Source organism: Pseudomonas sp. NPDC089530 (assembly GCF_050280705.1).
GTDB lineage: Bacteria > Pseudomonadota > Gammaproteobacteria > Pseudomonadales > Pseudomonadaceae > Aquipseudomonas.
This window is the reverse complement of the sequence record NZ_JBNNVU010000037.1, coordinates 1-55,074: the sequence shown is the minus strand read 5'-3', so window position 1 is coordinate 55,074 and position 55,074 is coordinate 1. Positions and strand designations below refer to the sequence as shown.

Here is a 55,074-nt window from a genome sequence, read left to right as displayed (position 1 = left end):
CCAAGGTGATCGTTGCGATCAACAAGGACGAAGAAGCGCCGATCTTCCAGGTCGCCGATTACGGCCTGGTGGCGGACTTGTTCGAAGCCGTACCTGAGCTGGAGAAGCTGGTCTAATCCGGCGGCTTCACTTATAAAGAGCCCGGTCTTTTGGCCGGGCTTTTTTATTGTCTGGGATTTGAGTGGGAGAACTTCGCCATGGATCTGCGCCGCCTGGGTGGCCTGTCGGTATTGCTGGGCCTGACGCTGATGCCGTTGGCGTCGCTGGCCGCCGGTAAATGCGAGCGCCTGGTGGCGACCGGCAGCCCGGATGCCCCGCCCTATCTGTGGCGCGATCCGCAGGACCCCAACCACCTGATTGGCGCCAGCGCCGACCTGCTGCAACAGGTGGCCCATGAGCTGGGGATCAAGGTCGAGCTGCTGTATGCCGGCAAACGCTCCGCCGCCCTGGAGGAAGTGCGCAGCGGGCGGATGGACATGCTGGCCGATGCGCCGCTGTCGGTGAACGAGCTGGAAGCCCTGGACTATATTCACCCGCCGTTGCTGGAGAATGATTTCCTGGTCTGGACTCGCAAAGGCTCGACGCTGAGCTACAGTCAGCCGGCCGATCTGCACGGGCACGTCGGCGCTGTGTCGGAAAGGGCACGCCTGACAGCGTCCTTCGAAGCCTTCGCCAAGGACCAATTGAACCTGACCCGCATGCCGAACCTGACCCAGGCATTCCAGAAGCTGCTGCTGGGGGAGGTGGAGTACGTACTGGCCGGGCGTTACGCCGGTACGGCCCTGGCCCAGTCGCTGGGCATGGCCAACGATCTGCTGGCCTTCCCGCAACCCGCGGACAAACCCGGCCTGTTCCTGGCCGTCTCGCACAACTCGGCCTGCAACGACCCATGGTTGCGCGGACAGTTGGCAAAAAAGATGACAGAATTGCCCGCGTCCGGTCTGACGGAAACCGTGCTGCAGCGCAATCTCGAGCGTTGGAAAGCACAGTTGCAGCAACCTGTCAGCACCCCAAAACAGTAGGGATTTCTTGTGAGTATTCGACCTCTTTTCGCTGCCCTGGCCGTTCTGGCTCTGGCGGGTTGCGCAGCCGATCCGGCGCCGAATGAACAAATGCGCCTGACCGAACAAACCCTGGCCCAGGCCAAGGCAGTGGGGGCCACGGCAGACGATGTGCCGGAACTGAAGCTGGCCGAAGACAAATTCGCCCGCGCGCAACGCAACATGCAGGAACAGTCGTTCAAGCACGCGCGCATGCGGGCCGAGCAGGCGGAACTGGATGCACGCCTGGCCGAGGCACGGGTCCTGACACTGAAGAGCCAGGAACAATTGAATATGCTCCAGACCCGCATCACTCGTCTGCGCAAGCAACTGGGAGATGCCCAATGATTCGTCTGTCCCATGTATTGAGTGGCGCCCTGCTGATCGCTTTTACCGGTCTCTACGGCTGTGCCGGGCAGCGCAGCGAAGCGGCCCTGGAGCAGGCCAGCGAAGACTTCCAGAAGGTCAAGGAGGACTCCAATGTGCTGCGCATCGCGCCCAAGGACGTGATCCGTGCCGGTGAGTCCCTGGCCCGGGCCGATCGTCTGTCCAGCTACTGGGGCAGCGGGGGCGATGTGGTGCATTACGCCTATCTCAGCCAGCGCTACAGCGAGATCGCCCGCGAACACACCAACCAGGTGTTGAACCAGGAGCAGACGGCCAAGCTCGAGCTGGAGCGCCAGCGTCTGCAACTGGCCCTGCGCGAGGCCAAGCTGCTGAGCGTGCAGCAACAGGGCAAGTGGCTGGAGGAGCAGATCATCAACCTGGCCACCACCCAGACCGATCGCGGGCTGGTGATGACCCTGGGCGATGTGCTGTTCGACACCGGCGAAGCGGAGCTGAAAAGCTCGGCCAACCGTACCGTGCTGAAGGTCGTGCAGTTTCTCCAACTGAACCCCAAGCGCGTGGTGCGGATCGAGGGCTACACGGACAACACCGGCGACAAGCAGAGCAACCTGAAGCTGTCCCGCGACCGGGCACAGGCCGTGGCCGACATCCTGGTGGACCTGGGTGTCGAGGAAAAGCGGGTCCAGGTCGAGGGTTACGGCGACGAGTACCCGGTCGAGGCCAACGCCTCGGAACGCGGACGGGCGCAGAACCGTCGGGTGGAAATCGTCTTCTCCGACGAGCAGGGCCAGTTGGGCGCGGCCCGCTAAGGCGCGGCCAGTCCAGACAACCCGGCTTCCCTCAGGAGCCGGGTTTTTTTATGCCTGACGATTGGTACACAGAACAGTACAGTTTTTGCTGACACCGCCCTGTACGGTCGACTATTGTGGCAACTGTCCCAGTACACTTATGAACTGTTCCGGTATCGTCATCCACAAGAATAAAATGCCGGTCGAATCGAGTGCAGCGTCATGACCAATCTCTTGCTTTATCAACGTATCGCTCAGCAGCTGGCTGAAGATATCCGGCGTGGTGTGTACCAGCCGGGGGAGCGCGTACCCTCGGTACGCAAGATGAGTTCGCAGCTCAATGTCAGCCATGCGACGGTGCTCCAGGCCTATGCCAATCTCGAGGACCAGGGGCTGATCCGCGCCCGCCCGCAGTCAGGTTATTACGTGCACCAGACCCCGGCGCTGACCGCGCCGACCCCGGACATCGCCCGGGTCGAGCGGCCCGGCCTGGTGACGCGCAGCAGCATCATTCACCAGGTGTTGGTGGAGTCGCGCCGCGAAGGCGTGTTTCCGCTGGGCGCCGCGGTGCCCAGCGTCGACTACCTACCGGTGCGGGCGCTGCATCAGCAACTGGCCAAGGTCACCCGTTTCCACAGCCCGCGCGCCTTCAGCTACATGTTCAGTCCCGGTTTCGAGCCGTTGCGCCGGCAAGTGGCGATTCGCATGCGCGACGCTGGCGTGGTGGTCGATCCGTCCGAAGTGGTGATTACCCACGGTTGCGTGGATGCGCTGCAGATGTCGTTGCGCGTGCTGACCCGCCCCGGCGACCTGATTGCTGCCGAGTCGCCGACCTACTACGGCCTGCTGCAACTGGCCGACCTGTTGGGGCTCAAGGTCATCGAGATTCCCAGCGACCCCTCCACGGGCATGAGCCTGGAAGCGTTGCAGCTGGCGGCCAACCAATGGTCGATCAAGGCCCTGGTACTGACCACGCGCCTGAGCAATCCGCTGGGTGGCACCATGCCGGAAGAGCGGCAGAAACAGTTGCTGCGCCTGGCCTCGGATTTCGATATCCAGGTGGTCGAGGACGATATCTACGGTGAACTGATGTTCGAGGTCGGGCGTACCAAGGCGCTGAAGGCCTACGACCGGCTGGACCGGGTGATCTATTGCTCGAGCTTTTCCAAGACCCTGTCGCCCGGTGTGCGCATCGGCTGGATGATCGCCGGCAAGTACCAGCAGGAAATCCAGCGCTTGCAGACCTTCAGCACGCACTCGGCCTGCAGCGTGACGCAGATGGGCGTCGCGGCTTACCTGGAGAACGGCGGCTACGACCGGCATCTGCGCTTTATCCGCCAGGAGTACCGCAAGAACCTCAGCGCCTTCCAGCTGGCGGTGCAGCAGTATTTTCCGGAAGGCACGCAGATTACTCGGCCCAATGGTGGCTTCATTCTCTGGGTCAGCCTGCCGGGGCGGGTCAATACCCAGGAATTGCATGTCCGGGCCTTGCAGCAGGGCATCAGTATCGCGCCGGGGCTGATCTTCAGTAACACCGAGCAGTTCAACCACTGTATTCGCCTCAACTGCGGCACCCCGTGGAACCGCGAGGCCGAGCGGGCGTTGATGACCCTGGGCATGTTGGCCAGCCAGCTGTGCCAGGAGGCCACGGGCGGCTTTTGAAGGATCGGAGGCCGCGCTTGTTTTCGCGCGGTCAACAGGCGAGCATATGGCTCTTTGCCGCCGATCCTGTTGTCTCCCTATGAAAGCGATTTTTCCTGTTGTCTGGGTGTTGGTCTGTGTCCTGAGTGCCTTCGGCACGGGCAGCGTTCTGGCGGCTCAGGACAAGGTCGCGTCGAGTACCGCCAGTGCGGGCACTGCGCAGAAAACCGCAGCAGCCACAAAGGCCGCGCCAGTGAAGAAGGCAACAGCCGCCAGCAAACCCAAGCCGGTGAAAAAACGTCCCCCGATTGCCTCCAAGTCCAAATCTGCCAGTGAGGTCGCAAAGATGCCTTTGCCCTCGGCCAAGGTGGATCTGAGGCTGCCGCCGGAGATGGTCAAGCAATTGCAGCCGATCGGTACGGTCGACCTGCCCAAGCGCGCGCCGTTGCTGCCGCCGATGTTCGGCGAGAAACCCAAGCAAGACAGCCCGTTCCAGCTCAACGGGCGCTTGTTGACCAATGAAATGCAGTTGCAGCTGCGCAATGAGGAGCGGCGCGATATCGAAGGCGCGGCGCTGGATTTCGAGTTCAAGCAGTAACCCCCCTCAATCTCGACTGTGACCCGTTGCCTTGACGCTTTGTCGGAGACTGGTCAGTCACGCGAACCTGAGCGCAAAAACCCGCTTGCGGCCAATTTCAAACGGCTGTTTTAGCGGTTACTCTAGTCCGCGTTATTTCAATACTTTGTCCGTCGCGAGGAGCTTGTCGTCATGAATTGCCGTGAAGGCTGTGGCGCCTGTTGCATTGCCCCTTCCATCAGTACCCCGATTCCCGGCATGCCCAATGGCAAGCCGGCTGGAGAGCGCTGCCTCCATCTTTCTGTCGAAAACCTGTGCGCTTTGTTTGGCTTGCCCGAGCGGCCTGCCGTGTGTGGCGGGTTCCAGGCGGATATCGAGGTCTGCGGCGGCAATCGCGAAGAGGCGATCCGCTTGCTGGGCTGGTGGGAGCAAATGACGGCGGCGTGAAGTGTTTCAATGACCGGAACTTCAACAATAAGGAACAAGACAATGGGTTCGCTGCATCGAATTGCTGTGCTCTGTGGGTTGACCGTTCTGCTGTCGGCAACGGCCCACGCCGAAGATTGGCAAACGGCCAAGGACGAAGACGGCATCAAGGTCTCCTTGAGTGAAGTGGCCGGCTCCAAATACAAGGCCTACCGTGGTGTGACCACCATGAAAACCAGCGTGGCCAAGCTGCGCGCGCTGCAGGAAGACGTCGCGGGCGCCTGCGCCTGGATTCACGAGTGCAAGTCGCAGAAATTGCTCAAGCACGAAGGCGACCAGAGCTGGACCTACACCCAGTTCAATACGCCGTGGCCGGTCACATCGCGGGATTCAGTGCTGCACGTCACCACCAGCACCGGCGCCGACGGCAGCCTGACCCGCAAGCTCGAAGGCCTGCCGACCTACATTCCCGAAGAGAAGGGTTTCGTGCGGGTGGCCCAGGTCGAAGGCTTCTGGAAGTTCGTGCCCAAGGGCGCGGACCAGGTTGAAGTGACCTATCAGGTGCATACCGATCCGGGTGGCAGCGTGCCGTCCTGGCTGGCCAACAAGTTCGTCGTGGACGCACCGTTCAACACCCTCAAGGCACTGAAGGCGCGCGCTGAAAAGCCGTAAGCCATTCGCTGTCGAACAAGGCTGCCCCGGGGCAGCCTTTTTTCATGCTGCCGCCGGGCCCCCGGGCTGAACGATTATCGGCGTTTCGGGGTCGATACTGTGTGAGCCCACTCATGGGGTTTCTCAAGGAGGCACCGATGCAAAAATGGCAGATCATTTTCGTTGACGAACATGGTGTCCAGTCAGTGGAGCAATTCGACTGCGAACAACGGCCCAGCATGGAGCAGGCAGCCCAGTGGATTCGCGCAAAGCTTTTGCCGGTCCCGGCCGAACTTGACCTCAACGATCTGGAAGGGCGCACCGACGAACCTACGGTCAAGAGCCTGAAAGATCAGCACAGCATCCAGATCCTCGGTATTTCGCCGATTTAGTCCCTGACACGCAACGCTTCTTCCGAGCTTCAACCGGACCTTGGCAGCGCCTGGTTCTTGGCGCTACTCTGCATCCGAGATCAGCGAATGATTCGCTAAGGTCTGGTCTTGTCAGCTACATGCTTGTTTCCTGGCGGCGAGCCTCTCGCCGCAGGCCTGTACCGTGCGGTCACAGGCAGGGAGTACGGAAAGTCTATCCATCGGTTTGAGGAGGACGTTTCATGAGCACAGCCTATCAAGAAGACATCAGCAGCAGCGTGTTGCGCCGCATGAAAGAAGGCGGTTTCGACTTTTCACGATTCCATCCCATCGAGTTCTACGCCGTTTTCCCGGACGAGGAGCGGGCACGCAGGGCGGCAGGGCATTTTCGCGGTGAATCCTTGAATGCACAGGTCAGTGTGCGCGATGACGGCGCCTGGAACCTGGAGCTGAGCAAGGTGATGTACGCCACCTACGGCGGCATCGGGGACTTCGAGCAGGATTTCGAAGCGGTGGTCGCCCCCCTGGGCGGGATCATAGAGGGCTGGGGCGTGAAGCAGGAGGTTCGAGGGCGACTCGTTTAGTGCCTATGAATAGCGTCAAGACTCGGCATCGGCCGACCTTCGGGTCGGCCGATTGCGCTTCTGCCAGGGGGAAATCTGCAGACCTGGGCAAAAAAAAGGCCACCCGCCGAGGGTGGCCAAAAGGGAAGACCGGTAAGGAGAGGAAACCGGTCGGGACATACCGGGTCCGGCAGCCATTGGCGCCATGAAGGGGGGCATCGGCTTCGCTCTGTAGCGGGGCTGAAGCCGTTTGCGCTGTTGCGGTGAATTCTGCGCGGTTCTGCCCCGGCGGTGAAATCAAGTCTGGCTATGTCGCCGATAGCCATTGCCCTGCAACAGGGCGTGTTACTCAGGCTGTTTACGCCCCGCCATGTGCTTCAGATACCCCACCAGCAACTCCAGCTCGGTGTCCGGCAGGACACTGCTGGAGAAGGCCGGCATTTTCGCCTGGGGCCAGCGGCGTAGGCTTTGCGGGTCACGGATATAGCGCTTGAGGAAGTCCGCGCCGAAGTACTCGGTGGGGTTGTAGGGGATATTCAGGTCCGGGCCGAACTGCGAGTCGCCGGCGCCATTGAGGCGATGGCAGGCCAGGCAGTTCTTCTGGAACAGGGCGAAGCCCTGGTTCACCGGATCGGCGGCCGCCAGCTTCGGGTCCGGGCGCAGGGCCGGGAAACGTTCGGCCACCGGCGCCAGGCGCTTGATGCTCGCCACTTCGAACGGCCACTGCTCAGGGCTGATATGACCGGCCTGGGGGTTGGTCCACACCAGGTAGAAAGGCCCGGCGCTGTGCTTGCCTTCAGACAGGGGTGGCCAGGGCTTGGCCGGGTCTTCGATGGCCAGCCAGGCCTGGGCGCCGGCTTTGCCGAGCAGGGGCGCGGCGGGCAGTTCAGCGGCGAAACCGTCCAGGGCGACGGCCTGTAGATGGTCATCGGCCTTGACTCCGGTGAGCAAGGCCGCGATCGGTACCGCGCGGTAACTCATGTCACGCTTGTAGGACACGTCATCCTTGATGGCAATGGTCTGGGCCTGGGGATGCTTGAGCAGTTCTTCGGTCTGCCAGGTGCGACTGTCGGTCCCCAGCTCCAGGGTCAACTGCGCGGCATGCGCAGGGGTGGTGAGGAGCAGGGCGCTGCACAGGAGGATAAGAGATTTCAAGGATTCGCCGTTCCGTCGCTTGGGTGGAGATCGCAGGGTGGAAAGTGTCGCACGGCGAAGCGCTGACTCAGCGTCGCCGCGGCGTCAGGAAGAGTGGCACACAAGCGCCTGCCCCGGTAGCGAACCGGAGCACAAAGAGGCGATCACGTGGCAGGATGGCCACGCCCCTAGCCGATCACTTTGGTGAGATTCGGCAAGATCAGCAGCAAGGTGGTTGCGAACAGAATGAGCCCCGCTTGACGAACTTTCGAATGCTTGAACATGGCTGGATGCCTTTTGTTGTTATTCCTGAACATCGAATGCATGCCTGCCGTTTCACTCCGGTCAGGCGATGTGTCCCTTTGTTTGTACGTGCACCGGCAAGACCCGGCTGCAACGATTCACGACCTACAGCCCCTACCTTAGGGGCCTTGTAACCCTTGGCTTAGATCCATTTCGTATCAGCTCAGAAGCACATGCTGTTAAAAGCACATGAGGCTTTTTGCCATCTTCTTGCCCGCCCTTTGTCTAGACACATTCGTTATGCGGCAGGCGGAATCCATTAGCTCACTACCGTTCGTCTGAGCGTGACCGTCAAGGTCAGTGAGCGCATCGGTCATTGAATCCGGCCTCGCCGGAGCCAAGAGTGGGAGCCCTGTCATCATTCATTCGCACAGCGGTTCGAGGACGTCATGACCCAGGCTTTGATATTCGATGCGTTACGCACCCCCCGTGGCAAAGGCAAGGCCGACGGCGCCTTGCACAGCGTCAAGCCGGTGAACCTGCTAGCCGGGCTGCTCGGTGCCCTGCAGCGCCGTACGGAGCTGGACACCAGCCAGGTCGACGACATCGTGCTCGGTTGCGTGACGCCGATTGGCGACCAGGGGGCGGACATCGCCAAGACCGCGGCGCTGGTCGCCGACTGGGACGTCAGCGTGGCCGGGGTGCAGATCAACCGCTTTTGCGCCTCGGGCCTGGAGGCGGTGAACCTGGGGGCGATGAAAGTGCGCTCCGGCTTCGAGGACCTGGTGGTGGTCGGTGGCGTCGAGTCGATGTCCCGGGTGCCCATGGGCAGTGATGGCGGTGCCTGGGTGCTCGACCCGCAAACCAACATGCACAGCCATTTCACCCCGCAGGGCATAGGCGCGGACCTGATCGCCACCCTGGAGGGCTTCAGCCGCGAGGATGTCGACAGCTTTGCCCTGCAGTCCCAGCAAAAGGCAGCCCGAGCCCGGGCCGATGGCTCGTTCAAGAAATCCCTGGTACCGGTGCAGGACCAGAATGGCATCGTCCTGCTGGATCACGATGAATTCATTCGCGCCGACTCCACCCTCGAGGGCTTGGGCAAGCTCAAGCCCAGCTTCGAGATGATCGGCCAGATGGGCTTCGACGCCACCGCTTTGCGGGTCTACAGCCATGTCGAACGCATCCACCATGTGCACACCCCGGGCAACAGTTCGGGCATCGTCGACGGCGCGGCATTGATGCTCATCGGCTCCGAGGCCAAGGGTCAGGCCCTGGGGCTCAAGCCGCGGGCACGGATTGTCGCCACGGCGGTCACCAGCACCGACCCGACCATCATGCTCACCGGCCCGGCGCCGGCCACGCGCAAGGCGCTGGCCAAGGCCGGGCTGCGGGTCGAGGACATCGACCTGTTCGAGGTCAACGAGGCCTTCGCCTCAGTGGTGCTGAAGTTCATCAAGGACATGGCCATCGACCCGGACAAGGTCAACGTCAACGGCGGCTCCATCGCCATGGGCCACCCGCTGGGCGCCACCGGCTGCGCGATCCTCGGCACCCTGCTCGACGAGCTGGAAGCCCGGCGCCAGCGTTACGGCCTGGCGACCCTCTGTGTCGGCGGCGGCATGGGTATCGCCACCATCATCGAACGCCTCTGAGCCCTGACTTCAAGGAAACACTTTCATGACCGATGCCATCCGTTACGAAAAGGGCCAGGACCAGATCGTGGTTTTGACCATCGATATGCCAGGCCAGAGCGCCAATACCATGAACGGGGTGTACCGCGAGGCCATGGCCGCCTGCGTCGCCCGCCTGCAAGTCGAGCAGGAATCGATTGCCGGGGTGATCGTCACGTCGGCGAAAAAGACCTTCTTCGCCGGCGGCGACCTCAATGAGCTGATCAAGGTCGGCAAGCCCGAGGCCCAGGCCTTTTACGACGGGGTGCTGATCCTCAAGGGCCAGTTGCGGGCCCTGGAGACCCTGGGCAAGCCTGTGGTTGCGGCGATCAACGGTTCGGCCCTGGGCGGTGGCTGGGAGATCTGCCTGGCCTGCCATCACCGGGTGGCCCTGGACGATCCGTCGTTGCAGGTCGGCCTGCCGGAAGTGACCCTCGGCCTGCTGCCGGGCGGCGGCGGGGTGGTGCGCATGGTGCGTTTGCTGGGGCTGGAAAAGGCCCTGCCGTACTTGCTGGAGGGCAAGAAGCTGCGGCCGCAGCAGGCGCTGCAGGCGGGCCTGATCGATCAGTTGGCCAGCGACCGCGACGACCTGCTGGCCAAGGCCAGGGCGTGGATTGTCGCCAACCCAGCGGTCAAGCAGCGCTGGGATGTGGCTGGCTACCAGATTCCCGGTGGCACGCCGTCGCACCCGAAAGTCGCGCAGATGCTGGCTATCGCGCCGTCGATCCTGCGCAGTAAGACCCAGGGCTGCCTGCCGGCGCCGGAGAAGATTCTCTGCGCGGCGGTGGAGGGCGCGCAGGTGGATTTCGACACCGCGCAGTTGATCGAAGCCCGCTATTTCACCGAGCTGACCACCGGCCAGGTGGCGAAAAACATGATCGGGACCTTCTGGTTCCAGCTCAACGAAATCAATGCCGGCGGCTCCCGCCCCCAAGGCTTTGCGCCCTATGTGACCCGGAAGGTCGGGGTGCTCGGGGCCGGGATGATGGGTGCCGGGATCGCCTATGTCAGCGCCGTGGCCGGTATCGAGGTGGTGCTCAAGGACATCAACCTGGCGGCGGCCGAGAAGGGCAAGGCCCACTCGGCGGCGCTGCTGGAAAAAAAGGTCGCCCGTGGCCAGCTCAGTGCCGAACAGCGGGACGCTACCCTGGCACGGATCAGCCCCACCGAGCAGGACGCGGACCTTGCCGGTTGCGACCTGATCATCGAGGCGGTGTTCGAGGATCGCGAGCTCAAGGCCAAGGTGTCCAGGGCCGCGCAACAGGTGGTCGGTGCTGACGCGGTGATCGCCTCCAATACCTCGACCCTGCCCATCAGTGGCCTGGCCAAGGCGGTGCCCGACCCGGGTAAGTTCATCGGCCTGCATTTCTTCAGCCCGGTGGAAAAGATGCCGCTGGTGGAAATCATCAAGGGCGAAGGGACCAGTGATGAAACCCTGGCTCGCGGCTTCGACTTCGTCCTGCAGATCAGGAAGACCCCGATCGTGGTCAACGACAGCCGCGGCTTTTTCACCTCGCGGGTGTTCGGCACCTTCACCAACGAAGGCATCGCCATGCTCGGCGAGGGCGTGGCGGCACCGCTGATCGAGACCGAGGCGCGCAAGGCGGGCATGCCGATCGGCCCGCTGGCGATCTCCGACGAGGTTTCCCTGAGCCTGATGAGCCATATCCGCCAGCAGACCATCAAGGACCTGCTGGCCGAAGGCAAACCGCTGGTGGAGCATCCGGCCTTCGCCGTGATCGACCTGCTGCTCAATGAGTACAAGCGCCCAGGCAAGGCAGCCGGTGGCGGTTTCTACGACTACCCGGCGGGCGCGCAAAAACACCTGTGGCCACAGCTGAAAACCCGCTTCGAGAAAGCCGATGCGCAAATCTCGCCGCAGGACGTGCGCGATCGCCTGTTGTTCGTGCAGGCCATCGAAACCGTGCGTTGCGTGGAGGAGGGCGTGTTGCGCTCGACGGCCGATGCCAATATCGGTTCGATCTTCGGCATCGGCTTCGCGGCCTGGACCGGCGGTGCCTTGCAGTTCATCAACCAGTACGGCCTGAAGGACTTCATCGCCCGCGCGCAGTACCTGGTCGAGCAATACGGCGAGCGGTTCACGCCGCCAGCGCTGTTGCTGGAGAAAGCCAGCAAGGGCCAGTTGTTCTGAGCCTGACGGGAGCAAAGTGATACATCGCGGGGCTTGCCTTGGTTGGGCGTTTCAAGGCAGGCTCTGGGGTGTTCGTTATTCCCATCATCGTGTCAGGTATTTTTTATGTCGCTACGCATCTGCATTCTGGAGACCGACATCCTGCGTCCAGAATTGGTCGATCAATATCAGGGTTACGGGCAGATGTTCCAGCGCCTGTTTTCGCAGCAGCCGATCGCGGCCGAATTTGCCGTCTACAACGTGATGCAGGGCGACTACCCGAGCGACGACCTGAGCTTCGATGCCTACCTGGTCACGGGGAGCAAGGCCGACTCCTTCGGCACCGATCCCTGGATTCAAACCCTCAAGACCTACCTGCTGGACCGTTACCAGCGTGGCGACAAGCTGCTGGGCATCTGCTTCGGCCATCAGTTGCTGGCGCTGCTGCTGGGCGGCAAGAGCGAGCGCGCGACCCAGGGTTGGGGCGTGGGCACCCATAACTACAAGTTGGCGGCCAAGGCGCCGTGGATGAGCCCGGTGAGGGAAGAGCTGACGCTGTTGATCAGCCACCAGGACCAGGTCACCGCCTTGCCGGAAAACGCCACGGTCATCGCTTCGAGCGATTTCTGTCCGTTCGCGGCCTACCACATCAATGACCAAGTGCTGTGCTTCCAGGGCCACCCCGAGTTCATCCACGACTACTCGCGGGCGTTGCTGGAGCTACGTCAGCAGCACCTGGGCGAGCAGGTTTATCGGAAGGGTATCGCCAGCCTGGACAAGGACCACCACGGCAGCACCGTGGCCGAATGGATGATGCGTTTTGTGGCGCACAAACCCCAGGCCGGGGTTTAAAGGTATCGAGCGGCTCCTATGAGGACGTTGAGGTTCTTATAGGAGCACGGCCATTCACAGCCATCCGGAGCGCTTGAAGCTCGCCCACAACCCCGTACATCCCACCACCAGGAACGCCAGCACGCCGAAGTAGCCGTAGTGCAGCTTCAGCTCGGGCATGTTGTCGAAGTTCATGCCGTAGATCCCGGCCACCGCCGTCGGGAATGCCAGGATCGCCGCCCAGGCGGCAAACTTGCGTTGCACCACGCTTTGGCGCGAGGCCTCCAGCAGTACGCCGATCTCGATGGTCTGGCTGGCGATGTCGCGCAGGGTCGCCAGGTCTTCCATCTGCCGCGTAACGTGGATCTGCACATCGCGAAAGTACGGGCGCATGTTCTTGTCGATGAACGGAAAGCTGAGCTTCTGTAGCTCTTCGCTGATTTCCACCATGGGCGCTACGTAGCGGCGCAGGCGCAGTACGTCCCGGCGCAGGCCATGCAGCTTCTGGATATCGCCTTCGTTGAGCGAGCTGCACAGTACGCCGCGCTCCAGCTCGTCGATCTCGGCATGGATCGCTTCGCTGACCGGCTGGTAGTTCTCGGTGACGAAATCCAGCAGTGCGTAGAGCACGAAGTCTTCGCCGTGTTCGAGCAGCAGCGGCCGCGCCTCGCAGCGCTGGCGCACGAAACCGTAGGAGCGGGAATGGCCGTTGCGCGCGGTGATGATGTAGCCCTTGCCGGCAAAGATATGGGTCTCGATGAACTCCAGCTTGCCGGCTTCGCGCACGGGGGAATAGGTGACGATGAACAGCGCGTCGCCGAAGGTTTCGAGCTTCGGCCGGCTGTGTTTGTCCAGGGCGTCCTCGATGGCCAGTTCGTGCAGGTTGAACTGGCGTTGCAGGTTGGCCAGCTCCTGGGCATTGGGTTCTTCGAGGCCGATCCAGACGAAGTGCCCAGGCTTGGCCGCCCAGGCGGCACCTTCGTCGAGGGTGATATCCGTGACTCTTTTTCCTGCGCTGTAGACAGCGGCGGCAACAACTCTGCCCATGATGCTTGTTCGCTTCTTCTTATCGAAATGAGGAGTGACCCTGAGTGCAGCTTAGCTTGCATGACTAGTCAGAGTCAGCCCTGGGGCTGGAGTTCGCCGGCAAGAAAAAGCCCGCACGCGGCGGGCTGTTTTCAGGCGATCTGGAGCTGGCGGTCCATCGACTCGATGCACTCGCGCATCTGTTCGCGGCACTGCTCCATCAGCCTCGGCATGTCCTCCAGGCTCAGCCCGGCGGTGGGGATCGCCGGCAGCGAACGGATCAGGATTTTGCCGCTGTGCCAGCGGTTGAGGCGCATCTGGCGGATGTAGCTGCTGGCGCATACCGGGACGATCGGCACGCCCGCGGCGATGGCCATCTGAAAGGCGCCTTTCTTGAACGGCAGCAGTTCTTCGCCGAGGTTGCGGGTACCTTCCGGGAAGACCCAGATCGAAGTGTCCTTGTGTTGCAGGGTATGGGTGGTGGTCAGCATCGAGCGGCGCGCCTTGTGCGCATTGCCGCGGTCGATCAGCACATTGCCGGCCAGCCAGAACAGCTGGCCGAACAGCGGTACCCATTTCAGGCTTTTCTTGCCGATGCACACGGTGCGCGGGGGCACCACGTTGCCGAACACGAACAGGTCGTAGTTGGACTGATGGTTGGCGATGATCACGCAACTGTCGGGCTTGTCCATCAGCGGCCCGACTTCGGTCTTGACCCGCAGGCGCAGAATGCACATGGCCGGCAGCGCATACAGGCGCGCGCACAGGCGGCTGTTGTCCGGGTTGAACGGGCGGCACAGACCCAGCACCACGCCGAGTATTCCCGCGGCAATAAAATGCAGGCCCATCAACAACATACGAAACAGATACAGCATCTACAGGCCCACCGGGAACAAAAGGTGGCGCAGTGTACGGATGTGCACTGTTTTCGGCAATTACCTGTAGGGAAGAAGGAGATAGCCGATGTTTAAGGGCATGTTTCCGACTCTTGGGACAGTGGCGGTCCAGAGCGTCCGGCTCGTCCTGGGGGGCGTTGACGCATAAAAAAGCCCGGCGCAGGGCCGGGCTGGCAGGTCGCGGCTCCAGGCTTCAGCCCAGGTGTTCCTGATCAAGGATGATCGCGTTGTCCAGGGCTTCGAGCAGCGCCTTGCGCACTTTCAGCTTGGTGTTCTTGTGGGCGGTCATGTTGATCTTCTTCAGTTGCCGGGCGGCGGCCAGCGCGGCGCCTTGCAGTTCTTCGGGGCTGACTAGCTTGTCGAGGAAGCCGGCATCCACCGCGCCTTGCGGGTCGAACATCTCGCCATTGATCACCGAACGGTGCAGGGCGGATTTGCGCAGGCGGTCGCGGGCCAGTTCGATGCCGGCGTGGTGCATGGTCATGCCGATCTGCACTTCGTTCAGGCCGATGCTGAACGGGCCTTCGACGCCGATGCGGTAGTCCGCGGACAACAGCAGGAAGGCACCCTTGGCCACGGCATGGCCAGGGCAGGCAACGATGACCGGGAAGGGGTGCGACAGCAGGCGGCGGGCCAGGGTCGAGCCCGAGGTCACCAGGCTCACGGCTTCTTTAGGGCCGGAGGTCATCACCTTCAGGTCGTAACCGCCGGACAGAATGCCCGGCTGCCCAGTGATGATCACCACCGCGCGATCGGTGACGGCCTGGTCCAGTGCAGCGTTGAAAGCGGCAATCACGTCCGGGGAAATGGCATTGACCTTGCCATTGTTCAAGGTCAGGGTCGCGATACCGTCTTCGAGGTGGTAAGAAATCAACTCACTCATGACGCAATTCCTTGTATTGAAGTGGGGCAGACGTTACCCACCGTCACAGGTCAGGTAAAGCGCTGTGACTGACTGGCGAGTCAGCCCTTTGTGGCCCGATCAGCGTAGCCGGCCACCAGGGGCGGGTATCGGCCCTTGCGGATGGCTGTCAGCCAGGCCAGAGATTGGCCGGTTTGCCATGGCGCCAACGCCGTCACAGCGGCGGAATTTGAAGAAATGTCTTAAGCACATGAAAATTCTGAAAAAAACCTTTGCCATCGGAAAAGCTTTCGACTACATTAGCGCGCCTCGACAGACTGAATCGGTTTGACGAGACACGGTTGGGTGTCCGAGTGGCTTAAGGAGCACGCCTGGAAAGTGTGTATACAGGAAACTGTATCGAGGGTTCGAATCCCTCCTCAACCGCCATATTCGATCTACGCAAAACCCCTGACTTCCTCGAGAAGTCAGGGGTTTTTTGCGTTCTGGCGCCGCAAAAAAAATCCAGCTGTTCTTTGTGAGGCATCTTCAGTGCCCGTCCCGGGCTGCCTGCGGTTTCAGGACTAAAATAAATGATGCGCATCGAATGGGGCGATGCTGGGCGGTCTGTGGGCGTGGGGCGGTGTGGCTCGCGTCGACAGGCTTTGCAGCCACTCAATCGAGGACACGATCATGTCCATGCATGAACAGGTCACCGAACATAAATCCTTCTCCGAACCGGATGAGACTCGCGAGTTTTCCAATGGCAAGGCTGAGATCCTGAAGGTTGGTGAATGCGAGGTAGGACGCTACACCTTCCAGCCGGGCTGGCGCTGGTCGAACGATATCAAGCCGCTGGCCCAGACGCCGTCCTGCCAGGCGCCGCACTTTCAGTATCACGTGGCGGGCAAGCTGGCGATCCTGATGGATGACGGTACCGAAATCATTGCCGGCCCGGGCGACATCACTTCCCTGCCGAAAGGTCATGACGCCTGGGTGGTGGGGGATGAAACCGTGGTGATCGTCGACTGGTTCGGCGCCAGCAACTACGCGCGCAAGGTCTAGGCTAGACACAAGGGGCTGGTGCCGGCACCGGCTCCTTGTCCAGCGACAAACCCTTCTCTTGAACGACCCGCGCTGGCGTGGGCCATTCGTCGGTCTTTTATCTCGTGAACTTTCGGTCCCTAAATGACCGTCTAGTCTGAAAAGCTGTGACGGTCGATATCTCCTAGGCAATCAGGTGTTTGCCGGTATCGGCCGGTTGTTGGAGGGAGCAGGGAGATGAGCGATCCTTATATCGAGGACAACGGGGATGAGTTCCCAATCAACAACCTGGTGCGCTGCGGTCAGGCAGCGTTTGAAAGTGAACCGCAGGTCAAGGTGTTGGCAGTCAAGACCCGATCCAGTGCGTTACCCAAGGTGAGTCAGACGACGTTTTTTCCGAAAACGGCGCTTCCCAAGAGAAGGTAACCTTCATACCGAACGACCCCGCACTTGAGCGGGGTTTTTATTGCCTGGAGGCAGGCAATGGCGAGCGGAGCGAAGTGGAATCTTGCACTGCATCCGTTGAAAAGGAGGGGGGGGGGACTTTTCACGAATTATTCACAAGCGACTGAGTAGTCTCGAACCATCCGTTAAAGTAAATCCTATTAGCCCGTCCCCCAGCGGGCTTTTTTTTGCCTGGGTGAAAACTCTTTCCGGAAAAACGGCTCCAATATTTTGACCAAAATGGATTGTTGCGTTTTGTTGGCGCGGCTCAGCTTTGGTCAGACAGCACTTTAGAATGACTCTTCAGTATCTTTTTCGAGGTTTACATCATGCGTTTGACACTGCCTGCTCTGGTTTTGGGGCTCCTGGTTGCCCAAGGTGCGATGGCCGCCGGTGATGGCACTGCTGCGGTTGGCGGCGGTTTGGGTGGCGCGTTGGGCAATGTGGTGGGACAACAGATTGGCGGCAGTACCGGTGCCGCGGTCGGCGCCGGTATCGGTGGCGCTGCCGGTAGCGCAGTCGGTGCCCGCAAAGGCAGCCGCACCGAAGCGGCCATCGGTGGCGGCCTGGGTTCGGCCGGTGGCTCGGTGATCGGTAACAAACTGGGCGGCCGTACAGGCGCAACCATCGGTGCCGGCCTGGGTGGCGCGGCTGGTGGTGCGCTGGGCAGCAGCATGGGTGACAGCCACTCCGGCGGCAAGCACAAACATAAGCACAAGCACGATTGATTCGGCTGCAGTGCGCAAAAAAGCCCGGTCTTGTACCGGGCTTTTTTCATGGGAACGAATATCGCTCCAGCCCCTCGAATTCAGTAATGGCCCATTGTTTCGACGAGGTTTGCCATGACTGCAGAAACTCCAGGCAACAACGACCAGGACTCCTCTGGCGTGCCACTGGTCAACGATCCGGGCAATGAAGACCCGGGCTCGCTGATGGACGACGCCCTGGTGCCGCTGATAGATGACGATGAGGCAGACGAGCCGCAGAGCACTGACTCCTGAGGCCTGCGCTCAACACGCCGGCATGATCGGTATGAGGTGCCTATGAAGCATGATCCGAAGCCTGTCGATAAGGGCGACACCCCGAACTATCCCTTGCCTGCCCCAGAGCGCGACGCCGCCCCGCAAGGATTGTCGAAGCGCGCCAAGCTGCTGAGCCTGGTGGTGGTCGCGCTGGTCTCCCTTTTATGTTTCTCCAGCCTGGCGCAATCCGCGGAGGGGCAAATTGCGGACAGCCTTGCTGCGATGTGCCCGGGCGCCTTGGGCGGCAATGACGGCAGCGGACGCGCGGGGCGCTAGTTTTTAGTCAGCGGTGATCGAGCCTGGCCTGTCCGGGCTTTTGTTTGCCTGCAGGTGGCCATGGTTGCTCCCCGTCATCCGCCACGGCTATGCTGCTGAACCCTTTAATCGGGCAAAAACGGGCCGTACCTGAGCCGCTCCCCGGGATGTTCTTTGTTAACGGATCAGATGCGATGAATGCACAGTTGAGCGATGTGGGCCCGATCAAGGCCGTGATTTTCGATATGGACGGTTTGCTGCTGGACACCGAAGGCATCTACACCGAGGTGACGCAGATCATCGCCGACCGTTACGGCCGCACCTTCGATTGGACCATCAAGCAGAACATCATCGGTCGCGGCGCCGCGGACCTGGCCCGTTATGTGGTCGAAGCCCTGGACCTGCCGATCACCGCAGAGGAGTTCCTGGTGATTCGCGAGCCGCTGATGCGCGAGCGCTTTCCTCGCGCGCTGGCGATGCCGGGAGCGCAGGAGCTGGTGCAGCACCTGAAGGCCAATCAGGTGCCGATTGCTGTCGGCACCAGTTCTTCGCGCCAGTCTTTCGCACAGAAAACCACCCGGCATGGCGACTGGTTCGCGCTGTTCGACACCATAGTCACCGCCGACGACCCGGAAGTGGGCGCGGCCAAGCCGGCGCCGGATATTTTCCTCACCGCCGCGCGGCGCCTGGGGGTGGCACCTGAGGATTGCCTGGTGTTCGAGGATTCGCCCTTCGGTGTCACCGCGGCGAAAGCAGCGGGGATGACTGCGATCGCCATTCCCGATCCGGCGATGGCGGATGCCAAGTACGCCCATGCCGATGCCATTCTGCGTTCGCTCAAGGGCTTCCAGCCGGCCGCCTGCGGTCTGCCGCTGTTGCAGTGGTCCTGAACTTGTAGCCGCTGCCGCAGGCTGCGATCGACTCCGCAGGAGGCGCCGCTCTTGATATCCCTGAAGCCCTGTCGGGCCTATCGCAGCCTGCGGCAGCGGCTACAAAAGCAAAACGCCGGGCAACCTGATAAAGGGTTGTCCGGCGTTTTGCATTGGGGGCTGGACCAGGCGCGAAACCGCCGTCGATGATCAGACTGGCGCCGGTAACGTAACCCGCGTTGAACGGCTCGACAATCGGTATTGAACTCGCAATGTATGTATGTATACTGAAATACATTGTAGGCAAGAAGCTTCGTCAAATAGGTTATAAGGTAACAGTCATGGCGGTCTCGAAATTTCCGGTCGTAGCCAATGAGCGGTCTCGCACGCTGGGGGATCAGGTCGCCGACTCTATCGTCAGTGCGGCGATTCACGGGCATCTGGCCCCTGGCGCCCGGCTCATTGAAGTGGAGCTGGCTGAAGCGTTCGGCGTAAGCCGGGTGCCTGTACGTGAAGCTCTCAAGACCCTTGAGAGCCAGGGCATCGTCGTCACGACAAACCGAGAGGTGTGCCTGGTCGATGTGGATCGAGAGTCGTTGGAGCAGATGCTTTCTGTACGGGTCGTACTGGAGACTTATGCAGTTGAGCTGGCGATGAGCGCAATTGCTAAAGACCCGCGACTGCTCGAACCCTTCGAGGATGCTTTGCATAATTTGCAGGGCGCGATACGCAAGGGCTCCGCTTTTCTGGCTGCGCAGGCGGATATGGACTTTCATCGGGCTATTTATCTGGCAAGCGGCAACCGTACGCTATTGGATATCTGGGACAAGATGTCGAGCAAGATACTGATCGCAGTAGGTTTGAGGGTTCCAAATACCAAGGTGTACGAGGATCATGAACAGCTGCTGAGCATTCTGAAAACCAATGACCTGGTCAGGTTCAAAGAGGCTCTTGTACCGCACGTATTGGAGTGCCTTGCCGTCGAGTAGTCAGACCAGTAACGCGAAATCACCTCCTGGGTGATTTTTTAGACCTATCTATGTATACAAGAGTACAGGAGGACAAGTATTAGACAGAGAGTATGAGCTGAGGTTTAGGGTCACTGGTCGTTCACCTGTCAGGCAGGAACGCCTGTCATGGGCGACCCTCCTTTGACTGAGTGGTCGGACTGAGACTCTCAGCGTAGCTTAAGCAACTAGGAGATCTGCACGGTAAAACGGTCTGTAGAGCTGCCTCTCTGGGGCCCTGCGTGTACCGCAACAATGCCTTTGTAACTGCCACCCAACGGTTCCAACAATTTCAATTAATCACGTTCGGTAGGGAATCTAGTCATGAAAGCTTCCAAGTGTATCTTGTCGGTATTTTGTATCGCCGCTGTCGCAAACCTTGCAATGCCAGCCATGGCCTACGAGGTTGCCCCGAGCTACGAGAAATGCGGCGACGACTCCTTCAGCCAGTACATCAAGGACGGTATCACTATCGGTATCGTATCCGCTCCTCCTCACTCGTACCTCAATACCACCACCGGTAAGGCCGAAGGCATTGACGTGGAGATCAATGAGGCCGCGCTGAAATGGATGGGCATCACCTCGATAAAATACGAAGTCACTCCTGTTGGCCAGCTCGTGCCCGGGCTCCTGTCCAAGCGTATCGATGTGATCGGTACCAACATCCACGTCACGCCAGACCGGATCAAAGCCATCAGCTTTACGGGGCCATCCTGGTGGTACGGCCCAATTATCGTTCTTCCGGCAAACTCCGAGTTGCAGGTCAGCTCCTACGCCGACCTTAAAGGGAAGAAAGTCGGTGCTGTTGTGGGATCTGCTGCTGACGAATATCTGCGCAAGATCGGCGCCGAGTCTATTGCGTTCCCGGGGGCCGAGCAGGAAATCGGCGCGCTGGCTACCGGGCGCGTCGATGCGGTACTGGAAGACGATGTGACCGTCGTCGACTGGCTCAAATCCAACCCAGAACTGCCGATCAAGCAGCTTAAGGGCGTCCCGGTTCCTGAAGAAATGATTACCAAGTACGGGTATGGTTACGCACGCTATGGTTTGCGCAAAGATGATTGCACCTTCCGAGCCGCGTACACCCAGGCGTTGGCTGAAGTGCGAGGAGCGGGTGAAGTCTCTGCGATATTGAAAAAGTACGGTCTGAGTAATCGCAATCTGTTTCTTCACCCGCTTGAGAAGAACTGGTAAAGCCAGGGGGTGAAGTATGAACTTATTCAACTTCTCAGTCGTACTCGACTATTGGCCCGTGTTCCTGAAGGGGCTAGGTCTGACTGTATTGTTGACGGTTATCGTATTTAGCTTGAGCGCTGTACTGGCGGTACCTGTCGCGCTGGCTCAGTTGTCACGGCACCGCGTGTTGCGCACTTTAGCCCACATCTACGTGGAGGTGATCCGCGGTACGCCCGTCATATTGCAATTGATTTATGTGTACTACGTATTCCCGATCATCGGTATCAAGGTAGCGCCGTTCAGTGCGGCTGTGATTGGTCTTTCCATGAGCATGACTGCGTACCTTAGTGAAGTCTATCGAGGGGGTATCAACGGTATTGCGCAGGGGCAAAGGGAAGCCGCTGCGGCCATGGGCATGAGTGAACTTCAAACATTCCGCCGAGTGATTCTTCCCCAGGCGATACGCTTGACACTACCGTCGCTGGGTAACTACCTGATCGCGTTATTCAAGGACAGTGCACTTGCATCGGTAGTCACGTTGCAGGAGTTAATGTTTGCCGGCCAGATCATCGCTGTCCGTAACTATGAATATTTCACGGTTTATACCATCTGTGGGGTGCTCTACCTGGCAGTCAGCTATCCCTGTGCGTTGTTGGTTCGACGGTTGGAAAAACGGACGCAAGGCGGATATCGACGCAAGGTCGCGCGGGTAGCGTCTGCCCCGGAAAGATCGGCAGTAGGGGAACGCTCATGATCGAACTGAAAAGCTTGAACAAGGCTTATGGTGATCACGAGGTATTGCATGGCATCGACCTCACCATAGAGACCGGAAAAGTTGTAGTCATCATTGGTCCGTCCGGCAGTGGAAAGTCCACGCTGCTCAGGTGCATCAACTACCTTGAACAGCCGGACTCCGGGACGATACTCCTGGGCGGTCAACGAATTTTTTTCGACTCAACTTCCGGTAGGGCCAAGGCGCACAGCCCCAAGCAGATTGCAGCCGTGCGCGCCCGGCTAGGGATGGTATTTCAGGACTTCAATCTGTTTCCTCACATGAGCGTACTGCAGAATGTCATGGAGGGCCCGGTTACCGTTAAAGGTTGTCGGCCCAAAGAGGTTGAGGCACTGGCGCGTGAGTTGTTGGCCAAAGTGGGGTTGGCTCACCGTGCCGACTACTTTCCTGATGAAATTTCAGGAGGGCAGAAACAACGGGTGGCGATCGCCAGGGCACTGGCGATGCGGCCGGACGCCATGCTGTTTGACGAACCGACAAGCGCCCTGGACCCCGAACTTGTAGGGGAAGTGTTGAATGTCATGCGCGATTTGGCCAAACAGGGCATGACCATGATTGTGGTCACTCACGAGATGGCTTTTGCCCGTGAAGTTGCCGATGAAGTGGTGTTCATGGATGGTGGGAAGATTATTGAACAAGGGCCGCCTGCGCAATTATTTGATAACCCGAAAAACGAACGAACAGTACGCTTTCTGCAGCGTACGGCTAACGCTTGAGAATAATAACTTCCAAACTCGATGCTCGGTAACACCCGTGTAGACGGCTCGGATATATATCTTCGGGCGAATTCTGTCATTACATGATCAGGACGAGCGCTCAAGAACTTGCCAATTGATTTTTTTGTGTGTGCAGCCCTCTTGTTTTTATGCTGTAAAGGTTTTAGAGCCTATAAGGCCGCTGTTAGCTGAAATATGGCGGCAGCATTTTAATTCATGGTGATTGATTGTTCAGCCGATTAGTTCGGCCGTTTGCTCGTACTCATATGGAGAGCTAGTTATGGCTTTGCGCTATCAACATTTCATTACACCTGCCGGCTCTGCCGAATTCCCCAAAGTTGTCCGCGGCGAAGGTGTTTATATCTGGGATCATAACGGACGACGTTTGCTGGATGGCTCTTCCGGAGCTGTCTCGGTCAATATCGGCCATGGTCATCCTAGAGTTCTGGAGGCCATGCGTGAGCAGATGAGTAAGATCATCTATGCCCACAGCATGCGCTGGGATAACGACCCAAGCCAAGAACTGGCCGAGCGGCTTGCCCGCTTGAGCGGTTGGGACTTTGAAGCGGCGTTCTTTGTTTCCGGCGGTTCCGAGGCCAATGAGGCCGCGATCAAGTTCGCCCGCCAGGTTGCTGTCTCACGGGGGCAGGCCAGTCGCTACAAGATTATCAGTCGGGTACCGTCCTACCATGGCGCCACGACGGCCCTGCTCGGGATAACCGGCGACACGGACTATGCCAAGGCCTACAAACCCATGTTTGTCGAGATGCCGAAGGTTGATGCGCCGTTGCTGTATCGCCGGGCGCCCCATGAATCTGTCGGCGATGTAATCGATCGCTGCGTCCGTCAACTTGAAGACACCATCATTGCTGAAGGCCCTGATACGGTTTTGGCGTTCATGATCGAGCCGGTAGGGGGTGTTTCGACGGGCGCGCTTGTGTCGCCTGCCGGCTACTACGATCGCTGTCGCCAGATATGCGACCGCTACGGCGTGTTGATGGTCTATGACGAGATCATGAGCGGCGCCGGTCGTACCGGAAAATTTCTCGCTGGACATCACTGGCCCAACTGTCGCCCCGACATTGTCACATTGGCAAAAGGTGTCAGCGGCTCTTACGCGCCTCTGGGAGCGGTACTCGCGTCTTCCGGGATGGTCGAGGACGTGAGGCGGAGCGGTGGATTCAAGCATGGCCATACCTACTCCGCCAATCCGCTTGGGTGTGCCGCTTCCAATATGGTGCTTCAAGTGCTGGAGGACGAAGGTCTCATGCCGCGGGCCGCTGTGCTTGGCGAAAGAATCCGGGTTCGCCTGGAAGAGCTGAAGCAAAGAACGAGAGTCATCGGTGACATCCGGGGTATTGGTTTGCATATGGCGATCGAAATCGTGATCGATAAGGACACGAAGGAAATCTTTCCCGATGAAGTGCGAGCCAGCGAAAAAATTGGATTGATCTGTCGAGAGTATGGGCTGCTGCTTTTTTCACGCCGCACGGCAGGTGCCGCCTACGGAGAATGGCTGATGTTTTGCCCGCCGTTGACTATTTCCGATGCTGAAGTGGATGAAATGCTGGCGTCTTTCGAGAAGGGCGTAATTGCCTTCCAGAACTCTATCGGCTCCTTGGGTTAACGACCGCGCAACCCAGTGACCAACTACTGGAAGCTGGCCCGCCTGGCCAATTGAAAATTGATCGCGGGGTGGGCCACTGATTTGGAAGTTGGCAACCTCTGTTTCTTTTCAGCAATTCGGGATGACTCATAAAACAGATCAGGCTGGATAGCCTTCGTTTCCAATGAGATGGAATTGCCAGAATTTTTACATTAAGTCATTTGCAGAGTAACTGGCGAGATGTGCTCCTCACGGTTCCTGCGGTGGTTGCAAGAGCCGGATTCACCTACTTGAAAGCGTAAGTCTCGATTCCTGAAGTAGATCGATATAACTGCCTGATTACTGAGTGACGCGGGCGGCATAAGTCGGTGATTCGTTAAATATTTTTGTGAGGCATGGCCCTTTCCGTCACTGGTATTTTTCTGTGCGTATTGCAGTGAGGTTCAAATGCATAAGGCTGTGATTGTCGACGATCATCCGTTCATTCGAGCGGCGGTAAAGGTATTGCTGGAGCGTGAGCAATTTGAAGTCGCCGCCGAGGCTGACAATGGCGCCGATGCTGTGCAAATGGCTCGCCAGCATGAGCCGGAACTGATCCTGCTGGATATCGCCATATCCAGGCTGGATGGATTGGAAGTCATCAACCGGATCAGTGGGTTGAAACTGTCGAGCAAGATCCTGGTATTGACCTCTCAGCCCGCGGCGTTTTATGCCATGCGCTGCATGAAGGCAGGCGCTGCCGGTTATGTCTCGAAAACCGATGAATTGAGCGAGCTGAGCAAAGCGATCAAGGCGCTGATGGCCGGCTATACCCTTTTTCCCAATCTTGCAGTGAGCTCTGTACGCCGAAGCGGTATCGACTCCACCGAACTGGAGATGATTCGCGGCCTGTCGGATCGGGAGCTGATCATTTTGCAGCAACTTGCCCGAGGCTTGAGTAACAAAGAAATCGGTGATGCCATGTTGCTGAGCAACAAGACCGTCAGCACCTATAAAACCCGCCTCATTGAAAAGCTCAATGTAAAGTCGGTGGTGTACCTGGCCGACTTTGCCAAGCGCAATAATCTGATCTGAATGAACACTCTTCTGCGTTGCTTCGGGCTGGCCGCCTGTCTGCTCGGCCCGGTGGGGTGTGTTGCGCCGGCGCAGGGCGCGGTGCAAACCCTGAACCTCTTCGGTCGCTCGAATGGCGAAACCCCTGCGGTCGTTCTGGAGGAGGCGGACTGGCGCTGGTTGCGCAACAAAAGCTCACTGCGACTGGGGGTGTCGGCCCCGGATTATGCGCCCTTCGATATGACCATCGGTGGCCAGGATTATGAGGGCATTACGGCCGATTATGCCGAGCTGCTGGCCAGGATGTTGCACATCAGGATCGAGGTGCTGCGTTTCGATTCCCGGGCCGAGGCGCTGCGGGCACTCAGGAGCGGTGAGCTGGATCTGGTGGGGAGTGCAAACAGTTTCGATGGGGCCGATCCCGAGCTGACGCTCACCGGTGCCTACGTGCAGGCCCCATCGGTGTTGGTAACGCGCAGCGGCGCCGGCCAGGTGTTGGCGCCAGACCTGGGCGTCAGCCGCTTGGCCATACTCGATAATTTCCAGCCGACGGACGTGATCGGTGCGGTCTACCCCAAAGCCGATCTGCGACTTTACCCCTCGATCCAGAGCGCGATCGGCGCCGTGGCATTCAATCAGGTCGATGCTTACCTGGGCGATGCCGTCAGTACCCATTATCTGGTCAGTAAGTACTTCCTCAACGACGTCCATCTGGCGACCTTGCCGAGTGCGTACAGCGCGCATTTTTCGTTCGCCCTGCATCAGCGCAACCCTCAGCTCCTGCGCATCGTCAATGCCGCCCTGGAGGTCATCCCGATCACCGAGCGCACGACGATTCTGCGCCGTTGGGGTGCGGCAGGCATGAGCATCACCGGCTTTGAACCCCTTAAGTTCAGCGCGGCCGAGCAACGCTGGATGCAAAAACACCCGCGCCTGACCGTGGCCGTCAACGACGGTCTTGCTCCGGTCTCCTTCTTCAATGGGCAGGGTGAGTTCCGGGGTATCAGCGTCGAGGTCCTGGCCAAGATCAGTCAGCGCACCGGTTTGAAGTTCGATGTACTGCGCGGCAACTCGATGGACAAACTGATCGAGCAGGTCCGGGCCGGCAATGCGGACCTGATTGCGGCGTTCACACCCAGTACCGTCCATGAAGGCGAACTGCGGTTAACTCGGCCTTATTTGACCGGCCCGTTTGTCCTGATCACGCGGGGCGGGGCGGGCAGTCCAGAAACATTGGAGAGCATGCTCGGTAAAAAACTAGCGCTCAGGCGCGGCAATGCGCTGCATGATTTCATCAGCGAAACATTCCCGGGCATCCAGTTGATCGAGACCGTGACGTCGGCCGAGGCCATGGCGCTGGTGGACAAAGGCGAGGCGGACGGTGCCATCAATTCGCTGATCAACGGGCGTTACCTGATTCTGCGCCAGTACCGCGACCGCTTGCGGGCGGCCAATGTGGTCGGTCCACTGTTGGCCCAGACGGGGTTCGCCACCGACCGCGGGGCGCTGGAGCTGTACTCGATTCTGGACAAGGCCCTGCAAAGCATTCCTCCGGAGGAACTGGATGAACTGACGGGTCGTTGGCTCCACGATGCGATGATCGGTCATGACCGCTGGCTGCACCATCGCGAGGCGGTCATCCGGGGATATGTCATCTTCACGTTGTTGTTGATACTGGCGCTGGTCTGGATTGTTCATCTGCGCAAGTTGGTGTCCACTCGGGAAAAAGCCGAGCTGGCGCTCAACGATCAGATGGAGTTCATGAGTGCCTTGATCGATGGAACGCCCCATCCGATTTACGTGCGCGACCGCGAGGGGCGACTGGTGAGTTGCAACTCTGCCTACCTTAAAGTGCTGGGCGTCCCGCGCGAGACCGTGATGGGCCAGCGAATTACCGAGAGCACAGTGGTTGGCCATTCCGATGCTCTGACGCTCCAGGCCGAGTACATGAAGGTGATGGAGAGCGGTACGCGATGGATACAGGATCGCGCCTACACCCACAGTGACGGTGTGGTCCACACGGTGTACCACTGGATGTTGCCGTATCGCACCAGTGATGGCGTGGTTGCCGGCATCATTGCCGGCTGGATCGACATCAGTGATCGTCAGCGCCTGATGGATCAATTGCAGAATGCCAAGAAAAGTGCCGACGACGCCAACCGGGCAAAAACCACTTTTCTGGCCAACATGAGCCATGAAATCCGCACGCCGATGAATGCCGTGATCGGCATGCTCGAACTGGCGATGAAGCAGGCCGATCAAGGTGTCATGGACCGCTTCGCGATCGAGGTGGCCTCGGGGGCAGCCCGGGGGTTGCAGGACCTGATTGGCGACATTCTTGATATCGCACGCATTGAATCCGGCCGCCTGTCCCTGACCCCGGAACGGGTCAGCCTGCGTGAGTTGGTCGAGTCGGTAGTGCGCATGTTCGAAGGGGTGGCGCGGCAGAAGGGGGTGCGGCTGTTGCTGGATTTCGACCTCAAGGCCAGTCGCGATGTCTTGATCGACCCTCTGCGTTTCAAACAGATTCTGTCCAACCTTCTGAGCAATGCGATCAAGTTCACCGACGAAGGCGAAGTGTGTTTGAGCGTTCAGGCTGTGCTCGGCGTGTGTGGCGAGCGGCTGGCGATTCATGTCCAGGTGAAGGATTCCGGCATCGGCATTTCGGCCGAAGATCAGGCGCTGTTGTTCAATTCGTTCGGCCAGGCCCGCAATAATCATCAGTCGGCACGGGGCGGTTCGGGATTGGGTCTGGTCATCAGTCGTACCCTGTGTGAAATGATGGACGGGCAATTGCACCTGGCCAGCGTGCCGGGCAAGGGCACGCAGATTGATATCCGCCTGGATCTGCTGATCCTGCAATCTGCGCCCGCGGCCGAGTTGCCCACGGCCGAACTCACGGATCAGGCGAGTGTGCTGAACATTCTGGTGGTCGACGATTACCCGGCCAACCGATTGCTGCTCTCCCGGCAATTGTCTTACCTCGGTCACAGTGTCAGCGATGCCGAGGATGGTGCCCATGGCCTGCGGGCCTGGCGTAATGATCACTTCGATGTGGTGATCACCGACTGCAACATGCCGGTCATGAACGGTTATGAATTGACCCGGGCCATCCGCGATGAAGAAAAGTCCTCGGGGGCCGAGCCTTGCTTGATCCTCGGTCTTACCGCCAATGCCCAGCCTGAGGAAAAAGACCGCTGTGTGGCGGAGGGGATGGACGATTGCCTGTTCAAACCCATCAGTCTGGGCGACCTGAGTGCCCGACTCGCCTCGGTGCAGTCCGGGGCGCAGTCATCTGTCCATGGCGTCCTGAGCCCTGTTGTCGAGGGCGACATCAATCTGAGCAGCCTGCAACAGCTGACCCGTGGCGATCACAGTGCGATCAGGAAATTGCTGGGGGATCTGACCAGCAGTAACGAAGAGGATATGTTGCGGCTCATCAAGTTGTTCGGCGAACACGACTTGTCGGGACTTTCCGATCTGGCCCACCGGGTCAAGGGCGGGGCGCGGATCATCAAGGCGAGCAGCCTGATCCAGTGCTGCGAGCAATTGGAGGCCGTCTGCACGGGGGGGGACGCTGCCGCTCTGACAGAAGCGGTAGATGCGTTGCAACAAGCGATGGAGCGATTGGCGCATGCGTTGGAGCAGCACATGGTTGATCCAGACATTGCAGATATCGGCGCTAGCGTTGCAGTCGAGTAGAGCAGGTCATGACTCTGGGAAAAGTCCTACATCGAGAAGGAAGTTTCCTAAAGAAACCTGCTGGCCAAGCTCAGACAATTGGCTCATTCATTTGATTGTGAGCTGCACCTGAGCCGCGTCCCGCGCCGTTATCAGTAGCGCCCTGGCGCTGGGCGAGGCGTTGGGTATGTCAGTGGTGGTGGAAGGAATCGAAACCGAAGAACAACGCAAAGTGCTGCTGGAGCTTGGGTGTACACAAGGGTAGGGCTACTTGTGCGTGCGGCCGATGTCGGCGGCCAGTTTGTTGAATTGGCTGAATCTTCAGCGAGGGATTGCGGCCAGCTGTTGAGCGGGCCTCTCAAGTGCGCGACTTATTGGTTGTCAGTCATACGCCGGAGGGGGGCAGAGGTAATCGAAAAGCCCCGGCACAACTTGAGTGCTGAAACTATCGCTCGAATAAAGCGTTCTTTAGCGGGGCGGCACAGCAACTACAAAACACAAAGGTCAATTGGAATGAAACTAACAGAAAAAAACGTGAAAGCGGGTATGCCTATAGCAGCAATAGGCATTGCGCTAGGCCTTGCCGTTGTCATCTGGACAAGTCGAAAAGTGGGGTACTCCTGGGATTACTTCGCGGCTTATTGGTTGCCACAAGCTGCCGTGCTCGGTGTCGCTCTGCTGTTTAGGGCATCGTGGAACGCACTGGGCGGAATAGCGATGGCCATGGCTGTGTATTTATACCTGCTCGACGTCTGGGGTACGGATCCACTTATTTGGCTTGTTTATCTGTTTAGCTTCCCCGGCGTGCTCATCGGAGTATTGGTCACTCTTGTTTTTCCTTCACGCAAGCCTTTTGAGGCGGTGATCGCTTTTGCTTGGGTAGCGCTTGGCATCGTGCTCAATCTATCAATCTTTATCCCTTAGGATTTTTAAGCGCGACAGCGTGGGATGCATCCCGGCCCAGCGTGGCATCCCCCTCATCCAGTTCCGAGTTGCCAGCTATGACGCCATCCTTTGTAGCGGATGGCCCTGTGTAGCTGCAACTCGGCCCCCAGGTACCCCTTGGTGCGAGACCTGCTTCGTCGGAGAACTCGGCGGCGGAGTTCGGGCGTTTTGCCAGAATCAGGACGTCTTCTTCAGGATTGCGCTGGGTGAATACATTCGTAATACCTCCCGCCCCGTTCTTTGCCTTGATGGCTGCAAGCCGAGGTTACAACCTCTCTCAAATTGACACTGATGGTCCATAATATGGACCTTTTATTATTGCATTGTGCCCAATATTGACTGGTGATATGGTTGATTCAAGAATTTTTGGTAATTTTAATATTCGTGATCTGACATTTTAGGTCCGATATATGGACCAGGTAGGTGGAGCAGCCCATGGGTGAAATTCACGTTGTTGGAAGTGAGGGGCGCGAGCAGTCTCCGACGAGTCAGACGCTGGATAGGGCCATGCAGCTCGTCAGGCTGATCTCGACGGCGCGTCATGCTGGCTTGGCCCTGTCGGAGCTGGTTCGCGCCGGGGGAATGACCAAGCCCACCACGCGCCGCTTGCTGATCTCATTGATCGGTAATGGTCTGGTGGTGCAAGACCCGCAAAGCCGTCGATATTTCCTGGGCCTGGATATTTACATGCTGGGTGTGATTGCTGCCGAGCGGTATGGAATTCAAAGCCTGGCCTCGGAAAGCCTGCTGAATATCGCGGCGGCGTCCTGTGATGCAGCGCTACTGTGCGTTCAGCGTGACATGGAGTGGGTTTGCCTGGCGCGCGAGGAGGGCACCTATCCTCTGCGCTCGCATGTCCTCCAGCCTGGAGCCAGGCATCCCCTGGGTGCAGGTGCCGCCGGCATGGCGTTGCTCGCGGCCATGAGCGATGACGACGTCGAAGCAGTGCTTGCAAAGAATGGCAGGCAATTGACTGAACATTATCCCGGTCACTCGGTGGAGGCGGTAAGGCGTCAACTCGTCGAAACGAGGCGCAATGGATATTCATTGAATGCTGGCTATGTCTTTTCGGGGTCATGGGGCATGGCCGTGGCACTGCGCGATGAAAGAAGTGGACTGTGCGCGGCATTAACCATTGCTGGAGTCGAAGGTCGGTTCTCTGGCGATCGAGTTAATGAATTGGCGCAACTGTTGTACAGAGAGAAAGCCAAGTTAGAGCAACTTCTGAAACGTTCGGGGAGTTTGTCCCATATCGCCTAGCCTTTGGCGATAGTTCATTGATGTCATTGGCTTGAATGAATATATACGCACTTTGGAGGGTTAAGTATGTCTAAGCGGGCTACCGTTGTGGGTTGGGCTCATACGCCTTTCGGTAAACTTGATGACCCTGATATCGAGTCATTGATGTCACGGGTTTCGAGGGCCGCTCTGGATCACGCCCAAGTCGCCCCTGGGGATGTGGATATGATCGCTGTTGGCGTTTATAACAACGGCCTCAACCCGCAAGGGTTTGAAGGTGCGCTGGTATCGCTGGGCGAGCCCGCTTTGCGCTTTACCCCGGCGGTGCACGTCGAGAATGCTTGCGCAACAGGCACTGCGGCCATCCATGCTGCCGCGGACTTCATTGAAAGCGGCCGCGGCCGCATTGCGCTGGTGATCGGCGCAGAAAAGATGACAGCAGTAAGCTCCAGCCTCATCCCGGGCATCTTGCTGAGCGGGTGCTATCGCCGGGAAGAAGAAAGCCCGGAAGGGTTTGCCGGAATTTTCGGTCGGATCGCCAGTGCTTACTTCGAGCGTTACGGCGATCGCCGTGAAGAGCTGGCGCTGATTGCAGCAAAGAATCATGCCAATGGGGTGCACAACCCCTACGCCCAGATTCGCAAGGATCTCGGCTTTCAGTTCTGTAATGAAATATCTGAAAAGAATCCCCTGGTGGCAGGGCCGCTTCGCCGCACCGACTGTTCGCTGGTGTCCGACGGTGCGGCGGCGATCGTGCTTGCGGATGAAGAGACTGCTGCGACTTTGACTCGGGCAATCCGTTTTCGCGCACGCACGCATGTCAATGATTTCTTGCCTCTCTCTCGTCGTGATCCGCTGCTGTTCGAGGGCGCTCGACACGCTTGGGATACATCGCGTAAAGCCGCGGGGATTTCCTTGGACGACCTGAGCCTGGTGGAAACGCATGACTGCTTCACCATTGCCGAGATGCTGCAATACGAGGCGATGGGGCTCGCGAAGCCCGGAGAGGGGTGGAAAGTCGTGCGTGAAGGCCTCACGCAAAAGAATGGCCGGCTGCCAGTGAACGTCTCTGGCGGGCTCAAGGCGAAGGGGCACCCTTTGGGGGCGACTGGCGTATCGATGCATGTGATGGCTGCCATGCAACTGATGAATGAAGCCGCAGACATGCAAGTCGCGAATGCTCAACTGGCAGGGGTTTTCAACATGGGAGGGGCGGCAGTGACCAACTACGTCTCTATTCTGGAGCGTACGAAATGATGATGGCGGATCAAATTCCAGCGGTATCCCAACGGGTCATGAACCTCGCTAACTGGGTGACGCAAAATGCGCGACGCCTGCCCGATCACCCAGCGATTATCTATGGCGACACGACATGGATATGGGCGCAGTTTGACGCACGGGTCAGCGCGCTTGCGGCAGGGCTTGCCGAGCGAGGCGTCGGGCCGGGCGACAAGGTGCTCGTGCATTCGAAAAATAGCAGCGAGATGTTCGAGTCGCTGTTCGCCACCTTCCGTTTGGGCGCGATATGGGTGCCGACCAACTTTCGTATCACCCCCAGCGAAGTGCTCTACATGGCATCCGTGACACAGAGCCGCGTTTTCCTTTGCCAGAGCGATTTCCCCGAGCATGCTGCGGCTGTTTGCGAGGCCGCGCCGCAGACGGATCTCATCTGGTTGGAAGGCACGAAACCAGTCGTCCAGGACCATCGTCCGTTTGCCAGCGACCTCATCTTCAAGCACCTTGGCGAGTCGGTTCCAAACGCCGCGGTCGGCAGGGACACTCCGTGTTGGTTCCTGTTCACCTCTGGCACTACAGGGAAGCCGAAAGCTGCAGTGTTGACCCACGGCCAGCTTGCGTTTGTCATCAACAACCACTTGGCTGATCTCCTGCCCGGCACCACTCACAAAGATGGCTCGCTGGTTGTTGCGCCGCTGTCTCATGGCGCCGGCATTCACCAGCTGAACATTGTTGCGCGGGGGGCGACGACGGTAGTGCTGTCCTCCGACAGATTTGACATCGACCTGGCCTTCCAGCTCATCGAAAGGCACCGCCTCACGAACATTTTCACTGTGCCTACCGTTCTGAAAATGATGGTAGAGCACCCCAGCGTGGACAAGTGGAATCACCAAAGCCTGCGCCATGTCGTCTATGCCGGCGCTCCCATGTATGAAGCCGATAAAAAGCGCGCGCTTGAAAAACTCGGCCCTGTCCTGGTCCAGTATTACGGCCTCGGCGAGGTGACAGGGAATATCACCGTTCTTCCGCCTTCGGAGCATGAAGGCACCGCAAGTGCCTCCCGCGCCTCGACATGCGGCTACGAGCGCACCGGTATGCAGGTATCGATTCAGGACGATGAGGGCAACGAGCTGCCAAGTGGTGTGACGGGTGAGGTCTGTGTCGTGGGTCCGGCGGTATTCGTGGGCTACTACAACAACCCCGAAGCGAACGCCAAGGCGTTCCGCAACGGCTGGTTCCGTACGGGGGACATGGGGCACATGGACAACGAGGGGTTCGTCTACCTCACTGGCCGATCATCGGACATGTATATTTCGGGCGGCTCCAATATCTACCCTCGGGAAATCGAAGAAAAAATCCTCATGCACGAGGACATTACCGAGGCAGCGGTTCTGGGGCTGCCAGACGCTCAATGGGGCGAAATTGGGGTCGCGGTCTGCGTGCGCAAGGACGGTGCGATATTAAGCGAAGGGGATCTGCTTGAGTGGATGGCTACGCGGATTGCGCGCTACAAGATGCCAAAGCACATCTACTTCTGGGATGCCCTCCCGAAATCCGGTTATGGCAAGGTAACCAAGCTCCTTGTAAGGGATGAGCTGGAGCGACGTGGCGTTGCCGTTGCACTGAGGCCGGCGGCGGTCGCCCAAGGGAAACATTGAGTGTCCGGGATCTTGTGAGTCCCAGCCCGAAGTCGGCGCATGTGGTTTACGTCAGTGGTCGCCACAAACTGTTGCCAGGCAAGGCCCGGGCCTTCGTCGATCGCGTGATCGAGCAGTTCGCCGAGCAGGGCCTGGCGCAGCGCTTCAGGGCCGCCTGAGGCACCCTCGCTCCCTTATGGGGGGCGAGCCTGCTCGCGATCCGCAATAAAGGAAAACGCCGGCTCAGCGCCCGAAACGCCCCGGCCAGCCAACGATGGTCTTCGGCCGTGGGGTGGCATAGGTCCGCACCTTGGAGGTGGACAGCCCCAGCCGCACCAGGGATTCGGCGATGGTCACCGCCGCGGTCACGCCGTCCACCACCGGCACCCCGGTGCGCTGGCGGATCTGTTCGTCCAGGCCGGCCATTCCACCGCAGCCCAGGCAGATCACTTCGGCCTTGTCCGCGCTGACCGCCAGCTCGGCCTGGCGCACGATGGACTCGACGGCGCGCGCCGGGTCTTCTTCCAGTTCCAGCACCGCCAGGCCGCTGGCCCGTACCGACGCGCAGCGCTCGTACAGGCCGGAGAGTTTCAGGCGGTCCTCGATCAGCGGCACGGTGCGGTCCAGGGTGGTCACCACCGAATAGGCGTGGCCGAGGAACATCGCGGTGCTGGCGGCGGCGTCGGTGATGTCCACCACCGGCACCTCGAGCAGTTCCTGCAGGCCTTCGCGGCCATGTTCGCCGTAACCGGCCTGGATCACCGCGTCATACGGCTGGTCGTAGGACAGCACACGGTCCATGACGGCGATGGCGGCCAGGTAGCTTTCGAAGTTGCCTTCGATGGAGTCGGCGCCGAAGTGCGGGGTCAGGCCGATGATTTCGGTACCGGGCGCGGCCACGGCCTGGGCCTGGCGGGCGATGGCCTGGGTGATGGAGTCGGTGGTGTTGACGTTGACCACGAGAATACGCATGGGCTGTCCTTATCGGTGAGGTAGTCGGGGCCCGCTGCACGCGGGCGGTTCGGTCAGTGGCTTACGTTGTCGACGGCGATGGACTCGCCGCTGACGTCCGCGTAGTGCGGCTGGCGCTTGGCGATGATCAGGTACAGCAGCCCGGCGATGCCGGCGCCGATCAGCCAGGAGAAGGGCGAGACGCTGGCGAACCCCGGCACCAGGGCCAGGACGATGGCGATCAGCGCCGACGGAATGAACGCCGCCACCGCCCGCAGGTTGACCCCGTGGCTGTAGAAATACGCGCCTTGCGGGTGCTCGCTGTACAGCTCGGGTACGTTGATCCGGCCTTTGCGCAGCAGCCAGTAGTCGACCATGATCACCCCGTACAGCGGGCCTAGAAGAGCGCCGAGCCCGGAAAGGAAGTACACGATCACCAGCGGGCTGTTGTAGAGGTTCCACGGCAGGATCAGCACCGCGAGGGTCGCGCTGATCAGCCCGGCGCGGCGAAAGGTCAGGTATCTGGGCGCCAGGTTGCTGAGCACGAAGGCCGGGGCGACGAAGTTGGCCATGATGTTCACCGCCACGGTGACGATCAGGAACGCCAGGCAGCCGAGCACCAGGAAGAAGGTGTTGGGAATCGAGGCGATGATTTCGGTCGGGCTCTCGATGATCTTGCCGTTGATCTGGAACTGCGCGCCGCAGAGCAGGACGGTGATGCTCGCGAACACCAGGATGTTCACCGGCAGCCCCCAGAAGTTGCCGACCTTGATGGTCCGGCGGCAGGGCGAGGAGCGGGCGAAGTCGCAGAAGTTGAGCACCAGCGTGCCGTAGATCGCCAGCCACAGTGCGCCGCCGGCGAAGATCTGGCGCCACATCTCACCACCGCTCAAGGGCTCGTGGATCGACCAGGCAATGCGCGCATCGGCCTGGGTGTACATCCAGGCGGCGAGGGCGGCCACGGTTACCAGGATCACCGGGCCGGCGAAGGCTTCATAGCGCCGGACCATTTCCATGCCGTAGGCGAGGATCGCCAGCTGGACCAGCCAGATCACCACGAAACAGGCCCAGCCCAGGCTCGACAGGCCGAGGATCGAGTCGTGGTCGTAGTCGGCGAAGCCGGGGTGGATGGCGGTGAGCAGGACCCGGAACACCACCGACGCCAGGTACGTCTGGATGCCGAACCAGGCGATGGCGATCACCGCGCGGATCAGCGCCGGAAGCTGCGCGCCATGAATGCCGAAGCTGATGCGGCTGATCACCGGAAAGGGCACGCCGGTCTTCTGGCCCATGTAGCCGGACAGGTTCATGAAGAAGTACACCAGCGCGGCGCCGATCCCCAGGGACAGCAGGATCTGCCAGGCGCCCAGGCCCAGGGCGTACAGGCCGATGGCGAAGGAGTAATTGGCGATGTTGTGCACGTCGTTGGTCCACAGCGCGAAGATGCTGTAGCCACCCCAGCGGCGGCCTTCGGCCTTGGTCGGTGCCAGGTCGCGGTTATGCAGGCGCGGGCTGAGTTCGACCGTGGCGGTGCCGTGGCCGATACCGGGGTCGAGGTTGACGTGGGGTTGGGGGGAGGGCAAATCCAGTGCGATGTTGTGGGAAAGACTTGTACGCATTCCGGCTGGCTCCTGATCCCGGACCCGCGCTGACTGTGCTTGAGCGCAAGGCTCGGCAATCTTCGGCGCGGGTCCGGGAGTCACTGGGATCTGGGCATCTGCAGGTGGATTCGGGAACCCGGCCTGCGGACATGAAGTGTATGTATTTATTTATTAAGTTGTATACAATATGCCCGGCGACTTAAGCCACTTCCGTGCCAGATCCCAATCTAAGCCTAAGCCCGATAATTTCGATTTGTTCTTAAAAATTCATAAGTGGCTGAAAATCGGAAACTATAAATTGACCGATCAACCAGGTATTTATTTTTTGCAGGCGTCAGCCATGAGCGCCGTGGAAAATGGCCCAGGGAGAAGGGTGTAACTTTTTGGGGCGATTAGGCAGAAAGTGCACACAAAAATGGCACCTGTGGTGACACTTATGTGTACAAGATTTTCGAGGGGAGAGAGGTCTTTGTAGGAGCGAAGCTTGCTCGCGAAGCGGTGTGTCAGATACGCCGTCTCGCGAGCAAGCTTCGCTCCTACAGAAAAGAAGAAAGAGGGCTTAGCCTTTACTGATGATATTGCCGGCGTGCAGGCCGCATTCTTTCTGCGTGGCTTCTTCCCACCACCAGCGGCCTTCGCGCTCGTGCTGGTTTGGCAGCACCGGGCGGGTGCACGGCTCGCAGCCGATGCTGATGAAGCCGCGTTCGTGCAGGCTGTTGTACGGCAGCTCGAGCATGCGGATGTAACCCCAGATCTCCTCGCTGGTCATCTGTGCCAGCGGGTTGAACTTGTACAGGGGACGCTCCGGGGTGGAGAAGGCGCTGTCGATTTCCAGTACCGCCACCTGGCTGCGGGTGCCCGGGCTCTGGTCGCGGCGCTGGCCGGTGGCCCAGGCGCGGACGGTGGACAGCTTGCGGCGCAGCGGCTCGATCTTGCGGATACCGCAGCACTCGCCGTGGCCGTCCTTGTAGAAGCTGAACAGGCCTTTCTCCTTGACGAAAGGCTCGAGCTTGGCCGGGTCCGGCGAAATCACTTCGATATCGATCTTGTAGTGCTCGCGCACCTGCTCGATGAAGCGGTAGGTTTCCGGGTGCAGGCGCCCGGTGTCGAGGCTGAATACCTTGACGTTCTTGTTCAGCTTCCAGGCCATGTCCACCAGCACCACATCCTCGGCACCGCTGAAAGAGATCCACAGGTCATCGCCAAACTCGGCGAACGCCAGTTTGAGAATGTCCTGGGCGGATTTTTGGGCATAGGTCGCGGCAAGTTCTGCGACGTCGAACGATGGGCTCATCAGGCGGTTTCCTGCAGGTCGGTGGCGCTGAGCGCTCTAGATACCGGCGATGGTAACAAAATCTGTCCCCGGCTGGCGTACTCCTCTGCGTTGCGCGGGCCAGGGCGAATCGCTAGAGTTCGGCAGTCCTTTTGCTCGCTCGAATAACCAATACAAACGGGAGTGTCTTGTGGAAATTGCCTGTCTCGACCTGGAAGGTGTACTGGTCCCGGAAATCTGGATCGCCTTTGCCGAAAAAACCGGGATCGCATCCCTCAAGGCGACGACCCGGGATGTCCCCGATTACGACGTGCTGATGAAGCAGCGCCTGAGGATTCTCGACGAGCACGGCCTGAAGCTCGCGGACATCCAGGAAGTGATCGCCACCCTCAAGCCGCTGGACGGCGCCGTCGAGTTCGTCGACTGGCTGCGCGAGCGTTTCCAGGTGGTGATTCTGTCCGACACGTTCTATGAGTTTTCCCAGCCGCTGATGCGCCAGCTGGGCTTTCCCACGTTGCTGTGCCATCGCCTGATCACCGACGACAGCGGTCGGGTGACCGGTTACCAGCTGCGCCAGAAGGACCCCAAGCGCCAGTCGGTGCTGGCCTTCAAGAGCCTGTACTACCGGGTGATCGCGGCGGGGGATTCGTACAACGACACCAGCATGCTGGGCGAGGCCGACGCTGGCATCCTGTTCCATGCCCCGGACAACGTGATCCGCGAGTTCCCGCAATTCCCGGCGGTGCACAGCTTCGCCGAGCTGAAGCAGGAATTCCTCAAGGCCTCGAACCGCGAATTGAGCCTGTAAGGTTGCATCGCACCTTGCCCCTGTAGCCGCAGCCTGCGGTAGCGGCTACAGGGCTGGCATCAGAGGCCCTGTAGGGTCTCCAGCAGCACCTTCACCTTGGTGATGGATTCCTGGTATTCGGCCTGCCAGTCCGAGTCCGCGACAATCCCGCCGCCGCCCCAGCAGCAGACTTGCCCATCCTTGACCAGCAGGCTGCGGATGGCGATGGAGCTGTCCATCTCGCCCCGTACGTCCAGGTACAGCAACGAGCCGCAATACAGCCCACGCCGGGTCGGCTCCAGTTCGTCGATGATCTGCATGGCGCGGATCTTCGGCGCACCGGTGATCGAGCCGCCGGGGAAGCTGCCGGCGATCAGGTCCAGGGCATCCTTGTGCGCCGCCAGCTCGCCGGTGACGCTGCTCACCAGGTGGTGCACGTTGGGGTAGCTTTCCAGGCTGAACAGCTCCGGCACCCGCACCGAGCCGATGCGGCAGGTACGACCCAGGTCGTTGCGCAGCAGGTCGACGATCATCAGGTTTTCCGCGCGGTCCTTGGGGCTGGCCAGCAGCTCGGCGGCGTTGGCCGCGTCTTCGGCGGCGTCCCGGCCGCGGGGGCGGGTGCCCTTGATCGGCCGGGTCTCCACTTGCCTGTCGCTGACCCGCACGAAGCGCTCCGGCGACAGGCTCAGCACCGCGCCGCCTTCCGGCAGACTCTGGAACCCGGAAAACGGCGTCGGGCAAGCCGCCCGCAGCGCGCAATAGGCGCTCCACGGGTCGCCGCTGCAGGGCGCGCGAAAGCGCTGGGCGAAGTTGACCTGGTAGCAGTCGCCGGCCTGGATGTACGCCTGGATCCGCTCGAACGCGAGCTGATATTGCCCGGCGCTGAGGTCAGGAAGCATCGGCTCGCTGAGCTTGAAGTCGTCGCTGGCGCTGGCCGGTGCCTGGTCGAACAGGGCGATCAGGCGCTGGCGCTCGGCCGTTGCGAGGGTGGGGTGGAACACCAATTGGCTGGTGCCTTGTTGATGGTCGCTGATCAGCGCCCAGTCGTAGAGGCCGAAGCGCGCATCGGGCAGTTGCAGGTCGTCCAGGGCCCGGCTGGGCAGGCGTTCCAGATGGCGCCCGAAGTCGTAGCTCAGGTAGCCGATCAGGCCGCCGGCGAAGGGCAGTTGGTAAGGCGCTGGGATCGCTGCCTGGCCCAGCTGGTCCAGGTTCAGCCGCAGGCGTTGCAGGAAGTCTTCGCCGCTTTCGTCCTGGGCTACGGCCAACTGGGCCCGCGGCCAGGCGCTGAGCAGGTCGTAGCGGCCGCGTTCGGCCGCCGGCCGGCCGCTGTCCAGCAGGACGGCGCCAGGGGCATGGCGGATCGCCGCGAAATACTCGGCAGGGTTGGGGCGATAGGGCAGCGGGTGTACGGAGCAAGTCAGCATGCGGGGCGGATCAGCCATCGGAGGAGCGCGGCTGGCGATTGTAGTCCCCCCAAGGATTTGCTCCTAGTGGGGATGTCGGCGATTGCCGGGTTTACGACGTATATCCCTGTAGCCGCAACCGAGCCATGGCGAGGCTGCGATCGAGGTGGGCGGCATTCCGACACAGCCCCGTAAACCGGCCGGCGCGGTGTAACTGACGCTGCGCGGTGCCTGATTTGGCGTCTGCTGCGCAGACGATCGCAGCCTCGCCGGGGCTCGGCAGCGGCTACACCTGCCTGCCCCCTACAGGGTTATCCAGTGAGTGCGGCGCTGGATCAGCCTTCCACCGCCGGGATATGGCCGAACAGGTCCTGGGCGAACTGCACGCGCTCCTCGACGCTTTCCTTGATGCCTCGCGCCTTCAGTTCTGCCAGGTGGGCTTCGACGGCGTGGGTGCGCTGGGTCAGGCCGCAGTCGTTGGCGATCTGGATGTTCAGGCCCGGGCGAGCGTTGAGCTCGAGGATCAGCGGGCCCTTTTCCTGGTCCAGCACCATGTCGACCCCGATGTAGCCCAGGCCGCACAGCTCGTAACAACCGGCCGCCAGCTTCATGAAACCGTCCCAGTAGGGCAGTTGCACGCCGTCCACCGCGTTGGTGGTGTCCGGGTGCTTGTTGATGATGTTGTTCAGCCACGTGCCGCGCAGGGTCAGGCCGGTGGCCAGGTCGACGCCGACACCGATGGCGCCCTGGTGCAGGTTGGCCTTGCCGCCGGACTGGCGGGTCGGCAGGCGTAGCATGGCCATCACCGGGTAACCCATGAGCACGATGATGCGGATGTCCGGCACACCTTCGTAGCTGATGCTCTTGAAGATCTGGTCCGGGGTCACCCGGTACTCGATCAGCGCCCGGTCGCGGTGGCCGCCCAGGGAATAGAGGCCGGTGAGGATGCTGGAAATCTGATGCTCGATTTCCTCATGGCTGATGATCTTGCCGGACACCGTGCGATAGCGGCCCTCGAAGCGGTCGGCGATCACCAGGATGCCATCGCCGCCGGCGCCTTGCGCCGGCTTGATCACGAAGTCGTTGCGCCCGTCGATGATCGCGCCGAGCTTGTCGATTTCCTTCTCGGTGGAGATCACGCCATACAGTTCCGGCACATGGATGCCGGCCTTGATCGCGCGTTCCTTGGTGATGATCTTGTCGTCGACGACCGGGTACAGGCTGCGCTTGTTGTACTTGAGCACGTAGTCCGCGTTACGCCGATTGATCCCCATGATGCCCCGGGCCTCCAGGGCCTTCCAGGTCTTCCACAGGCCGAACATCAGGAATCTGCCTTGACGAAGGCTTTGAAACGCATGAGCTCGGTCAGGCGGTAGCCGCGGTAGCGACCCATCGCCAGCATGAAGCCCACCAGGATCAGCAGCATCGCCGGGAAGGTGAAGACGAAGTAGACCAGCTCCGGCACGCTCATGATCAGGTGCGCCAGGGAGGCGGCGAACAGTGTGCCGATGGCGACTTTCATCGCGTGGCCGGCGCCGCGTTCTTCCCAGGTGATCGACAGGCGCTCGATGGTCATGGTCAGGATCACCATCGGGAACAGGGCGACCGACAGGCCGCGTTCCAGGCCGAGCTTGTGGCTGAACAGGCTGATGGCGGCGATCAGCACCACGACGAAGGTCAGCACCACCGACAGCCTTGGCAGCATCTGCAGCTTCAGGTGTTCCAGGTAGGACCTGAGCGACAGCCCGAGCGCGGTGATCACCGTGAACAGCACGATGCCGAAGCCCAGCTGGGTCTCGCGGAAGGCCAGGGCGACCAGCACCGGGGTGAAGGTACCCAGGGTCTGCAGGCCGATCAGGTTGCGCAGCACCAGGATCACCAGCACGCCGATCGGGATCATCACCATGATCATGAAGGTCTGCTGGGTCTGCAGCGGCAGGCCGTACAGCGAGTATTCGAGGAAGTTGGCGTCGGTGTTCTCGTCGGTCAGCTTGGCCAGGCGAATGGCGTTCATTTCGCTGTTGTTCAGGCTGAAGGTGACGGTGGCTTTCTTGCCGCCATCGACGGTGATCAGGCTGTCATCACCGGTCCACCACAGCAGGCGGTCACTGGGCAGACCCTGCTCGCCGGTTTCCGGGTTGAAGTACAGCCAGTCGGTGCCGTTGAAGCTGCGCAGCCATAGCTCGGGGGCCTGTGGCTGGTCGGCGACCAGGCGGATGGTGTGGACCTTCTCCATCGGTACGTGGGCGATGGACAGCAGCAGGTCGACGATCTTGGCCTTGTTCGCCGGCGACGGATCGCCCGCCAGGAGCATCTTGGCGTTGTCGTCGTTGCTGTTGTTGACTCGCTTGATGGCTTCGCTGATGAAGGTCTCGACGTCGGCCGAGTGCTGGCGGATCGGCGCGAGCAGGGCTTCGGCGGCGATCTTTTCCGGGCCTTCGACGGCGAGACTGTCGCGGAAGGTCGGGCCCTTGATCTTGGCTTTTTCGGCGCTGTAGCGCTTGGTCAGCACCAGGCGGTAGTAGAGGGTCTGGTTGCCTTTGGCGCGGCGCGCCGACCAGGTGACCTTGCGGTTGCCGTCGACGCGGTTCACCGCCACCCCGTAGTTATTGGAGATGAAGCTCTCGTTCAGGCTGACATAGTCGCGGCTCAGGGGCGGCACGAACATCTGGATCTTGATCGGGTCCTTGGCGTTGGCGACGAACTCGACCTTGGCGTCGATGTTCCACAGGTCGTCGGTGGCGTCTTCGGTCACCGGGATGCCGAGCACGAAGATCTGATAGGCCGTGACCGAAATGCCCAGCACCACCAGGATGGCGATCAGGACTTTCAGATGGAGGGTAAGAGAGCGCATTGGAGTTACTCGGCGGTATGAGCGTCGGTGGCGCAGGCAGGTTTGCCAGCAGCGTATTTGAGACTGGGGTCGACCAGCGCGTCGAAGCGCTTGAGCGCTTCGGAGCCGATCAGCAGCGGGTATTGGAAGGCACTGCGGTCGGTCAGGTTCACTTCGATGCTGCGCAGGGCGCTGCCCATGCAGATATCCAGCTCGATGACCGGGCGCGCGGTGTACTTCTTGTTGTTTTCCTCATCGGGGTCGTAATCGCCGGCGCGGCGCTTGATCTTGCTGACGCGGGCCAGCGGACGCTCGATGGGGTGGGAATGGGCGGTGTCGATGGCCAGGTAAAAACGTACCCAGGATTCGCCGTTGCGCTTGAAGCGCTTGATGTCGCGGGCGCTGAGGGAGGCGGTCTTGGCGCCGGTGTCGAGCTTGGCGGCGACTTCCAGGTCGATCCCGGCCAGCCTGGCGTATTCATTCAGGCCGTAGACGGTCTTGCCGGCGGCGGCGCTCAGGCCCGGCAGGCCGAGCAGGCAGAGCAATAGGGAGAAGGCCTTGAGTCTCATAGATCCTGGTGCGTTGCATGGGTTCTTCAGTTCAAGGCGACCGGCATTGCTGCGCAAGCTCCCTCGTATGCTGCCTTATTAATGTGACAGGCAAATGCGGGCGGCATTCTAGCATGCTGTTTTTATGGCGCCAGCGGCGGGGCGGGGCTTTTGCGCCAGCCTGGTGCAAAGGGTTATTAGACGATTGTCGACAATATCTATTTTTCCTTTGACTGAAAGCCTTCTGTTAGCTAGTTTTTGTCGCATTGATTTTAAAGGTGTCGACAATATGTTGGATCAGTTCGATCCCCCCGTCGTGACCCAGGACGATTCGGAAACCTTGTCCGAAAACGTCTTCCGGCGTATCCAGGCGGCCATCGTCAAGGGCGAGATCGCCCCGGGCAGCAAGATCTCCGAGCCAGAGCTGGCGCGCACCTACGGCATCAGCCGCGGGCCGCTGCGCGAGGCGATCCACCGCCTGGAAGGCCAGCGCCTGCTGGTGCGGGTGCCCCATGTCGGGGCGCGGGTGGTGTCCCTGAGCCATGCCGAACTGATCGAGCTTTATGAAATCCGCGAGTCGCTGGAAGGCATGGCCTGCCGCCTGGCCGCCGAGCGCATGACGATCGAGGAAATCGACGAGCTGCGCCGGGTCCTCGAGACTCACGAGCGCGACGCGGCGTTCCAGGCCGGGGTCGGCTACTACCAGCAGGAAGGCGATTTCGACTTCCATTATCGGATCATCCAGGGCGCGGGCAACCGCACCCTCACGCAGATGCTCTGCGGCGAGCTGTATCAACTGGTGCGCATGTACCGCATCCAGTTTTCCGCCACGCCCAACCGCCCGCACCAGGCGTTCGCCGAGCACCACCGGATTCTCGATGCCATTGCCGATCGCGACGGCGAACTGGCCGAGTTGTTGATGCGCCGTCACATCGGCGCTTCCAAACGCAACATCGCCCGTCATTACCAGGACGGCGCCCAGCAGACAGCCACTCCACGAGGTGAGTCATGAGTTCCAATAACAAGAGCACTCCAGGCCAGCGTTTCCGCGATGCGGTCGCCAGCGAACGACCGTTACAGGTGGTCGGCGCCATCAACGCCAACCATGCGCTGCTGGCCAAGCGCGCCGGCTTCAAGGCGATCTACCTGTCCGGTGGCGGGGTCGCGGCCGGTTCCCTCGGAGTGCCGGACCTGGGCATTACCGGGCTGGACGACGTGCTGACCGACGTGCGTCGGATCACCGACGTCTGCGACCTGCCGCTGCTGGTGGACGTGGACACCGGCTTCGGTTCGTCGGCGTTCAACGTGGCGCGTACCGTCAAGTCGATGATCAAGTTCGGTGCGGCGGCGATCCATATCGAGGACCAGGTCGGCGCCAAGCGCTGCGGCCACCGTCCGAACAAGGAGATCGTTTCCCAGCAGGAAATGGTCGACCGCATCAAGGCCGCGGTGGATGCCCGCACCGACGACAGCTTCGTGATCATGGCCCGCACCGACGCCCTGGCGGTGGAAGGGTTGGAGTCGGCCCTGGACCGTGCCGCCGCCTGCATCGAGGCCGGCGCCGACATGGTGTTCCCGGAGGCCATCACTGAGCTTGCGATGTACAAGATCTTCGCCAGCCGGGTGAAAGCGCCGATCCTGGCCAACATCACCGAGTTCGGCGCCACGCCGCTGTACACCACCGAACAGTTGAAATCCGTGGATGTTTCCCTGGTGCTGTACCCGCTGTCGGCGTTCCGCGCCATGAACAAGGCGGCGGAAAACGTCTACACCGCGATCCGTCGCGACGGCACCCAGCAGAACGTGATCGACACCATGCAGACCCGCATGGAGCTGTACGACCGCATCGATTACCACACCTTCGAGCAGAAGCTCGATGCGCTGTTCGCCCAGAAGAAGGGCTGAAGCGCGCTGATTGCTGCCGTGAACCCTGTAGCCGCGGCCGAAGGCTGCGACAGGACCGAAGGTCCTCCGGTGTCGATGAGGGCGCCGCGGCCGTATCGGCCGATCGCAGCCTGCGGCAGCGGCTACACAGAGCAGTATCGGTTTTGACGATTTGCCGATTCCCTAACAAATTCAAGATTGGAGAGAGCAATGGCCGAAGCAAAAGTGTTGAGTGGGGCTGGCCTGCGTGGCCAGGTAGCCGGACAGACCGCACTGTCCACCGTGGGCCAGGCCGGTGCCGGGCTGACCTACCGTGGCTACGATGTGCGCGAACTGGCGGCCGACGCCCAGTTCGAGGAAGTGGCCTACCTGCTGCTGTACGGCGAGCTGCCGACCCAGGCGCAACTGGACGCCTACAGTCAAAAGCTGAGCAAGCTGCGCGACCTGCCGCAGGCGCTGAAGGAGGTGCTGGAACGCATTCCGGCCGACGCCCATCCGATGGATGTGATGCGCACCGGCTGCTCGTTCCTCGGCAATATCGAGCCGGAGCATGACTTCTCCCAGCAGCACGACGCCACTGACCGCCTGCTGGCCGCCTTCCCGGCGATCATGTGCTACTGGTACCGCTTCAGCCACGAAGGCAAGCGCATCGAGTGCGTGACCGACGAGCCGTGCATCGGCAGCCACTTCCTGCACCTGCTGCACGGCAAGAAGCCGAGCGAGCTGCATGTGAAGGTGATGAACGTATCGCTGATCCTCTACGCCGAGCATGAGTTCAACGCCTCGACCTTCACCGCCCGGGTCTGCGCTTCGACCCTGTCGGACCTGTACTCTTGCGTCACCGCGGCCATCGGTTCGCTGCGCGGCCCGCTGCATGGCGGCGCCAATGAGGCGGCGATGGAAATGATCGAGCGCTTCGCTTCGCCGGAAGAGGCGATCAAGGGCACCCTCGGCATGCTCGAGCGCAAGGACAAGATCATGGGCTTCGGCCATGCGATCTACAAAGATAGCGACCCGCGCAACGAGGTGATCAAGGGTTGGTCGAAAAAGCTCGCCGAGGAAGTAGGGGACAAGGTGCTGTTCCCGGTCTCCGAGGCCATCGACAAGACCATGTGGGAGCAGAAGAAACTGTTCCCCAACGCCGACTTCTACCATGCCTCGGCGTACCACTTCATGGGCATCCCGACCAAGCTGTTCACCCCGATCTTCGTCTGCTCGCGCCTGACCGGCTGGGCGTCCCATGTGTTCGAACAGCGCGCCAACAACCGCATCATCCGTCCAAGCGCCGAGTATGTCGGCGTCGAACAGCGCAAGTTCGTGCCAATCGAACGTCGCTGAATGGTGGCTGCTCAACGCACTGGATAAATCCTGAGCCCTGTAGGAGCGAGACTTGCCCGCGAAGACGGACAGACATTCAACATCGATGTCGACTGTCATACCGCTATCGCGAGCAAGCTTCGCTCCTACAAGGGGAGGGGGCCAGGCCAGCACCACCTTTTGTAATCACCGTGACCGAGTCCTGACGATGAACACTGAATTTCGTAAACCGTTGCCCGGTACCTCGCTGGACTACTTCGACACCCGCGCGGCCGTCGAGGCGATCCAGCCCGGTGCCTACGACACCCTGCCGTACACCTCGCGGGTGCTGGCGGAAAACCTGGTGCGTCGCTGCGAACCGGCGACCCTGACCGCTTCCCTGAAGCAACTGATCGAACGCAAGCGCGACCTCGACTTCCCGTGGTTTCCGGCCCGCGTGGTGTGCCACGACATTCTCGGCCAGACCGCGCTGGTGGACCTGGCCGGCCTGCGCGATGCCATCGCCGACCAGGGCGGCGACCCGGCCCAGGTCAACCCGGTGGTGCCGACCCAACTGATCGTCGACCACTCGCTGGCGGTGGAGTGCGGCGGCTTCGACCCGGACGCGTTCGCCAAGAACCGCGCCGTGGAAGACCGTCGCAACGAAGACCGTTTCCACTTCATCAACTGGACCAAGAAGGCTTTCAAGAACGTCGACGTGATCCCGCCGGGCAACGGCATCATGCACCAGATCAACCTGGAGAAAATGTCGCCGGTGATTCAGGTGCGCCCGGATGAAAACGGAAAGCGCGTGGCGTTCCCGGATACCTGCGTCGGCACCGACAGCCACACCCCGCACGTGGATGCCCTGGGCGTGATCGCCATCGGCGTCGGCGGCCTGGAAGCCGAAAGCGTGATGCTCGGCCGCGCGTCCTGGATGCGCCTGCCGGAAATCGTCGGCGTCGAGCTGCGCGGCAAACTGCAACCGGGCATCACCGCCACCGACATGGTGTTGGCGCTGACCGAGTTCCTGCGCCAGCAGAAGGTGGTGGGCGCCTACCTGGAGTTCTTCGGCGAAGGCGCTGCCGCGCTGACCCTGGGCGACCGCGCGACCATCTCCAACATGGCTCCGGAATACGGCGCCACCGCGGCGATGTTTTACATCGACCAGCAAACCATCGACTACCTCAAGCTCACCGGCCGCGAAGAGCAGCAGGTGCAACTGGTCGAAACCTACGCCAAGCAGACCGGCCTGTGGGCCGACAGCCTGAAGGGCGCCCAGTACGAGCGCGGGTTGCAGTTCGACCTGTCCTCGGTGGTGCGCAACATGGCGGGGCCGAGCAACCCTCACGCCCGGGTGGCCACCAGCGACCTGGCGGCCAAGGGCATCGCCGGCCAGTGGCAGGAAGTGCCGGGGCAGATGCCCGACGGCGCGGTGATCATCGCCGCCATCACCAGTTGCACCAATACCAGCAACCCGCGCAACGTGATCGCCGCCGGCCTGCTGGCGCGCAACGCCAACAAGCTGGGCCTGACCCGCAAACCCTGGGTCAAGTCGTCGCTGGCGCCGGGTTCCAAGACCGTGGCCATGTACCTGGACGAAGCGGGGCTGACCACTGAGCTGGAGCAACTGGGCTTTGGCGTCGTGGCCTTCGCCTGCACCACCTGCAACGGCATGTCCGGCGCGCTGGACCCGGTGATCCAGAAAGAGATCATCGACCGCGACCTGTATGCCACCGCCGTGCTGTCGGGTAACCGCAACTTCGACGGGCGCATCCACCCCTATGCCAAGCAGGCGTTCCTCGCGTCGCCGCCGCTGGTGGTGGCTTATGCGATTGCCGGGACCATCCGTTTCGATATCGAGAAGGATGTGCTGGGCCTGGACGCCAACGGCAAGGAAATCCGCCTCAAGGACATCTGGCCGAGCGATGAAGAGATCGATGCGGTGGTCAAGGCTTCGGTGAAGCCGGAGCAGTTCCGCCAGGTGTATATCCCGATGTTCGCCGTGCACGAAGACACCGGGCCCAAGGTCGAGCCGCTGTACGACTGGCGCGAAATGAGCACCTACATCCGCCGTCCGCCGTACTGGGAAGGCGCGCTGGCCGGTGCCCGCAGCCTGACCGGCATGCGTCCGCTGGCGGTGCTGCCGGACAACATCACCACCGACCACCTGTCGCCGTCGAACGCCATCATGCTCGACAGCGCGGCGGGCGAGTACCTGGCGAAAATGGGCCTGCCGGAGGAGGACTTCAACTCCTACGCGACCCACCGCGGCGACCATCTGACCGCCCAGCGCGCCACCTTCGCCAACCCGAAACTGTTCAACGAAATGGTCCAGGAAGGCGGCAAGGTCAAGCAGGGTTCGCTGGCGCGGATCGAGCCGGAAGGCAAGGTCACGCGGATGTGGGAAGCCATCGAAACCTACATGGAGCGTAAGCAGCCGCTGATCATCGTTGCCGGTGCCGACTATGGCCAGGGCTCGTCCCGGGACTGGGCGGCCAAGGGTGTGCGCCTGGCGGGTGTGGAAGCCATCGTTGCCGAAGGCTTCGAGCGCATCCACCGCACCAACCTGGTGGGCATGGGCGTGTTGCCGCTGGAGTTCAAGCCGGGCACCGACCGCAAGACCCTGGGCATCGACGGCACCGAGACCTTCGATGTGGTGGGCGATCGCACGCCGCGGGCCACCCTGACCCTGGTGATCCGGCGCAAGAACGGCGAGCGGGTCGAGGTGCCGGTGACTTGCCGTCTCGACACCGCCGAAGAGGTGTCGATCTACGAAGCGGGCGGTGTGTTGCAGCGCTTTGCCCAGGACTTCCTCGAATCGGCCGTGGCCAGTTAAGTGACGTACCGGGGGCGGGCCGCAAGGCGCCGCCCCCGGTCTTTATCAGGATCGAAATTCATGGCTTTCGTAGCGCAAATCAAGATTCCCGCCACCTACATGCGGGGTGGCACCAGCAAGGGTGTGTTCTTCAGCCTGCAGGACCTGCCCGAGGCGGCGCGGCTGCCAGGGGCGGCCCGCGATGCATTGCTGCTGCGGGTGATCGGCAGCCCCGACCCGTACGAGAAACAGATCGACGGCATGGGGGGCGCCACCTCCAGTACCAGCAAGACGGTGATCCTGTCGAAGAGTATCAAGCCCGATCACGACGTGGATTACCTGTTCGGCCAGGTGGCCATCGACAAGCCTTTCGTCGACTGGAGCGGTAACTGCGGCAACCTGTCGGCGGCGGTCGGTTCCTTCGCCATCAGCAGCGGCCTGGTGGCGGCCGAGCGTATCCCGCAGAACGGCGTGGCCGTGGTGCGGATCTGGCAGGCCAATATTGGCAAGACCATCATCGCCCATGTGCCGATGTCCAACGGTGCGGTGCAGGAAACCGGCGATTTCGAACTGGACGGCGTGACCTTTCCGGCGGCTGAAGTGCAGCTGGAATTCCTCGACCCGGCGGCCGAGGAAGAGGGCGCCGGCGGTTCGATGTTCCCCACCGGCAACCTGGTGGACGACCTGGAGGTGCCGGGCGTCGGTACGTTCAAGGCCACCATGATCAATGCCGGGATCCCGACCATCTTCATCAACGCCAGCGACATCGGCTACCGCGGCACCGAACTGCAGGGCGATATCAACGGCGATCCCAAGGCGTTGGCGATGTTCGAGACCATCCGCGCCCACGGCGCGTTGCGCATGGGGCTGATCCAGCACCTGGACGAAGCAGCCAAGCGCCAGCACACGCCCAAGGTCGCCTTTGTCGCGCCGGCCGCGGATTACCAGGCATCCAGCGGCAAGGCGGTGAAGGCCGCCGATGTCGATCTGCTGGTGCGTGCGCTGTCCATGGGCAAGCTGCACCACGCGATGATGGGCACCGCTGCGGTGGCCATCGGCACGGCGGCGGCGATCCCCGGCACCCTGGTCAATCTGGCGGCCGGTGGCGGCGAGCGCAGCGCGGTGCGTTTCGGTCATCCCTCGGGGACCTTGCGGGTCGGTGCCGAAGCCGTGCAGGACAACGGCGAATGGGGCGTGACCAAGGCCATCATGAGCCGCAGCGCGCGGGTGCTGATGGAAGGCTGGGTGCGTGTTCCCGGCGACGCGTTCTAAGGAGCAACCGCCCCCTGTAGGAGCCGCCGGCCGGCGCTCCTATGGGGGATAAAATAAAAACATCACCCGATCAGCCTGACCTCGAGGATGCAACCACCCCCAAACCCTTGATGGAGTGAACCGCCATGAGCGCCAACGTCGATCTGAACGAACGCCCCGATTACGACCAGGTCCTGCAGGACATTGCCGACTATGTCCTGGACTACCGGATCGAGTCCCGCGAGGCCTTCGATACCGCCCGCAACTGCCTGATGGACACCCTCGGCTGCGGCCTGCTGGCCCTGCGTTTTCCGGAATGCACCAAGCACCTGGGGCCGATGGTGGAGGGCACGGTCGTGCCGTTCGGCGCGCGGGTGCCCGGTACCAGTTTCCGCCTGGACCCGGTCAAGGCCGCCTGGGACATCGGCTGCATCGTCCGCTGGCTGGATTACAACGACACCTGGCTCGCCGCCGAGTGGGGCCATCCTTCCGATAACCTCGGCGGCATCCTCGCGGTGGCCGATCACCTGTCGCAAAAACGCGTGGCCAATGGCGAGGTGCCGTTGACCATGCGCGCGGTACTCGAGGCCATGATCATGGCCCATGAAATCCAGGGGGTGATTGCCCTGGAGAACTCCTTCAACCGGGTCGGCCTCGACCATGTGCTGTTGGTGAAGGTCGCCTCGACCGCGGTCACCGCCAAGCTGATGGGGGCCAACCGCGAGCAGTTGCTGGCGGCGCTGTCCCATGCCTTTGTCGATGGCCAGGCCCTGCGCACCTACCGGCATGCGCCGAACGCCGGCTCGCGCAAGTCCTGGGCGGCGGGGGATGCCTCCAGTCGTGGGGTGCGCCTGGCGGATATCGCCCTGCGCGGCGAAATGGGGATTCCGGGGGTGTTGAGCGCGCCGCAGTGGGGTTTCTACGACGTGTTGTTCAGCCATACCAACAAGGACCTGGCGCTCAAGCCGCAGGACCAGCGCCGCTTCAGCCTGACGCAGAAGTACGGCAGCTATGTGATGGAAAACGTGCTGTTCAAGATCAGCTTCCCGGCCGAGTTCCATGCGCAAACCGCCTGCGAGGCCGCGGTTGCCCTGCATCCGCAGATCAAGGATCGCCTGCAGGAGATCGACCGGATCGTCATCACCACCCATGAGTCGGCGATCCGCATCATTTCCAAGGTCGGTCCACTGGCCAACGCCGCCGACCGCGACCATTGCCTCCAGTACATGACCGCCGTGCCGCTGGCGTTCGGCAACCTGGTGGCCGAGCACTATGAAGACGGCTTCCATGCCGCCCATCCGATCATCGATCAGTTGCGCGAGAAGATGCAGGTGGTCGAGGAGCCGCGTTACACCCGCGAATACCTGGAGGCCGACAAACGCTCCATCGCTAACGCGCTGCAGGTGTTCTTCAAGGACGGTTCGTCGACCGAGCAGGTGGCGGTGGAATACCCGATCGGCCATCGCCGGCGCCGCGCCGAAGGCATTCCGTTATTGGAGGACAAGTTCAAGGCCAACCTCGCCACGCGTTTCACTGCCCAGCGTTCGGCGCAGATCTTTGCCCTGTGCAAGGATCAGGCGCGGCTGGAGGCCACGGCGGTGCATCGCTTCGTCGATGGGTTCGTGATCTGAGGGCAGGGCAGAACGTTGGTCGGCAGGCTCGCGCCTACAGGGATTGTTGTCTCCTGTAGGGCGAGCTGGCTCGCGAGGAAAAACTTACTTGAAGCGCCGTTCGACGCCTTTTTCCACCAGGATCTTCGCGGAGATTTCTTCCACCGAAAAGTGCGTGGAGTTGATGTGCGGAATGTTCTCGCGGCGGAACAGGTTTTCCACTTCGCGCACCTCGAACTCGCACTGGGCATAGCTCGAATAGCGGCTGTTGGGCTTGCGCTCGTTGCGGATGGCGGTGAGCCGGTCGGGGTCGATGGTCAGGCCGAACAGCTTGTGCTGGTGGGCGCGCAGGGCGGCCGGCAGTTGCAGGCGCTCCATGTCGTCCTCGGTCAGCGGGTAGTTGGCGGCGCGGATGCCGAACTGCATGGCCATGTACAGGCAGGTCGGAGTCTTGCCGCAGCGCGACACGCCCACCAGGATCAGGTCGGCCTTGTCGTAGTAGTGGGTGCGGGCGCCGTCGTCGTTGTCGAGGGCAAAGTTCACCGCCTCGATCCGCTCCATATAGTTGGAGTTGCCGCCGATGGAATGGGACTTGCCGACCGAGTATGACGAGTGTTCGCTCAACTCCAGTTCCAGGGGCGCGAGGAAGGTCGAGAAGATGTCGATCATGAAACCATTGGACGTCGCGAGGATCTCACGAATGTCCTGGTTGACGATGGTGTCGAAGATAATCGGGCGAAATCCGTCCTTTTCGGCGGCGATGTTGATTTGTTGTACCATGGCCCGCGCTTTATCTACGCTGTCGATATACGGCCGCGTGAGTTTGCTGAAGGTAATGTTTTCGAACTGCGCCAGGAGGCTCTGGCCGAGGGTTTCAGCGGTGATGCCGGTACCGTCGGAGATAAAGAAAGCAGATCGTTTCATTTGCACCTTGGGCCTTAAGCTAGTGACGAATCTTGGATATGATAGGCGCGATTTGCCGGCCTCCAATGGCCCGCATTCTCACTTATTTTCCAGGTCCAGGCCATACAGCTGGCATGCGCTCCCCCGAGCAGCCGGCTTCTGAGCTTTTCCAACACAGTTAGTGGAGAGATCACCTTGGTAGAGTACGTAGTTTCCCTCGATAAGCTCGGCGTCCATGATGTGGAGCATGTGGGGGGCAAGAACGCATCCCTGGGCGAGATGATCAGTAATCTTGCGGGCGCCGGTGTATCGGTTCCTGGAGGCTTTGCCACGACGGCTCAGGCCTATCGTGATTTTCTCGAATTGAGCGGTCTGAACGACCAGATCCACGCCGCCCTCGACGCCCTGGACGTCGATGACGTGAATGCCCTGGCCAAGACCGGCGCGCAGATCCGTCAATGGATCATGGAAGCCGAATTCCCCGAGCGGCTGAATGCTGAAATCCGCACCGCCTTCGCCGAAATGTCCCAGGGCAACCCGAACATGGCCGTTGCCGTACGCTCTTCGGCCACCGCCGAAGACCTGCCGGATGCCTCCTTCGCCGGCCAGCAGGAAACCTTCCTCAATATCCGTGGCGTCGACAACGTCATCCGCGCCGCCAAGGAAGTCTTCGCTTCCCTGTTCAACGACCGCGCCATTTCCTACCGTGTGCACCAGGGCTTCGATCACAAGCTGGTCGCCCTGTCCGCCGGCGTGCAGCGCATGGTGCGTTCGGAAACCGGCACCGCCGGCGTGATGTTCACCCTCGACACCGAGTCCGGCTTCCGTGACGTGGTATTCATCACCGGCGCCTACGGCCTGGGTGAAACCGTGGTCCAGGGTGCGGTGAACCCGGACGAGTTCTACGTCCACAAGGGCACCCTGCAAGCCGGTCGCCCGGCGATCCTGCGCCGCAACCTGGGCAGCAAGGCGATCAAGATGATCTACGGCGACGAAGCCAAGGCCGGTCGCTCGGTCAAGACCGTCGAAGTGGACAAGGCCGATCGCGCCCGTTTCTGCCTGACCGACGCCGAAGTCAGCGAGCTGGCCAAGCAGGCGATGATCATCGAGCAGCACTACAAGTGCCCGATGGACATCGAATGGGCCAAGGACGGCGACGACGGCAAGCTGTACATCGTCCAGGCCCGTCCGGAAACCGTGAAAAGCCGCACCCAGGCCAACGTCATGGAACGTTACCTGTTGAAAGAAACCGGCACCGTGCTGGTGGAAGGCCGCGCCATCGGCCAGCGCATCGGCGCCGGCAAGGTGCGGATCATCAAGGACGTGTCGGAGATGGACAAGGTCCAGGCCGGTGACGTGCTGGTCTCCGACATGACCGACCCGGATTGGGAACCGGTAATGAAGCGCGCCAGCGCCATCGTCACCAACCGTGGCGGCCGTACTTGCCACGCGGCGATCATCGCCCGTGAGCTGGGTATTCCGGCGGTAGTCGGTTGCGGCAACGCCACCGAACTGTTGAAAGACGGCCAGGGCGTGACCGTGTCCTGCGCTGAAGGCGACACCGGTTTCATCTTCGAGGGCGAACTGGGCTTCGACATCAAGCAGAACTCCGTGGACGCCATGCCGGAGCTGCCGTTCAAGATCATGATGAACGTCGGCAACCCGGACCGCGCCTTCGACTTCGCCCAGTTGCCGAACGCCGGGGTGGGCCTGGCCCGCCTGGAATTCATCATCAACCGCATGATCGGCGTGCACCCCAAGGCGCTGCTGAACTACGCGGGCCTGCCGCTGGAGATCAAGGAAAGCGTCGACAAGCGCATCGCTGGCTACCACGACCCGGTCGGTTTCTACGTCGACAAGCTGGTCGAAGGCATCAGCACCCTGGCGGCGGCGTTCTGGCCGAAAAAGGTCATCGTGCGCCTGTCGGACTTCAAGTCCAACGAATACGCCAACCTGATCGGCGGCAAGCTCTACGCGACCTGCCCCTGCGCTACGACCCGCCGACCAACCCGC

The 55,074-nt window shown here is 60.9% G+C and carries 50 protein-coding genes, 1 tRNA gene and 2 pseudogenes; 41 read left to right on the top strand and 12 right to left on the bottom strand.

What is annotated here, in order from left to right:
• The 10 genes from ACQKQA_RS16035 to ACQKQA_RS15990 all read left to right on the top strand — a co-directional run.
• A partial coding sequence (locus ACQKQA_RS16035) for an electron transfer flavoprotein subunit alpha (RefSeq protein ID WP_186605293.1) occupies window positions 1-116 on the top strand: 116 nt, incomplete at its 5' end.
• Window positions 117-197: 81 nt separating this feature from the next.
• A complete protein-coding gene (locus tag ACQKQA_RS16030) occupies window positions 198-1,022 on the top strand; it encodes a substrate-binding periplasmic protein (RefSeq protein WP_427559295.1) in 825 nt (274 codons plus the stop codon).
• A gap of 9 nt (window positions 1,023-1,031) precedes the next feature.
• Window positions 1,032-1,388 carry a DUF4398 domain-containing protein gene (locus ACQKQA_RS16025; RefSeq protein ID WP_427559293.1) on the top strand — a complete coding sequence of 119 codons (357 nt, stop codon included), beginning with the start codon at window positions 1,032-1,034 and terminating at the stop codon, window positions 1,386-1,388.
• Entirely contained in the window at window positions 1,385-2,197 is an 813-nt protein-coding gene (locus tag ACQKQA_RS16020) for an OmpA family protein (protein ID WP_427559292.1), read from the top strand. The genes ACQKQA_RS16025 and ACQKQA_RS16020 overlap by 4 nt, the downstream gene beginning before the upstream one ends.
• Before the next feature lie 201 nt (window positions 2,198-2,398).
• Entirely contained in the window at window positions 2,399-3,838 is a 1,440-nt protein-coding gene (locus tag ACQKQA_RS16015; RefSeq protein WP_427559289.1) for a PLP-dependent aminotransferase family protein, read from the top strand.
• Window positions 3,839-3,917: 79 nt separating this feature from the next.
• Window positions 3,918-4,415: a translation initiation factor 2 gene (locus tag ACQKQA_RS16010; protein ID WP_427559286.1), complete on the top strand. Its 498-nt coding sequence runs from the start codon at window positions 3,918-3,920 to the stop codon at window positions 4,413-4,415.
• Between the two features lie 171 nt (window positions 4,416-4,586).
• The gene (locus ACQKQA_RS16005) at window positions 4,587-4,841 is read left to right on the top strand and encodes a YkgJ family cysteine cluster protein (protein WP_427559283.1); all 255 of its coding nucleotides are present in this window, start codon (window positions 4,587-4,589) and stop codon (window positions 4,839-4,841) included.
• Between the two features lie 42 nt (window positions 4,842-4,883).
• Window positions 4,884-5,492 carry an START domain-containing protein gene (locus tag ACQKQA_RS16000; protein WP_427559281.1) on the top strand — a complete coding sequence of 203 codons (609 nt, stop codon included), beginning with the start codon at window positions 4,884-4,886 and terminating at the stop codon, window positions 5,490-5,492.
• A 113-nt stretch (window positions 5,493-5,605) separates the two neighbouring features.
• Window positions 5,606-5,863 carry a hypothetical protein gene (locus ACQKQA_RS15995; RefSeq protein WP_427559278.1) on the top strand — a complete coding sequence of 86 codons (258 nt, stop codon included), beginning with the start codon at window positions 5,606-5,608 and terminating at the stop codon, window positions 5,861-5,863.
• Between the two features lie 221 nt (window positions 5,864-6,084).
• Complete coding sequence (locus ACQKQA_RS15990; RefSeq protein ID WP_427559275.1) at window positions 6,085-6,426, top strand: ribonuclease E inhibitor RraB; 342 nt, start codon at window positions 6,085-6,087, stop codon at window positions 6,424-6,426.
• A gap of 324 nt (window positions 6,427-6,750) precedes the next feature.
• Here ACQKQA_RS15990 and ACQKQA_RS15985 read toward each other — a convergent pair whose 3' ends face one another.
• Window positions 6,751-7,560, bottom strand: a complete 810-nt coding sequence (locus ACQKQA_RS15985) for a c-type cytochrome (RefSeq protein WP_427559272.1) — start codon at window positions 7,558-7,560, stop codon at window positions 6,751-6,753.
• 671 nt (window positions 7,561-8,231) lie between these two features.
• On the opposite strand from ACQKQA_RS15985, the gene ACQKQA_RS15980 reads away from it, so the two are divergent.
• The 3 genes from ACQKQA_RS15980 (at window position 8,232) to ACQKQA_RS15970 (ending at window position 12,438) form a co-directional block, all read left to right on the top strand.
• Window positions 8,232-9,437, top strand: coding sequence for an acetyl-CoA C-acetyltransferase (locus ACQKQA_RS15980; RefSeq protein ID WP_427559268.1), 1,206 nt, complete (start codon window positions 8,232-8,234; stop codon window positions 9,435-9,437).
• 25 nt (window positions 9,438-9,462) lie between these two features.
• On the top strand, window positions 9,463-11,607 hold the full coding sequence (locus tag ACQKQA_RS15975) for a 3-hydroxyacyl-CoA dehydrogenase NAD-binding domain-containing protein (RefSeq protein WP_427559266.1): 2,145 nt from the start codon (window positions 9,463-9,465) through the stop codon (window positions 11,605-11,607).
• 105 nt (window positions 11,608-11,712) lie between these two features.
• Window positions 11,713-12,438 carry an amidotransferase gene (locus tag ACQKQA_RS15970; RefSeq protein ID WP_427559264.1) on the top strand — a complete coding sequence of 242 codons (726 nt, stop codon included), beginning with the start codon at window positions 11,713-11,715 and terminating at the stop codon, window positions 12,436-12,438.
• A gap of 54 nt (window positions 12,439-12,492) precedes the next feature.
• Here ACQKQA_RS15970 and ACQKQA_RS15965 read toward each other — a convergent pair whose 3' ends face one another.
• From ACQKQA_RS15965 to ACQKQA_RS15955, 3 genes are all read right to left on the bottom strand, one after another.
• On the bottom strand, window positions 12,493-13,464 hold the full coding sequence (locus ACQKQA_RS15965) for a magnesium and cobalt transport protein CorA (RefSeq protein ID WP_427559261.1): 972 nt from the start codon (window positions 13,462-13,464) through the stop codon (window positions 12,493-12,495).
• A 131-nt stretch (window positions 13,465-13,595) separates the two neighbouring features.
• Window positions 13,596-14,318, bottom strand: coding sequence for a 1-acylglycerol-3-phosphate O-acyltransferase (locus tag ACQKQA_RS15960; protein WP_427559258.1), 723 nt, complete (start codon window positions 14,316-14,318; stop codon window positions 13,596-13,598).
• Between the two features lie 214 nt (window positions 14,319-14,532).
• Window positions 14,533-15,222 carry a crotonase/enoyl-CoA hydratase family protein gene (locus tag ACQKQA_RS15955; protein WP_427559256.1) on the bottom strand — a complete coding sequence of 230 codons (690 nt, stop codon included), beginning with the start codon at window positions 15,220-15,222 and terminating at the stop codon, window positions 14,533-14,535.
• 318 nt (window positions 15,223-15,540) lie between these two features.
• Here ACQKQA_RS15955 and ACQKQA_RS15950 point away from each other — a divergent pair.
• From ACQKQA_RS15950 to ACQKQA_RS15855, 20 genes and pseudogenes are all read left to right on the top strand, one after another.
• Window positions 15,541-15,630: transfer RNA gene (locus ACQKQA_RS15950), tRNA-Ser, on the top strand.
• Window positions 15,631-15,873: 243 nt separating this feature from the next.
• On the top strand, window positions 15,874-16,245 hold the full coding sequence (locus tag ACQKQA_RS15945) for a cupin domain-containing protein (protein ID WP_427559253.1): 372 nt from the start codon (window positions 15,874-15,876) through the stop codon (window positions 16,243-16,245).
• A 216-nt stretch (window positions 16,246-16,461) separates the two neighbouring features.
• Complete coding sequence (locus tag ACQKQA_RS15940) at window positions 16,462-16,650, top strand: hypothetical protein (protein ID WP_427559251.1); 189 nt, start codon at window positions 16,462-16,464, stop codon at window positions 16,648-16,650.
• A 347-nt stretch (window positions 16,651-16,997) separates the two neighbouring features.
• Entirely contained in the window at window positions 16,998-17,396 is a 399-nt protein-coding gene (locus ACQKQA_RS15935; protein WP_427559248.1) for a hypothetical protein, read from the top strand.
• 114 nt (window positions 17,397-17,510) lie between these two features.
• Window positions 17,511-17,669, top strand: coding sequence for a hypothetical protein (locus tag ACQKQA_RS15930; RefSeq protein ID WP_427559246.1), 159 nt, complete (start codon window positions 17,511-17,513; stop codon window positions 17,667-17,669).
• A gap of 42 nt (window positions 17,670-17,711) precedes the next feature.
• A complete protein-coding gene (locus ACQKQA_RS15925) occupies window positions 17,712-17,966 on the top strand; it encodes a hypothetical protein (protein ID WP_427559242.1) in 255 nt (84 codons plus the stop codon).
• A gap of 173 nt (window positions 17,967-18,139) precedes the next feature.
• Window positions 18,140-18,835 (top strand): HAD-IA family hydrolase, encoded by a 696-nt coding sequence (locus tag ACQKQA_RS15920; protein WP_427559239.1) that lies wholly within the window; start codon window positions 18,140-18,142, stop codon window positions 18,833-18,835.
• 320 nt (window positions 18,836-19,155) lie between these two features.
• Window positions 19,156-19,803 (top strand): GntR family transcriptional regulator, encoded by a 648-nt coding sequence (locus ACQKQA_RS15915; RefSeq protein WP_427559236.1) that lies wholly within the window; start codon window positions 19,156-19,158, stop codon window positions 19,801-19,803.
• A gap of 342 nt (window positions 19,804-20,145) precedes the next feature.
• Window positions 20,146-21,015, top strand: a complete 870-nt coding sequence (locus tag ACQKQA_RS15910) for a substrate-binding periplasmic protein (RefSeq protein WP_427559233.1) — start codon at window positions 20,146-20,148, stop codon at window positions 21,013-21,015.
• 16 nt (window positions 21,016-21,031) lie between these two features.
• Window positions 21,032-21,751 carry an amino acid ABC transporter permease gene (locus ACQKQA_RS15905; protein ID WP_427559231.1) on the top strand — a complete coding sequence of 240 codons (720 nt, stop codon included), beginning with the start codon at window positions 21,032-21,034 and terminating at the stop codon, window positions 21,749-21,751.
• Entirely contained in the window at window positions 21,748-22,506 is a 759-nt protein-coding gene (locus tag ACQKQA_RS15900) for an amino acid ABC transporter ATP-binding protein (protein WP_427559229.1), read from the top strand. The genes ACQKQA_RS15905 and ACQKQA_RS15900 overlap by 4 nt, the downstream gene beginning before the upstream one ends.
• A 280-nt stretch (window positions 22,507-22,786) precedes the next feature.
• Window positions 22,787-24,133: an aspartate aminotransferase family protein gene (locus ACQKQA_RS15895; RefSeq protein WP_427559226.1), complete on the top strand. Its 1,347-nt coding sequence runs from the start codon at window positions 22,787-22,789 to the stop codon at window positions 24,131-24,133.
• Between the two features lie 426 nt (window positions 24,134-24,559).
• On the top strand, window positions 24,560-25,186 hold the full coding sequence (locus ACQKQA_RS15890; RefSeq protein WP_427559223.1) for a response regulator: 627 nt from the start codon (window positions 24,560-24,562) through the stop codon (window positions 25,184-25,186).
• Window positions 25,187-28,867: a transporter substrate-binding domain-containing protein gene (locus ACQKQA_RS15885; RefSeq protein ID WP_427559221.1), complete on the top strand. Its 3,681-nt coding sequence runs from the start codon at window positions 25,187-25,189 to the stop codon at window positions 28,865-28,867.
• Between the two features lie 121 nt (window positions 28,868-28,988).
• A pseudogene (locus ACQKQA_RS15880) lies at window positions 28,989-29,195 on the top strand (EAL domain-containing protein); the annotation flags it as partial.
• A 164-nt stretch (window positions 29,196-29,359) separates the two neighbouring features.
• Window positions 29,360-29,770, top strand: coding sequence for a hypothetical protein (locus ACQKQA_RS15875; RefSeq protein WP_427559218.1), 411 nt, complete (start codon window positions 29,360-29,362; stop codon window positions 29,768-29,770).
• Window positions 29,771-30,226: 456 nt separating this feature from the next.
• Window positions 30,227-31,051 carry an IclR family transcriptional regulator gene (locus tag ACQKQA_RS15870; protein WP_427559215.1) on the top strand — a complete coding sequence of 275 codons (825 nt, stop codon included), beginning with the start codon at window positions 30,227-30,229 and terminating at the stop codon, window positions 31,049-31,051.
• A gap of 66 nt (window positions 31,052-31,117) precedes the next feature.
• Window positions 31,118-32,287: an acetyl-CoA acetyltransferase gene (locus tag ACQKQA_RS15865; RefSeq protein WP_427559212.1), complete on the top strand. Its 1,170-nt coding sequence runs from the start codon at window positions 31,118-31,120 to the stop codon at window positions 32,285-32,287.
• The gene (locus ACQKQA_RS15860) at window positions 32,284-33,924 is read left to right on the top strand and encodes an acyl-CoA synthetase (protein ID WP_427559210.1); all 1,641 of its coding nucleotides are present in this window, start codon (window positions 32,284-32,286) and stop codon (window positions 33,922-33,924) included. The genes ACQKQA_RS15865 and ACQKQA_RS15860 overlap by 4 nt, the downstream gene beginning before the upstream one ends.
• 62 nt (window positions 33,925-33,986) lie before the next feature.
• Window positions 33,987-34,082 (top strand): annotated as a pseudogene (locus ACQKQA_RS15855) (LysR family transcriptional regulator); the annotation flags it as partial.
• 64 nt (window positions 34,083-34,146) lie between these two features.
• Here ACQKQA_RS15855 and ACQKQA_RS15850 read toward each other — a convergent pair.
• The 3 genes from ACQKQA_RS15850 to ACQKQA_RS15840 all read right to left on the bottom strand — a co-directional run bounded on the left by ACQKQA_RS15850 (window position 34,147) and on the right by ACQKQA_RS15840 (window position 37,749).
• Entirely contained in the window at window positions 34,147-34,875 is a 729-nt protein-coding gene (locus tag ACQKQA_RS15850) for an aspartate/glutamate racemase family protein (RefSeq protein WP_427559207.1), read from the bottom strand.
• A 53-nt stretch (window positions 34,876-34,928) separates the two neighbouring features.
• On the bottom strand, window positions 34,929-36,473 hold the full coding sequence (locus tag ACQKQA_RS15845; RefSeq protein WP_427559205.1) for an NCS1 family nucleobase:cation symporter-1: 1,545 nt from the start codon (window positions 36,471-36,473) through the stop codon (window positions 34,929-34,931).
• Window positions 36,474-37,014: 541 nt separating this feature from the next.
• On the bottom strand, window positions 37,015-37,749 hold the full coding sequence (locus ACQKQA_RS15840; protein WP_427559202.1) for a phosphoadenylyl-sulfate reductase: 735 nt from the start codon (window positions 37,747-37,749) through the stop codon (window positions 37,015-37,017).
• Window positions 37,750-37,918: 169 nt separating this feature from the next.
• Between ACQKQA_RS15840 and thrH the strand changes: the two genes are divergently transcribed.
• Window positions 37,919-38,536 carry a bifunctional phosphoserine phosphatase/homoserine phosphotransferase ThrH gene (gene thrH, locus ACQKQA_RS15835; RefSeq protein WP_427559200.1) on the top strand — a complete coding sequence of 206 codons (618 nt, stop codon included), beginning with the start codon at window positions 37,919-37,921 and terminating at the stop codon, window positions 38,534-38,536.
• Between the two features lie 59 nt (window positions 38,537-38,595).
• Here the strand turns inward: thrH and pabB are convergent, their stop codons facing one another.
• From pabB to ACQKQA_RS15815, 4 genes are all read right to left on the bottom strand, one after another.
• Window positions 38,596-39,939 (bottom strand): aminodeoxychorismate synthase component I, encoded by a 1,344-nt coding sequence (gene pabB / locus ACQKQA_RS15830; protein WP_427559197.1) that lies wholly within the window; start codon window positions 39,937-39,939, stop codon window positions 38,596-38,598.
• 314 nt (window positions 39,940-40,253) lie between these two features.
• Window positions 40,254-41,240, bottom strand: a complete 987-nt coding sequence (locus tag ACQKQA_RS15825; RefSeq protein WP_427559194.1) for an alpha-L-glutamate ligase-like protein — start codon at window positions 41,238-41,240, stop codon at window positions 40,254-40,256.
• Window positions 41,240-42,772, bottom strand: a complete 1,533-nt coding sequence (locus ACQKQA_RS15820; RefSeq protein WP_427559192.1) for an inactive transglutaminase family protein — start codon at window positions 42,770-42,772, stop codon at window positions 41,240-41,242. Before ACQKQA_RS15820 ends, ACQKQA_RS15825 begins: the two co-directional genes overlap by 1 nt.
• A 5-nt stretch (window positions 42,773-42,777) precedes the next feature.
• Window positions 42,778-43,320, bottom strand: coding sequence for an ATP-dependent zinc protease family protein (locus tag ACQKQA_RS15815; protein ID WP_427559189.1), 543 nt, complete (start codon window positions 43,318-43,320; stop codon window positions 42,778-42,780).
• Window positions 43,321-43,588: 268 nt separating this feature from the next.
• Here ACQKQA_RS15815 and ACQKQA_RS15810 point away from each other — a divergent pair, with 268 nt between their 5' ends.
• The 6 genes from ACQKQA_RS15810 to prpD all read left to right on the top strand — a co-directional run bounded on the left by ACQKQA_RS15810 (window position 43,589) and on the right by prpD (window position 52,179).
• Entirely contained in the window at window positions 43,589-44,311 is a 723-nt protein-coding gene (locus ACQKQA_RS15810) for a GntR family transcriptional regulator (protein ID WP_427559186.1), read from the top strand.
• Complete coding sequence (prpB, locus tag ACQKQA_RS15805) at window positions 44,308-45,204, top strand: methylisocitrate lyase (RefSeq protein ID WP_427559183.1); 897 nt, start codon at window positions 44,308-44,310, stop codon at window positions 45,202-45,204. Before ACQKQA_RS15810 ends, prpB begins: the two co-directional genes overlap by 4 nt.
• Window positions 45,205-45,393: 189 nt before the next feature.
• On the top strand, window positions 45,394-46,521 hold the full coding sequence (prpC, locus tag ACQKQA_RS15800) for a bifunctional 2-methylcitrate synthase/citrate synthase (RefSeq protein WP_427559180.1): 1,128 nt from the start codon (window positions 45,394-45,396) through the stop codon (window positions 46,519-46,521).
• Between the two features lie 187 nt (window positions 46,522-46,708).
• Window positions 46,709-49,318 carry a Fe/S-dependent 2-methylisocitrate dehydratase AcnD gene (gene acnD, locus ACQKQA_RS15795; protein ID WP_427559178.1) on the top strand — a complete coding sequence of 870 codons (2,610 nt, stop codon included), beginning with the start codon at window positions 46,709-46,711 and terminating at the stop codon, window positions 49,316-49,318.
• A gap of 60 nt (window positions 49,319-49,378) precedes the next feature.
• On the top strand, window positions 49,379-50,569 hold the full coding sequence (gene prpF, locus ACQKQA_RS15790; protein ID WP_427559175.1) for a 2-methylaconitate cis-trans isomerase PrpF: 1,191 nt from the start codon (window positions 49,379-49,381) through the stop codon (window positions 50,567-50,569).
• A gap of 125 nt (window positions 50,570-50,694) precedes the next feature.
• Window positions 50,695-52,179: a 2-methylcitrate dehydratase gene (prpD, locus tag ACQKQA_RS15785; protein WP_427559172.1), complete on the top strand. Its 1,485-nt coding sequence runs from the start codon at window positions 50,695-50,697 to the stop codon at window positions 52,177-52,179.
• A gap of 84 nt (window positions 52,180-52,263) precedes the next feature.
• Here prpD and ppsR read toward each other — a convergent pair whose 3' ends face one another.
• Window positions 52,264-53,082 (bottom strand): posphoenolpyruvate synthetase regulatory kinase/phosphorylase PpsR, encoded by an 819-nt coding sequence (gene ppsR / locus ACQKQA_RS15780; protein WP_427559169.1) that lies wholly within the window; start codon window positions 53,080-53,082, stop codon window positions 52,264-52,266.
• Window positions 53,083-53,256: 174 nt separating this feature from the next.
• On the opposite strand from ppsR, the gene ppsA reads away from it, so the two are divergent.
• Window positions 53,257-55,074 (top strand): phosphoenolpyruvate synthase (ppsA, locus tag ACQKQA_RS15775; protein WP_427559166.1); only part of this gene is annotated, 1,818 nt, incomplete at its 3' end.

Coding starts and splice junctions, on each gene's coding strand:
- ACQKQA_RS16030 (WP_427559295.1), top strand. CDS start 198: ATGGATCTGCGCCGCCTGGGTGGCCTGTCGGTATTGCTGGGCCTGACG.
- ACQKQA_RS16020 (WP_427559292.1), top strand. CDS start 1,385: ATGATTCGTCTGTCCCATGTATTGAGTGGCGCCCTGCTGATCGCTTTT.
- ACQKQA_RS16015 (WP_427559289.1), top strand. CDS start 2,399: ATGACCAATCTCTTGCTTTATCAACGTATCGCTCAGCAGCTGGCTGAA.
- ACQKQA_RS16010 (WP_427559286.1), top strand. CDS start 3,918: ATGAAAGCGATTTTTCCTGTTGTCTGGGTGTTGGTCTGTGTCCTGAGT.
- ACQKQA_RS16005 (WP_427559283.1), top strand. CDS start 4,587: ATGAATTGCCGTGAAGGCTGTGGCGCCTGTTGCATTGCCCCTTCCATC.
- ACQKQA_RS16000 (WP_427559281.1), top strand. CDS start 4,884: ATGGGTTCGCTGCATCGAATTGCTGTGCTCTGTGGGTTGACCGTTCTG.
- ACQKQA_RS15995 (WP_427559278.1), top strand. CDS start 5,606: ATGGGGTTTCTCAAGGAGGCACCGATGCAAAAATGGCAGATCATTTTC.
- ACQKQA_RS15990 (WP_427559275.1), top strand. CDS start 6,085: ATGAGCACAGCCTATCAAGAAGACATCAGCAGCAGCGTGTTGCGCCGC.
- ACQKQA_RS15980 (WP_427559268.1), top strand. CDS start 8,232: ATGACCCAGGCTTTGATATTCGATGCGTTACGCACCCCCCGTGGCAAA.
- ACQKQA_RS15975 (WP_427559266.1), top strand. CDS start 9,463: ATGACCGATGCCATCCGTTACGAAAAGGGCCAGGACCAGATCGTGGTT.
- ACQKQA_RS15970 (WP_427559264.1), top strand. CDS start 11,713: ATGTCGCTACGCATCTGCATTCTGGAGACCGACATCCTGCGTCCAGAA.
- ACQKQA_RS15965 (WP_427559261.1), bottom strand. CDS start 13,464: ATGGGCAGAGTTGTTGCCGCCGCTGTCTACAGCGCAGGAAAAAGAGTC.
- ACQKQA_RS15960 (WP_427559258.1), bottom strand. CDS start 14,318: ATGCTGTATCTGTTTCGTATGTTGTTGATGGGCCTGCATTTTATTGCC.
- ACQKQA_RS15955 (WP_427559256.1), bottom strand. CDS start 15,222: ATGAGTGAGTTGATTTCTTACCACCTCGAAGACGGTATCGCGACCCTG.
- ACQKQA_RS15945 (WP_427559253.1), top strand. CDS start 15,874: ATGTCCATGCATGAACAGGTCACCGAACATAAATCCTTCTCCGAACCG.
- ACQKQA_RS15940 (WP_427559251.1), top strand. CDS start 16,462: ATGAGCGATCCTTATATCGAGGACAACGGGGATGAGTTCCCAATCAAC.
- ACQKQA_RS15935 (WP_427559248.1), top strand. CDS start 16,998: ATGCGTTTGACACTGCCTGCTCTGGTTTTGGGGCTCCTGGTTGCCCAA.
- ACQKQA_RS15930 (WP_427559246.1), top strand. CDS start 17,511: ATGACTGCAGAAACTCCAGGCAACAACGACCAGGACTCCTCTGGCGTG.
- ACQKQA_RS15925 (WP_427559242.1), top strand. CDS start 17,712: ATGAAGCATGATCCGAAGCCTGTCGATAAGGGCGACACCCCGAACTAT.
- ACQKQA_RS15920 (WP_427559239.1), top strand. CDS start 18,140: ATGAATGCACAGTTGAGCGATGTGGGCCCGATCAAGGCCGTGATTTTC.
- ACQKQA_RS15915 (WP_427559236.1), top strand. CDS start 19,156: ATGGCGGTCTCGAAATTTCCGGTCGTAGCCAATGAGCGGTCTCGCACG.
- ACQKQA_RS15910 (WP_427559233.1), top strand. CDS start 20,146: ATGAAAGCTTCCAAGTGTATCTTGTCGGTATTTTGTATCGCCGCTGTC.
- ACQKQA_RS15905 (WP_427559231.1), top strand. CDS start 21,032: ATGAACTTATTCAACTTCTCAGTCGTACTCGACTATTGGCCCGTGTTC.
- ACQKQA_RS15900 (WP_427559229.1), top strand. CDS start 21,748: ATGATCGAACTGAAAAGCTTGAACAAGGCTTATGGTGATCACGAGGTA.
- ACQKQA_RS15895 (WP_427559226.1), top strand. CDS start 22,787: ATGGCTTTGCGCTATCAACATTTCATTACACCTGCCGGCTCTGCCGAA.
- ACQKQA_RS15890 (WP_427559223.1), top strand. CDS start 24,560: ATGCATAAGGCTGTGATTGTCGACGATCATCCGTTCATTCGAGCGGCG.
- ACQKQA_RS15885 (WP_427559221.1), top strand. CDS start 25,187: ATGAACACTCTTCTGCGTTGCTTCGGGCTGGCCGCCTGTCTGCTCGGC.
- ACQKQA_RS15875 (WP_427559218.1), top strand. CDS start 29,360: ATGAAACTAACAGAAAAAAACGTGAAAGCGGGTATGCCTATAGCAGCA.
- ACQKQA_RS15870 (WP_427559215.1), top strand. CDS start 30,227: ATGGGTGAAATTCACGTTGTTGGAAGTGAGGGGCGCGAGCAGTCTCCG.
- ACQKQA_RS15865 (WP_427559212.1), top strand. CDS start 31,118: ATGTCTAAGCGGGCTACCGTTGTGGGTTGGGCTCATACGCCTTTCGGT.
- ACQKQA_RS15860 (WP_427559210.1), top strand. CDS start 32,284: ATGATGATGGCGGATCAAATTCCAGCGGTATCCCAACGGGTCATGAAC.
- ACQKQA_RS15850 (WP_427559207.1), bottom strand. CDS start 34,875: ATGCGTATTCTCGTGGTCAACGTCAACACCACCGACTCCATCACCCAG.
- ACQKQA_RS15845 (WP_427559205.1), bottom strand. CDS start 36,473: ATGCGTACAAGTCTTTCCCACAACATCGCACTGGATTTGCCCTCCCCC.
- ACQKQA_RS15840 (WP_427559202.1), bottom strand. CDS start 37,749: ATGAGCCCATCGTTCGACGTCGCAGAACTTGCCGCGACCTATGCCCAA.
- pabB (WP_427559197.1), bottom strand. CDS start 39,939: ATGCTGACTTGCTCCGTACACCCGCTGCCCTATCGCCCCAACCCTGCC.
- ACQKQA_RS15825 (WP_427559194.1), bottom strand. CDS start 41,240: ATGTTCGGCCTGTGGAAGACCTGGAAGGCCCTGGAGGCCCGGGGCATC.
- ACQKQA_RS15820 (WP_427559192.1), bottom strand. CDS start 42,772: ATGCGCTCTCTTACCCTCCATCTGAAAGTCCTGATCGCCATCCTGGTG.
- ACQKQA_RS15815 (WP_427559189.1), bottom strand. CDS start 43,320: ATGAGACTCAAGGCCTTCTCCCTATTGCTCTGCCTGCTCGGCCTGCCG.
- ACQKQA_RS15810 (WP_427559186.1), top strand. CDS start 43,589: ATGTTGGATCAGTTCGATCCCCCCGTCGTGACCCAGGACGATTCGGAA.
- prpB (WP_427559183.1), top strand. CDS start 44,308: ATGAGTTCCAATAACAAGAGCACTCCAGGCCAGCGTTTCCGCGATGCG.
- prpC (WP_427559180.1), top strand. CDS start 45,394: ATGGCCGAAGCAAAAGTGTTGAGTGGGGCTGGCCTGCGTGGCCAGGTA.
- acnD (WP_427559178.1), top strand. CDS start 46,709: ATGAACACTGAATTTCGTAAACCGTTGCCCGGTACCTCGCTGGACTAC.
- prpF (WP_427559175.1), top strand. CDS start 49,379: ATGGCTTTCGTAGCGCAAATCAAGATTCCCGCCACCTACATGCGGGGT.
- prpD (WP_427559172.1), top strand. CDS start 50,695: ATGAGCGCCAACGTCGATCTGAACGAACGCCCCGATTACGACCAGGTC.
- ppsR (WP_427559169.1), bottom strand. CDS start 53,082: ATGAAACGATCTGCTTTCTTTATCTCCGACGGTACCGGCATCACCGCT.